The sequence below is a fragment of the Streptomyces olivochromogenes genome (genome assembly GCF_021538895.1).
Taxonomy (GTDB): domain Bacteria; phylum Actinomycetota; class Actinomycetes; order Streptomycetales; family Streptomycetaceae; genus Streptomyces; species Streptomyces olivochromogenes_A.
Genome location: NZ_JADDRL010000084.1, coordinates 1 through 42,185, shown reverse-complemented (window position 1 = coordinate 42,185; position 42,185 = coordinate 1). Strand labels below are relative to the sequence as shown.

The following is a 42,185-nucleotide window of genomic DNA, read 5'->3' as shown; positions in this document are numbered from 1 at the left end:
GGTTCGGCTCGTGGACAGGTCGGTGAGCATGCGGAATCGCTCCTGAACTGCGGGGTCACAGGGATTGCCGCGGGAGGACCGCCCGGATCGCCTGGAGGGCCCGAAGCAGTCGTACTACTCCCGCTGGGCGCGCCTCCGGTCCGAAGCACGAGATTCCGTCTGCCCCTGCGTCCGGGGAACAAACGCGGCCGGGCAGACGGATTCCGGAGGCGGATTCAGCCGAGGGGGACGACGGCCGTGATGCGCTTGCCGCCGCACGGCAGGCCGGCCACTTGGACGTCGCGCGCCAGCAGGCACACGATCCGCCAGCCCCGGCCGCCCACCCGTGAGCGGCCCTGGTCGTCCACGGGCGGGGCGGCCACCGGGAGTTCGCGGCTGCTGTCGCACACCGAGACGCGTACGCCGTGGGCGTCGACGTCCACGTCGACGTCGAAGCCGGTGAGGCCGCCGCCGTGCAGGATGGCGTTGGTGGTCAGTTCGGAGACGACGAGGAGGGCGTCCTCCAGGGCGTCGGCGTCACAGGGGACGGCGCGGGCGCGGCACCCCTCGGCCACGGCGCTGAGCACGGCTCTGCGCGCGTCGGCCGGTCGGCCCGGCAGGAGCCGGTGAGCTTCCCGCGGTGCGGCGGTGGACTCGGTCTTGTGTTGCTCACGCATCCCTTCGCTCCTCGAACGGTCACCCCGAGGGAAGTGAGAACCCCCGAGGGGAGTGAGAACAGAGACCGACCCGGCGGAGCCCGGGGGAACCGCGGGTCTCTCTCTTCGGCTCACCCCTGCGCGCGCCGCCAAACCCCCGGAACGGACCCTTCGGTGCGGCGATTGCGGGGTACGCGGACGGTATGACCGATGTCGTGGACTCAGACGAGTTGTTGCGGCGCATCCAGCGGGGCCGGACCTACGCGAGGGCGGAGCAGCGGGCCTGGCGGGAGCGCGAGGAGGACCTGCGGACGGCCGATCCGGTCGGGGCGCGGGAGGCGCTCGTGCGCGCGACGGCGTACGAGGCGGTGCTGCGCGTGCTGGACGAGATCGTGGTCCCGGGCGGGCACGAGGGGGAGGTCGGAGTGAAACCGGTCACTTGACCCGCTCTCGATTACCCGGAATCCCGCCGGATGGTTTAGCGTTCATCCATACGAGGTCATGGAGTCGACGCCCAGGTCCTCCCTGCACCACCGCTGACGGCCCTGGCTGGTCTCCCCCGTCCAGCCAGGGCTTTTTCATGCCCTCCGAAGGAAATCCGGAGGATCTCGCCTCCCCCGAGGTGCTCGGGGCGGCGCCAGCGGCTGAAATGGGCGTAGGGAAAACACCGGAACCCCCCGCCGGCGAGGAGCCCTGCGCCATGACCAAAGCGATAAAACTGCTGACCGCCCTTCCGCAAGTGCAGCGCGAGCGTCTGATGGAGCTGGCCCAGGAGGTCTCCTTCCCGGAGGACACCCGGATCTTCGAGGCGGGCGGCACGGCCGACCGCTTCTGGGTGATCCGTTCCGGCGCGGTCAACCTCGACCAGCAGGTCACCTCCCATCAGCGGGTGACCGTGGCCAGCCTGGGCGCGGGCGATCTGCTCGGCTGGTCCTGGCTCTTCCCGCCGTACACCTGGGACTTCGGCGCGGTGGCGTTCTCCCCCGTGCGCGCCTACGAGTTCGACGCGGCGGCGGTGCTGGGGCTGTCCGTGGAGGATCCGCTGCTCGGGCTGTCGCTGGTACGGACCGTCGCCGAGATCCTCGCCAACCGGCTGGAGATGACGCGCGGCAAGCTGATGGACCAGTACACGACGGGCCGGCGCAGGCCCGTGTAGGGCCTCAGACGCGGTAGCGGCGCAGGGCCGGCATCGCCGCCGCTAGGCCCAGCATGACGACCACCACCAGCAGGCCGCCGGCGGTGACGGCGGCGCGCGGCCCGAACGCGGAGCCCGCCGTGCCGTGCAGCACGTCGGCCAGCCGCGGCCCGCCCGCGACGACGACCGTGAACACGCCCTGCATCCGGCCGCGCATCTCGTCGGTGGCCGCGGACAGCAGGATCGCCCCGCGGAAGACCATGGAGACCATGTCGGCGACCCCGGCTGCGGTGAGGAAGGCGAAGGCGATCCAGAGGTTGCGGCTCAGGCCCACCCCGGCGACGGCCACGCCCCAGCCGACCACGGAGCCGATCACCATCCAGCCGTGCCGGCGCGCCCGCGAGAACGTGCCGGAGAACAGGCCGCCGATCACCGCGCCGACCGGTATCCCGGCGAACAGCACGCCGAGCGCGAGCCCTTCCCCGTACGGGGCGTAGGTCTCGGCGGCCAGCTGCGGGAACAGCGCGCGGGGCATGCCGAGGACCATGGCGACGATGTCGGCGAGGAAGGACAGCAGCAGCACCTTGTGCAGCGAGATGTAGCGGAACCCGGCCGCGATCTCCCGCCATCCGGCGCGGCGGGCCGACGCCTCGCCCAGCGGCGGCAGCGCGGGGAGCCGGAAGACGGCCCACACCGTCACGCACAGGGCCAGCGCGTCGATGAGATACAGCTCGGGCAGGCCGATGACCGGGATCAGCGCACCGGCCAGCAGGGGCCCCGCCACCAGGCCGGTCTGCATGACCGTCGAGCCGAGGGCGCCCGCGGCGGCCAGTTCCTCCGCGGGCACCAGCCGGGCGATGGAGGCGTTGCGCGCCGGGGCGTTGAGGCCGAAGAACGCCTGCTGCATCGCGAGCAGCACCATCAGGACGGCGACGGAGTCCAGCCCGCCGGCGGCCTGCGCCCAGAACAGGAGCGAGGTGACGGCTATGCCGCCGTTGGTGACCAGCAGCAGCTTGCGGCGGTCCACGGTGTCCGCTACGGCCCCGCCCCACAGGGCGAACACCACCATGGGCACGAGGCCGGCGAGGCTCGCGTAGCCGACCCAGGCCGAGGAGTGCGTGATGTCGTAGATCTGCTTGGGGACGGCCACGGCGGTGAGCTGGCTGCCGACCGAGGTGACGATGGTGGAGGTCCACAGACGGCGGTAGGCGGGGCGGCGCAGGGGGCGGGTGTCCATCGCCCAGCGGCGCCAGCCCCGCCGGGCGGGTGCCGGCGGGGCGGGGTCGTCGGACGGCGCTTCGGTGCTGCTGCCGGTGCTCTCGCTGGTGTCCACGGGCTTCCTGGTTGGTCGCTACAACTTTCGATCGGGCTTCACTATGGCACCAACTCCTGCGACCGCTGAACCCGTTTCCGCCAGGGCCCGACCGCCTCAGGATCCGGCGACGAGCGTGATGCCCAGGGCGATCATCGTCGCGGCGACCAGACCGTCCAGGACGCGCCAGGCGGACGGCTTGGCAAGGAAGCGGCCGAGCAGCCGGGCGCCGAAGCCGAGCGCGGTGAACCAGCACAGGCTGGCGACCGCGGCGCCCAGGCCGAAGGTCCAGCGCAGCGCGCCGCGGTCAGCGGCGAGCGAGCCGAGCAGGAACACGGTGTCCAGGTAGACGTGCGGATTGAGCCAGGTCATCGCCAGGCAGGTGAGCACCGCCTGCCTGCGGGACCCGGCGGCCTCGCCCTCGGTCCGCAGGCCGGTGCCGGGCCCCAGGACCCGGCGGGCGGCGAGGACGCCGTAGCCGAGCAGGAAGGCCCCGCCGATCAGCCCGACGGCGGTCAGCGCCCCCGGCCATGCCACCACGACCGCGCCGACGCCGCCGACGCCCAGGCAGATGAGCAGGGCGTCCGACAGGGCGCAGATCCCGACGACGGCGAGGACCGCGTCGCGGCGGATGCCCTGGCGCAGGACGAAGGCGTTCTGGGCGCCGATGGCGACGATCAGGGAGAGGCCGGTGCCGAATCCGGCGACCGCGGCGGTCAGGGCGTTGGACATGCCCTTGACGCTAGGCAAGGGATCACCGTACGTACAGCTAAAGATTTTTACGTACCATTAGCGCTCCTGATGACTCCCGATGACGAGGGGAGGCCGCGGATGATGTCGGAGCTTCCGCTCGACCAGGTGCGGACGCTGCTGGCCGTGGTGGACGAGGGCACGTTCGACGCGGCGGCCGCCGCCCTGCACCTGACGCCGTCGGCGGTCAGCCAGCGGGTGAAGGCGCTGGAGCGGCGCACGGGCCGGGTACTGCTGCAGCGCACGAAGCCGGTGCGGCCCACGGAGTCCGGCGAGGTGCTGGTGCGGTTCGCCCGGCAGCTGGCCCGGCTGGAGCGCGACGCGCGCGGCGAGCTCGGCATCAGCGGTGCCGGGGAGCCGACGCGGGTGTCGGTGGCGGTGAACGCGGACTCGCTGGCGACCTGGTTCCTCGGGGCGCTCACACGCGTGGCGCAGGAGCCGCGGCTCTGCTTCGAGCTGCGGCGCGAGGACGAGGACCACACGGCGGCGCTGCTGCGGGAGGGGCTGGTGATGGCCGCGGTGACCTCGTCGGCGGATCCGGTGCCGGGCTGCTCGGTGCGCGCGCTGGGCCGGATGCGCTACCTCCCGGTGGCGAACCCCGTCTTCGCCGAGGCACAGCTGGGCGGGCCGCTGCCGGAGGCGCTCGCCGAGGCGCCCGTGGTGGTCTTCGACCGGCGGGACGACATCCAGGACGGCTTCGTGCGCTCCCTGTCGGGGGGCCGCGGCACCGCGAGCGCGCTGCGGCACTACGTGCCGACCTCGGAGGGCTACGCCGAGGCCGTCGCCGCGGGCCTCGGCTGGGGCATGGTGCCGCAGGCCCAGGCCGAGCCGCTGCTGCGCGCGGGCCGCCTCGTCCACCTCGCGCCCGACCGCGCGGTCGACGTCCCCCTGTACTGGCAGCAGTGGCGGCTCGACTCCCCCGCGCTGGCGGCGGTGGCCGAGGCGGTGACGGCGACGGCGGCGCAGACGCTGCGGGGGTGACGACGGCAGGCTCGTGGCGGGCGGCGCCCCGATGCGCGCGCTCACGGCCGGCACCCCCCTCGGTTCACCCGCCCGTGGCCGCCCGAAGGCTGTCGTGCGCGCTGTCCAGGAGCATGTCCAGGGCCGTCGGATAGGCGCTGGTGAGCATGCGGGTGGCCAGGAGCGGGGCCGCCTCGGCGATGCGCGGGTGGGTGCTGTGCGGGAGGCGGGCGTAGGTCGAGCTCCACTTGGCGTCGTCGGCGCGCTGGGAGGCGCTCGGCAGGGCCAGGGACGCGGCGTCGAGCGCGGCGAAGGCCAGCGTCTGGTCGATGAAGGCGTGGTAGACGCGCACCGTGTCCGGCAGCGGGAACCCGGCCGTGCGCAGCACGTTCAACACGGCCTCGTCGGCGGCCAGTTCATGGGATCGGCCGCTGACCCGGTTCGCGGTCAGCAGCGCGGCCTGCGGATGCGCGACGTACGCGCTGTGGATGCGCAGCCCGATCGCCCGCAGGTCCGCCCGCCACTGTCCCGTCGGCTCCCAGCCGAGCAGCGCCTGCGCGATGAGCGCGTCCCCGATGGCCAGGGTCAGGTCGTCCATGCCGCGGAAGTAGCGGTACAGGGTGCTCGGGTCGCAGTCCAGGGCCAGGCCCAGGCGGCGCGCGGTCAGCCCGCCGCTGCCGTGTTCGCGCAGCATGCGCAGCGCCGTCCGGACGATCAGACGCTCGGACAGCACGGTGCCGCTCTTGGTGGGACGGCGCCGCCGCCGCTTGTCCTCGGGCACCACCGGTTTCGGCACGGTCCCGCCTCCTTCTTATGCCAACGCCATTGACCTTACGTGACGCCACGGCGTTGTATCTCGGCCCAAGGCGCGCCTTTTCCCCGACTTCGAGTTCGACTGAGAGAGAGTTTCGCCATGCGTGTGCTGCTCGTGGGAGCCGGTGGTGTGGGCACCGCCATCACCCGGATCGCGGCCCGGCGTCCGTTCTTCGACCTGATGGTGGTCGCCGACTACGACCTCGGGCGGGCCGAGGCGGCGGTCGCGGCCCTCGGCGCCGAGGGCTCCCGGTTCCGCGCCGAGCGCGTGGACGCGGGCGACGAGGCCGCCGTCGCCGCCCTGCTCGACCGGCACGGGTGCGACGTCCTGCTCAACGCGACCGACCCCCGGTTCGTCATGCCCCTGTTCCGGGCGGCGGGGGCGGCGGGCGCCGGCTACCTCGACATGGCGATGTCCCTGTCGCGGCCGCACCCCGAGCGACCGTACGAGGAGTGCGGGGTGAAGCTGGGCGACGAGCAGTTCGCGGTGGCCTCCAACTGGGAGAAGGCGGGCGCGCTCGCGCTCGTCGGCATGGGCGTGGAACCGGGCCTGTCCGACGTGTTCGCCCGGTACGCGGCCGACGAACTCTTCGACGAGATCGAGGAGATCGGCATCCGCGACGGCGCGAACCTCACCGTCGACGGGCACGACTTCGCGCCGTCCTTCAACATCTGGACCACCATCGAGGAGTGCCTGAACCCACCCGTGGTCTACGAGTCCGGGCGGGGCTGGTTCACCACCACGCCCTTCAGCGAGCCGGAGGTGTTCGACTTCCCCGAGGGCATCGGCCCGGTGGAGTGCGTGAACGTGGAGCACGAGGAGGTGCTGCTGGTGCCGCGCTGGGTCGACGCGCGGCGGGTCACCTTCAAGTACGGCCTGGGAGGGGAGTTCATCGAGACCCTCAAGACGCTCCACCTGCTGGGTCTGGACCGGACCGAGCCGGTGACAGTGCCCGGCGCCGCGGGACCGGTCGCGGTGTCGCCCCGGGACGTGGTCGCCGCCTGCCTGCCCGACCCGGCGACGCTGGGCGAGCGCATGCGCGGCAAGACCTGCGCGGGTACCTGGGTGCGCGGCACGAAGGACGGCGCGCCGCGCGAGGTGTACCTCTACCACGTGGTCGACAACCAGTGGTCGATGGCGGAGTACGGCTGCCAGGCGGTGGTGTGGCAGACGGCCGTGAACCCGGTCGTCGCGCTCGAACTCCTGGCCACCGGCGCCTGGTCGGGCGCGGGCGTCCTCGGCCCGGAGGCGTTCCCGGCCCGCCCGTTCCTGGACCTGCTGTCGGCCTACGGCTCGCCCTGGGGCCTGCGCGAGCAGTGAGCACCTGTCCGCCGATTGTCCGATACCTGGCCGTTTGGCGGGCGGGTCGACGGTCACCCGAACTCGCGTTAGACATGTGCAAGGGCGCGGACGACATCGATCGCAGGTGATCTTCCATGGGCAACTGGCGCGAGCGGGCAGCGTGCCGCCGTACGGACCCCGACCTCTTCTTCCCGATCGGCACCACCGGCCCGTCGATGGTCCAGGTGGAGCGGGCCAAGGCGGTCTGCGCGTGCTGCGAGGTCAAGGAGCGGTGCCTGGAATGGGCTCTGGAGACGGGGCAGTCCATCGGCATCTGGGGCGGCACGACGGAATCGGAACGGCGTGCCCTGAGCCGGCGCGTGGCGGCGCGACGACACCGCTGACCGGCCGGGTGCCGCCCTCAACCGTCCTGTGGGGGCGTCGCCCTGGGCAGCCTCAGGGTGAACACCGCTCCCCCTCCCGGCTCGCTCGCCGCCTCGGCCCTGCCGCCATGGGCGGCGACCAGGTGGCGGACGATGGGCAGGCCCAGGCCGCTGCCTCCGGTGCGGCGGCTGCGGGACTTCTCCGCGCGCCAGAACCGTTCGAAGACGTGCGGCAGGTCCTCGGGCGCGATGCCGGTGCCGGTGTCGGCGACGGTGAACTCGACCCGGTCGCCGTCGGGGCGGGCGGCCAGGGTGACCGTGCCGTCGGCGGGTGTGTGCCGCAGCGCGTTGGAGACCAGGTTGCCGAGCGCCTGCCGCATCCGCACCGGGTCGGCGTCCAGCCAGCAGGCGTCGCCCGTCTCGGTGCGCAGGGTCACCCCGGCCGCGTCGGCGGCGACCCGGTGGGCGGCGGTGACCTGATCGAGGAGGTCGTCGGCGCGGACCGGCTCGCGGTGCAGGCGCAGGGTGCCCGCGTCGGCGGCGGCGAGGTCCTGGAGGTCGTCGATGACGCGCTGGAGCACCAGCGCCTCGTCGTGCAGCGAGTCCAGCAGCACGGGATCCGGGTCGACCACGCCGTCCCGGGTCACCTCCAGCCAGCCGCGGATGTTGGTGAGCGGGCTGCGCAGTTCGTGGGCGATGTCGCTGACCATCGCCTTGCGCTGGGCTTCCAGGCGCGCGCGGCGCTCCGTCAGGTCGTTGAAGGCCTCCGCGAGGATGCCGGTCTCGTCCCGCGTGGTCACCGGGACCCGCACATGGAGTTCCGGCGGTTGCTGGGCGGCCGCGGTCAGGGCGCGCAGCGGTCGTACGAGCCGGGTCGCGACCACGGCCGTGACGGCGACGGTGACGGCGAGGACCAGCCCGGCCGCGCCGACCACCTTGGCCTTGTTGGCCGGGGACATGTCGAAGCGGGGCGCGGTCCGGTCCCCGATGCCGAGGAACAGTTCGGCGACCGGGGCGACGTAGGGCGCGAGTTGGGCACGGCGGGCGCTGTCGACGCAGCGCTGTGCCGTCGCGAGTGCCTCCTTGTCGTTCGCCTTGACGTACTTGGCGATGGCGAACCGGCCCAGCGGGTGCTTCGCGGTGGGGTCGAACGCGAGGTAGAGCGGCGCGCCGGGTTCCAGTCCCTCCCGGACCAGGCAGGCGCGGGTCTGACGGGTCAGTGCGTCCAGTGCCTTCCGCTCGGTCGCGGTGGGTGCGCTCAGGGGCGAGTAGCCGCACTCCTCGCCGACGAAGCCGGAGGCGTCCGTACCGTCCGGGTTGGTGAGGACCGGCCGTCCGCTCGGGGTGAGGTCGACGGTGACCTGGATGCCCTGCCGGTCGAAGCACTGCCGCTGTTTCCCGGCCACCGCGACCAGCCGTTCGCGCTCCCGCGTCGTCAGCCGGTACGGGCCCACCGCGCGCGGGTCGATGCCGCTGAGCTGCGCCCCGGACTCGGTGTAGGTGTCGGTGTGCAGGGGGTCGATGGTGGCGGCGGGCCGGGGCGGCAGCGGCGTACGGACGCGGGCCGAGTCGGCGACGAGGCTGCGGTCCGCGGTGGTCAGGGCGATGCGCCGGCCGGTCTTCGCGGCCAGGGCGCGGACCGTCTTCTCGACGCCCTTCCAGTCGGGGTGGGTCGCGGCGTACCCGCTGAGCCGGGAGAGGATGTTCGTGTCGGCGGCGAGGTCCTGGCCCTGCTCCTCCTTCAGGGCGCGGGTGGTGGTCGCCACGGCCAGCCACGCCGTCGCGGCCACGGAGCACACCGCGATCAGCGCCGAGGCGATCAGCAGCCGGACGAGCAGCCGCTTGCGCAGGGGTATCCGGCGCTTCATCCGCGGCCGCCGGTGAGCTTGTAGCCGACGCCGAACACGGTGACCAGCCGGACGGGACGGCGCGGGTCGGCCTCGATCTTGCGGCGCAGGTTCATGATGTGGACGTCGACGGCCCGTTCGGTGGAGGACCGGTCGAAGCCGTGGGTGCAGCGCAGCAGTTGCGGCCGGGTGAAGACCCGGTCCGGTTCCCCGGCCATGGCCAGCAGGATCTGGAACTCGGCGGGGGTGCACTCCACCGGCACTCCCGCGCAGCGCACCTCGTGCCGTGCCGGATCGACGGTGATCGCCCCGGCGCGCACGACGGGTTCCTCCCGCACGGTCGCGGCGCGCCCGCTGCGCCGCAGCACGGTGCGGATACGGGCCATCAGTTCGCGCGGGCTGTACGGCTTGGTCATGTAGTCGTCCGCACCGAGCTCCAGGCCGAGCAGGACGTCGTCCTCCTCGGCGCGGGCGGTGAGCATCAGCACGGGGATGTCGGCGTCGTCCTCGGCGCCGCCGCGCAGCACCCGGCACACGCCGAACCCGTCGATCACGGGCAGCATCAGGTCGAGGACCACGAGGTCGGGCCGCAGTCTGCGGGCCGCGTCCAGGGCGGCCGGGCCGTCGTGGACGACGGTGGCGGTGTGGCCCTCCGCCAGCAGGGAGCGGCGGATGAGTTCGGCCTGCATCTCGTCGTCCTCGGCGACCAGCACATGTGCGCACACGGGGCGGATCCTAAGCGGCTCAGCGGGCGAGCCAGTCGGCGTACCCCATGACGACGACGGGGTGCCGGTCCAGGTCCAGGGCCAGGAGCAGGTCTTTCATAGGGGCCCTCGCGATGCCGACGCAGCCGTGGGTGGGGCCGCCGTGGTCGACGTGGAGCCAGATGCCGCCGCCGCGGCGCGCGCCGAGGGGGCGGGTCCAGTCCAGGGGGGACGTGCCCGGCCTCCGGTTGTAGTTGATGGCGATCACATAGTCGAACGCCCCGGACAGCGGCTCTCCTTCGAAGCCGGTGCCGAGTGAGGAGAAGCCGGTCGAGCGGTCGTACGGCAGCCGGGTGCCGGGGTCGCGGAGCAGGCCGCCGGCGTCGGTGAGGCCGTAGACGCCAAGCGGCGTGCGCAGGTCGCCGCTTCGGTGGTGGGCGCTCCAGCCGCGCAGCGCGTTGTGCCCGGGCCACTTCGGGCCCGCCTGCCAGCCGGTGGCGGTGCGCTCGTGCAGGGCGACCGTGGACACCGGGGAGTTCCTGCCGCGTCCGCTCACCACGACGGCTTGGCGCGTGCGGCCGGGTATCGCGGCCGATGTCTCGGGTCCGAGGCCGGATATCCCCGCAGGAGCGGCCTCGACGGTCGCCTCCGGGGCCGGCGCGGACGTCCGCGCCGGGCGGCCGGCGGGCGCCCGGCGCGGCGACGCCGCGGCACCGCCGCCACAGCCACTGAGCAACAGGGGCGCGCCCAGGAGCGCGACGGCGGTTCTGCGACGGATCATGATGCGACTCTCACCGACACATGTGAGGAACCTGTCAGGTTCCGGAGCCTGTTCGTCTAGACCCGGTTCGGCTTCCCCGATGTGTACAGCCAAGTCCGGAACAGTCCGTCGAGGTCCTTGCCGGACTCGCGCTCGGCCAGCTTCACGAACTGGGCGGTGGTGCCGTGGTCGTCGCGGTGTGCCGTCGCCCAGCCGCGCAGGATGCGGAAGAACGCCTGGTCGCCGACGGCGCGGCGCAGTTCGTGCAGGGTCATGGCGCCGCGGGCGTAGACCGGGGTGCCGAAGAGGTTGGCACCGTTGCCGGGGTTGCCGGGCGGGTAGGCCCACAGGCCGTCGTGCGCCGGGCGGGCGTAGAGCGCGTCGAAGGTCTTCTGGGCGCTGGGGCCGCCGTGCTGCTCGCTGTAGAGCCACTCGGCGTAGGTGGCGAAGCCCTCGTTGAGCCAGATGTCCTTCCAGGTGGTGAGGGAGACGGAGTCACCGAACCACTGGTGCGCGTTCTCGTGGACGAGGGTGGCCAGGTCGGGCGCCGAGTCGTAGAGGGGGCGGCTCTGGGTCTCCAGGGCGAAACCGACGTCCGGAGCCCGGTCGACGATCGACCCGGCGGCGCGGAACGGGTAGGGCCCGAAGAGCTTGCTCTCCCATTCCAGGACGGAGGGCAGCTTCTTGAGGACGGGCGCGGCGGCGCTCGCCTCGCGCGGGTCGACGGCGTTGTACACACGGATGCCGTCGCGGGTCGTGTACTGCTCGACCTTGAACTTGCCGACGGTCGCCGTGGCCAGGTAGGCGGCCATGGGCTGGGTCTGCTGCCAGCGGAAGGTGGTCCGGCCGTGCGCGGTGTGCTGCCCCATGAAGACACCGTTGGCGACGGCGGTCCGCCCCTTGGGGACGGTGATCGTGAAGTCGTACGAGGACTTGTCCTTGGGGTGGTTGTTCGCCGGGAACCAGCTCATCGCGCCCTGCGGCTCGCCGGCCACGAACGCCCCGTCGTCGGTGGGGATCCACCCGTCGGAGGAGCCGTCGGGGTCGGTGACCGGCTTGGGGGTGCCGTGGTAGGCGACCCGCACGCGGAAGTCCTGGCCCTTGTGCAGGGCGCGGTGCGGGGTGACGACGAGTTCCTGGCCGTCGCGGCGCACGCCGGCCGCCGCGCCGTCGACGGTGACGCGCGTGACCTTCAGCCCCTTGAGGTCGAGGTCGAAGCGGGTCAGGCGCTGGGTGGCGTGGGCGGTGAGGACCGCCGTGCCGTCGAGGCGCCGGGTGGTGGTGTCGTAGCGGAGCGTCAGACCGTAGTGGTGGACGTGGTAGCCGCCGTTGCCGGCGAGCCGGTAGTACGGGTCGCCCACGCCGGCGGATCCGTTCGTCCCGGCCGCGGCCGGTCCCGCGGCTCCGAGCAGTGCCGCCACGGCGACGGGGACGGTGGCGAGGACCGCCTCGCGGCGGAGGACGGCGGTGCGTCGTCCGACGGCCTGCTGTCGGTCTGATGTCACGTGCGCTCCTTGGGGGGTGGCCGATGATCGACATTAATGATCATCCAGTCCACAGACTAGGCGGCTATGTTGCCCAAAATCCCCCTCGTTCAGGTCAAGTTACGCCGCGTCGTCGATCGGAAACGGTCAGGGCGCCGGGCCGACGGCGTACGCTGCCCGGACCCCATCCGCCCATCGACGGAGGCCCGAGCATGACCGTCCGCCTGCGCCGGATCTATGAACCGCCCGAGCCGGAGGACGGCCTGCGCGTCCTGGTCGACCGGCTGTGGCCGCGCGGCGTGTCCAAGGACGCGGCGCATGTCGACCAGTGGCCCAAGGCCCTCACCCCGTCGACCGAACTGCGCAAGTGGTACCACGCGGGCGAGGGCTCCTACGAGGAGTTCCGCGGCCGGTACGAGGCGGAGCTCGCCGACCCCGAGGCCGCCGAACTCCTCGACGGCCTGCGGGAGTCGGCCCGCACCCAGACGGTGACCCTGCTCACCGCGTCCAAGAACCCCGAGGAGAGTCACGCCTCGGTGCTGGCCGGGCTGCTCGGCGACTGACTCAGCCCGTCTGCCGCGCCGCCGCCCGTCCCGCCGCGCGTCCCGAGAAGAGGCAGCCGCCGAGGAACGTGCCCTCCAGGGCGTTGTAGCCGTGCACACCGCCGCCGCCGAAGCCGGCCACCTCGCCGGCCGCGTACAGCCCGCCGACGGGCTGTCCGTCGGCGCCCAGGGCGCGCGAGTCCAGGTCGGTCTGGATGCCGCCGAGGGTCTTGCGGGTGAGGACGTGCAGCTTGACGCCGATCAGCGGTCCGGCCGCCGGGTCGAGGATGCGGTGCGGGGTGGCGACCCGGCCGAGACGGTCGCCGATGTAGCGGCGGGCGTTGCGGATGCCCTGGATCTGGGAGTCCTTGCTGTACGGGTTGGCCATCTGCAGGTCGCGGGCCTCGATCTGGCGGCGCACCTCGGCCGCGTCGAGCAGGGGCTTGTCCGTGAGGCCGTTCATCTTCTCGACGAGCCGCTCCAGGTTCTCCGCGGTCACGAAGTCCGCGCCGTTGCGCACGAAGGCCTGCACCGGCGCGGGGGCGCCCTTGCCGAGCAGCCGGTCGCGCAGCACCGCCTTGCGGTCCTTGGCGGTGATGTCCGGGTTCTGCTCGGAGCCGGAGAGCGCGAACTCCTTCTCGATGATCTTCCGGGTGAGGACGAACCACGAGTGGTCGTGGTCCGCGAGGTCCTCGGTGGTGCGCAGGTGCCGCAGGGTGCCCAGGGTGTCGTAGCCCGGCAGGCATGGGTCGGGCAGCCGGCGGCCCAGGGCGTCGAGCCAGATCGAGGACGGGCCGGGCAGGATGCGGATGCCGTGGCCGGGCCAGATGGGGTCCCAGTTCTGCAGGCCCTCGGTGTAGTGCCACATGCGGTCCCGGTTGACGAGCCGTACGCCCGCCTCGGCACTGATGTCGAGCATCCGCCCGTCGACGTAGGCCGGAACGCCCGTGACCATCTGCCTGGGGGGCGAGCCGAGCCGCTCGGGCCAGGAGCGGCGGACGATGTCGTGGTTGGCGCCGATGCCGCCGCTGGTGACGATCACGGCCTGTGCGGTGAGTTCGAAGTCGCCGATCGGGTCGCGGTTGGAGGACACGCCGCGCGGAGAGTCGTCGGCGGCGAGGACCGTGCCGCGCACTCCGCGCGCCGAACCGTCCTCGACGACCAGTTCGTCCACCCGGTGGCGGTGGTGGAAGGTGAGCAGTCCGTCGCGGGCGGCCTGCTTGGCGTACTCGGCGAACGGCTCCACGACTCCCGTGCCGGTGCCCCAGGCGATGTGGAAGCGCGGTACGGAGTTGCCGTGCCCGTCCGCGCGCAGGTCGCCGCGTTCGGCCCAACCGACCGTGGGCAGCAGGGAGATGCCGTGGCCCTCCAGCCAGGACCGCTTCTCCCCCGCCGCGAACTCGACGTAGGCGCGGGCCCAGCGCACCGCCCAGGAGTCCTCGTCCTCGACCCGGTCGAACTGGGCGCTGCCCTGCCAGTCGTTCCAGGCCAGGTCGAAGGAGTCCTTGATGCCGAGGCGGCGCTGCTCGGGCGAGTCGACGAGGAAGAGCCCGCCGAGGGACCAGAACGCCTGCCCGCCGAGGTTGGCGGCGTTCTCCTGGTCGACCAGGGCGACGCGCCTGCCCCGGCTGGTGAGTTCGTGCGCCGCGACCAGGCCCGCGAGGCCCGCTCCGACGACGATGACGTCCGCGTCCATGGCGACCGTTTCCCTTCCCCATACGGGAGTTGACTTGCGGAGGTGGTTATCCGGGGGTGCCGCTGCCGTCGGTCAGCAGCGCGGTGAGCAGCTGTTTGAGCCAGCCGCGAGCGGCGTCGACGTCCCAGTCGAGCAGCAGTTGGGTGGTGACGCCGTCGTACGCGGCGACCACGGCGTGGGCGGCACCGTCGACGTCGCCCAGGACGGCGGGGAGTTCGGTGTGTCCCTTGGCCCGGGAGAGCCGGTCGGCGATCGCCTGTCGCAGGCGCGCGCGGTGGTCGAGCAGCGCCTGCGCGACGGCCGGGTCGCGGGCGGCGTGCACCAGGAAGTCGGTCTTCACCAGCAGCCAGTCGACATCGAGCAGCAGCACCTCGGTGACCCGGTCCACGGAGGCCGGTACGTCCAGGTCGGGACCGTCGAGACCGAGGGCGTCGGACACCTGCTCGGCGATGAGGTCGGCGCGCTCCCGGTAGAGGGCGAAGAACAGCTCGTCCAGGGTGGCGAAGTTCGAGTAGAAGGCGCCCCTGCTGAAGCCGGCGGCCTCGCAGACCTCCTCGATCGAGACCCGGCCGAAGCCCTTGGCGGCGAACACGGTGAACGCGGCGTCGAGCAGCCTGGCCCGCGTCCTCACCCGGCGCCTGGTGACGCGCTTGGCCGTCTCCTCCATGGTCACGCCCTCCGTTCGATGCGCGACTGTATCCGATACATCGATGTATCGAAAGAGTTCGGCGAGGCCATGGAGGGCAAGATCGCAGAATGGAACACATTTTCGATTAAGGGGTACGCTGGCGACATGGCCACGCACCACCTCCAGGGCTCCCTGTTCGACCAGAGCGACGAACTGCGCCTCGGCTCCCTCGCCGGGCTGCGGCGGACCGAGCTGGGCTCCGGCGCGTGGATCGACGAGCTGCCCGGCTGGCTGAGCGGCGCCGACGCCCTGTTCGAACAGCTGGCCTCGGACGTGCCGTGGCGCGCCGAGCGCCGCACCATGTACGACAACGTCGTGGACGTACCGCGGCTGCTCGCCCACTACGGCGCTGACGACCCGCTCCCGCACCCCGTGCTCGTCGAGGCCCGCGCCGCGCTCTCCCGCCACTACGCCGACGAGCTGGGCGAACCGTTCACCACCGCCGGGCTGTGCTACTACCGCGACGGCCGGGACAGCGTGGCCTGGCACGGCGACCGGATCGGGCGCGGCGCCCGCGAGGACACGATGGTCGCGATCCTCTCGGTCGGCGCGCCCCGCGATCTGCTGCTGCGGCCGGCGCACGGGGGCGCCGCCGCGGTCCGGCGGCCGCTCGGGCACGGCGACCTGATCGTGATGGGCGGCTCCTGCCAGCGGAGCTGGGAACACTGCGTCCCCAAGTCCGCGCGCGCCACGGGTCCGCGCGTCAGCGTGCAGTTCCGTCCGCAGGGCGTACGGTGAGTGTCCAAAAGCCCCTCCTTCCATGGGACCGGGGACATCTGATTGGCTGTCCCCCGTCGAACAGGGCTCAGGACTCGGGAAGGTCATGCGGGCAGACGTACGCCAGGTCACGGACGGCACCTACCTGGTGCACGGCAGCAACACCAACTGGGTGATCCTCAAGGACGGGGACGAACTCACGCTGGTGGACACGGGCTATCCCGGCGACCGGCAGGCGGTCCTCGACTCGCTGGCCGCGGTGGGCGGTTCGCCGGAGGCGGTCACGGCCGTGCTGATCACGCACGCGCACAACGACCACCTCGGCTCGGCCGAGTACCTGCGCCGCACCTACGACACGCCGGTCTACCTGCACGAGGCCGAAGTGCCGCACGCCCGCCGGGACTTCCTGCAGCAGGTGTCCGTGGGCGAGGTGCTGCGCAACGCGTGGCGCCCGGGAGTCCTGCCGTGGATGGTGCACGCCCTGCGCTCGGGCGGCACGCAGCAGCATCCGGTCTCCGCTCCCGAGGCGTTCCCCGGTGCGGGCGCGCTCGATCTGCCGGGCCGCCCCGTGCCGGTGCACACGCCCGGCCACACCGACGGCCACTGCGTCTTCCATCTGCCCGACGCAGGGCTGGTCATCTCCGGCGACGCCCTGGTCAGCGGCCACCCCACCTCCCGGCTGGCGGGACCGCAGCTGCTGCCCGACATGTTCCACCACGAGCGGGCCCGCGCGGTGGCCTCCCTGGAACTGATCGAGCGCCTCGACGGCGACCTCCTGCTGCCCGGCCACGGACCGGTGCACCGCGGTTCGGTCCGGGCCGCCGCCCAGCAGGCGCGGGAACGGGCTCTGTGAACCCCGGGAACCGGCCTTAGGGTTCGTCCCATGGCCTTGCAGATCAGCGCCACCAACCCGGAGCATCCCGCGCTCCTGCTCGAACTGCCCTGGGACGTGCCCCTGGAGGAGTGGCCCGAGGAGTACCTCGTGCCGCTCCCCCGCGGCATCTCCCGGCACGTGGTGCGCTACGCCCGCGCCGGCAGCGAGGTCATCGCCGTCAAGGAACTCGCGGAGCGGCCCGCGCTGCGCGAGTACGAGCTGCTGCGCGACCTGGACCGGCTCGGCATCCCGGCCGTGGACCCGCTGGCCGTGCTCACCGGGCGGACCGACGGCGCGGGTGCCCCGCTGGAGTCCGTGCTGGTCACACGGCATCTGGGCGGCTCGATGCCGTACCGCTCGATGTTCGAGACGACCATGCGCCCGGCGACCATGCACCGCCTGATGGACGCCCTGGCGGTCCTGCTGGTGCGGCTGCATCTGGCCGGGTTCGCGTGGGGCGACTGCTCGCTGTCCAACACGCTGTTCCGGCGGGACGCGGGCGCGTACGCCGCCTACCTGGTGGACGCGGAGACCGGCGACCTCCACCCACGGCTCAGCCCCGGGCAGCGGGAGTACGACCTCGACCTCGCGCGCGTGAACATCAGCGGCGAACTGCTGGACCTGGAGGCGTCGGGCGCGCTGCACCCCTCGGTCGACCCGATCGAGTTCGGCACCGAGATCTGCGCCCGGTACCAGGGGCTGTGGCAGGAGCTGACCCGCACCTCCGTCTATCCGGCGGGCAAGTACCACTACATCGAGCGCCGGATACGGCGGCTCAACGAACTCGGTTTCGACGTCGCCGAGATGCAGATCGAGCGGTCCTCGGGCGGCGACACGGTCACCTTCGTGCCGAAGGTCGTCGACGCGGGCCACCACCAGCGCCAGTTGCTGCGCCTGACCGGCCTGGACACCGAGGAGAACCAGGCCCGGCGGCTGCTGAACGACCTGGAGTCCTGGATGGCCACCCAGGACGACTACGCGCCCGGCGACCCCCTCGCGGCCCGCCCCGAGGTGCTGGCCCACCGCTGGGTCCGGGACGTGTTCCGGCCGACCGTGCGCGCCGTGCCGCACGACCTGCGCGGCTCCATGGACCCCGCCGAGATCTACCACGAGCTGCTCGAACACCGCTGGTACCTGTCCGAGCGCGCCCAGCACGACATCGGCCTCGACACGGCGGTCGAGGCCTACATCGCCCAGGTCCTGCCCCGGGCGCGGACGACCTTGGAGCCGACCGCGCCCGAGTAGGTCAGTCGTGCGGGACCACGGCCACCGGGCAGGCCGCGTGGTGCAGCATCCCGTGCGCGACCGAGCCGATCCGGGCGCCGACCGCCGTGTGGTGCGCGCGGCGGCCCACGACCATCAGCTGGGCCCGCTCGGCCACCGACAGCAGCACCTGGCTCGCGCTGCCCATCTCCACCTGCTCGGCGACGGGCACGTCGGGGAAGCGCTCCCGCCACGGCCTCAGCGCCTCGGCGAGGGCCGTCTTCTCGAACGGCTCCAGGCCGCCGGCGTCGTCGAGGAGCTTCAGCGAGGCGGGGCTGTAGGCGAAGACGGGCGGCAGGGTCCAGGCCCGCACGGCCCGGACCGTGGCGCGGCGGGCCGCCGCCGTCTCGAACGCGAAGCGCAGCGCGGCGGCGCTGTCCTCGGGGCCGCCCTGCTGGCCCACGACCACCTCGCGCCCGCCGGCCTCCGCGGACGGCCGGTCCCCGGCCCGCACCAGCACCACCGGCCGGGTGGCCTCGGCGATCACATGCTGTCCGACCGAGCCCAGCAGGAATCCGACGACGGCCCCGTGCCCGCGCGAACCGAGCACCAGCATCTCCGCGTCGGCCGCCGCGCCGGCCAGTGTCTGTGCGGCATGTCCCTCGACGACGTCGAGGGACACCACCAGCACCGGGTGGCGCTCGGTGACCGTCCGCACGGCCTCCGTCAGCCCGTCCGACACCCACTGGTGCTGCGTGTCGCGGTCCGCGGCGGGGGCCGTCTCGTACGCGTGGAAGCGCCAGGCGTGCACCACACGCAGCGGCAGCCCTCTGCGGACGGCCTCCCGCCCCGCCCACGCCAGTGCCGCGAGGCTCTCCTCCGTACCGTCGACCCCCACCGTGATCGGGCGTGCCATGTGCGGCCCTCCTCGTCGTCGCCTGTCCGCGGGCCCAGTCTTCACCACGCCGCGGTGCCCGGTGCCGCGGGGGCCGAGGAAGATCGTCGCCGCGCGGGCGCCGGGAACGGTGCCCGCCCGTGCACCGTCCGCCGGGATCTTGCCTCTGCGCGCACCGTCCCCGGCTCACCGGAGCGAACCCGGTCGATCGAACATACGATGGGCGGGAACCGGTGCGGTGACGACGGCGACACCGTCCCGTGAATCGACCGCTCGGGGTGGGAGACGTATGGCACAGGCCGCCGACGCAGCGCGGACCGTCATCTTGACCGTGGACGACGACCCGGGAGTCTCCCGTGCCGTCGCCCGCGACCTCAGGCGGCGCTACGGCGAGTCGTACCGGATCGTGCGCGCGGAGTCCGGCGAGTCCGCGCTGGAGGCGCTGCGCGAGCTGAAGCTGCGCGGCGACCTCGTGGCCGTGATCCTGGCCGACTACCGCATGCCGCAGATGAACGGCATCGAATTCCTGGAACAGGCCCTGGACGTGTACCCCGGTGCGCGGCGGGTGCTGCTGACCGCGTACGCGGACACGAACGCGGCCATCGACGCGATCAACGTCATCGATCTCGACCACTATCTGCTCAAGCCGTGGGACCCGCCGGAGGAGAAGCTCTATCCGGTGGTGGACGACCTGCTGGAGGCGTGGCGGTGCAGCGACTACCGGCCGGTGCCCAGCACCAAGGTGGTCGGACACCGCTGGTCGGCGCGCTCCTCGGACGTGCGTGAGTTCCTCGCCCGCAACCAGGTGCCCTACCGCTGGTACTCGGTCGAGGAGCCGGAGGGGCAGCGGCTGCTGTCCGCCGCCGAGCAGGACGGTCAGCGGCTGCCGCTGGTGATCACCCCGGACGGCACGACCCTGATCGAGCCGGAGGCCCCCGAACTGGCCGCGCGGGTGGGCCTGGCGACGACGCCCACCGCCGAGTTCTACGACCTCGTCGTCATCGGCGGCGGCCCGGCCGGGCTCGGCGCGGCGGTGTACGGCGCCTCGGAGGGTCTGCGGACCGTCCTGGTGGAGCGCTCGGCGACCGGCGGGCAGGCCGGGCAGAGTTCCCGGATCGAGAACTACCTGGGCTTCCCCGACGGTGTCTCGGGTGCACAGCTCGCCGAGCGGGCCCGTCGGCAGGCGACCCGGTTCGGCGCCGAGATCCTCACCACGCGCGAGGTCGTCGGCCTGGAGGTGAACGGCGCGGCACGGGTCGTGCGGTTCGCGGACGGGTCGGCGGTGGCGGCGCACAGCGTGATCCTGGCGACCGGTGTGCAGTACCGGCAGTTGGAGGCCGACGGCTGCCACGACCTGACCGGGTGCGGGGTGTTCTACGGCTCCGCGCTGACCGAGGCGAACGCCTGCCGGGGACACGACGTGTACATCGTGGGCGGCGCCAACTCGGCGGGCCAGGCGGCGATGTACCTGTCCCGGACCGCCAAGTCCGTGACGCTGCTGGTGCGCGGGGCGGACCTGTCGGTGTCGATGTCGTACTACCTGATCCAGCAGATCAACGAGTCGCCCAACATCTCGGTGCGGGCCCACACGGTCGTCGAAGCGGCGCACGGCGGCGAACACCTGGAGCAGCTGACGCTGCGCCACGCGGTGTCCGGCGAGAGCGAACGCGTCGACGCGCAGTGGATGTTCGTGTTCATCGGCGCGGCCCCGCTCACCGACTGGCTGGGCGAGACGGTGCTGCGCGACGAGCGCGGGTTCATCCTCGCCGGGCCCGACCTCAGCGCGGACGGGCGGCCGCCGGTGAGCTGGGAGCTGGACCGGCCGCCGTACCACCTGGAGACCAGCATTCCCGGCGTGTTCGTGGCGGGCGACGCGCGCGCCGAGTCCGCCAAGCGTGTCGCGTCCGCCGTCGGAGAGGGAGCCATGGCCGTGATGCTCGTCCACCGTTACCTGGAGCAGTCATGAGCGGGCGGTTGGTGCCGTGCAGCCCGCAGGAGATCGGCTCGCTGTTCCTGTTCGAGAAGCTGAGCCCGCAGCAGAAGGGCCGCCTGTGCGGTGCGGGGCGGGTCGAGCTGTTCGAGCCCGGGCCGGTGTACACCGAGGGTGATCCGGCCACCTGCTTCTTCGTGATGGTCGAGGGCACCGTGGTGCTCTCGCGCCGGGTCGGCGGCGACGACGTGGAGGTCAGCCGGACCTCCCAGCCCGGGGTGTACGCGGGAGCCATGCAGGCCTATCTCGGTGACCGGGTGCTGCAGGTCTACAACAACTCCATGCGGGTCACCGTGCCGACCCGCTTCTTCGTGCTGCCCGCGGACACGTTCGCGGACATCATGCAGGAGTGGTTCCCCATGGCGGTCCACCTGCTGGAGGGGCTCTTCTTCGGCGTCAAGAGCACCCAGGCCGCGATCGGGCAGCGGGAACGCCTGCTGGCGCTCGGCTCGTTGTCGGCCGGTCTCACCCATGAGCTCAACAACCCCGCCGCGGCGGCCGTACGGGCCACCTCGACGCTGCGCGAACGGGTCGCCAAGATGCGGCGCAAGCTGGCCGTCATCGCCGAAGGGCCGTTCTCGCGCGAGGTGTTGGCGCAGCTCATGGAGATCCAGGAGCGCACGGCCGAGCGGGTCGCCAAGGCACCCGCGCTCAGTCCGCTGGAGGCCTCGGACCGTGAGGACGCCCTCACCGACTGGTTCGAGGACCACGGCATGGACCACGGCTGGCAGCTCGCGCCGACCTTCGTGCAGGCAGGTCTCGACATCGACTGGCTGGAGCAGGTCGCGGCGGCGGTGGACGAGGAGATCCTGCCGGGGGCCGTCGGCTGGCTCAACTACACCGTCGAGACCGAGCTGTTGATGAACGAGATCGAGGACTCCACCACCCGCATCTCGCACCTGGTCGACGCGGCCAAGCAGTACTCGCAGCTGGACCGGGCGCCCTACCGGGTGGTGGACGTGCACGAACTCCTCGACAGCACGCTGCTGATGCTGTCCGGCAAGATCGGGCAGCGCATCCACGTCGTCAAGGACTACGACCGCACGCTCCCGGCGGTCCCGGCCTACCCGGCGGAGCTCAACCAGGTGTGGACGAACCTCATCGACAACGCGGTCGCGGCCATGCGGAGCACCGACGGGGACGGCACGTTGACGGTGCGGACCGCCCTGGACCACGAGCGGGTCCTGGTCGAGTTCCGCGACACCGGGCCGGGCGTCGCGCCGGAGATCCGGGACCGCATCTTCGACCCCTTCTTCACGACCAAACCGGTGGGCCAGGGCACCGGGCTGGGCCTGGACATCTCCTGGCGGATCGTCGTCAACAAGCACCACGGCAGCCTGAAGGTCGAGTCGGTGCCCGGCGACACCCGCTTCCAGGTCCTGCTCCCCCTGACCGCGGAAGCATCCGAGGAGGCAGTATGAGCAGCGAGGCCGGCATCGACCCCAGCGTCCCGCCGAGTGGTACCGGCTGTCCGGAGTGCGACGCGGCCGGCGGCTGGTGGTTCCATCTGCGGCGCTGCGCGCAGTGCGGGCACATCGGCTGCTGCGACGACTCCCCCGCCAAGCACGCCACCGCCCACTACCGGGAGACGGGCCACCCGTTCATCCGCAGCTTCGAACCGGGTGAGCAGTGGTTCTGGAACTACGAGACCAACGAGTTGTTCGACAACGGGCCGGAACTGGCCGCCCCGGACTGCCACCCGGCGGACCAGCCCACCCCGGGACCGGCGGGACGGGTGCCGGTGAACTGGGCGGAGACGCTGCGCTGAACGCCGCCCGGCCGCCGATCACGTTGTCGGTGGCTCGTGCCAGGATGGGGGCGTGTCGCAGACCGCCTTCATCACGCCACCGCTGATCGGCCGGGACGGGGAGCTCTCCCGGCTGGCCGACGTGCTGGAGCGTGCCCATCACGGCGAGGCGCGGGCCGTGCTCGTCGCCGGGGACGCGGGGGTCGGCAAGACCCGGGTGCTGGACGAGGCCGTCGAACGGGCGGTCGCGTCCGGCACGACCGTGGTCACCGGGCACTGCGTCGACCTCGGTGACGTCGGCCTGCCGTATCTGCCGTTCACCGAGATCCTCGGGGCGCTCGCCGCCGACGAGCGGTTCGCCGCCGCGCTCGCCGCGCATCCGGTGGTGGACCGGCTGCTGGGCGCCGGGACGGACACCGCCCGGGACGCCGACGGCCGGCTGCGGCTGTTCGAGGGCGTGGCCGGGCTGCTGGCCGACCTCGCGGACCTGGCACCGCTGCTCGTCGTCCTGGAGGACATCCACTGGGCCGACCAGTCCTCCCGGGACCTGCTCAGATTCCTGCTCAGCCGCGGCGGCCCCGCCCGGCGCCTGGCCGTGTTCGCCTCGTACCGCGCGGACGACCTGCACCGCCGCCACCCCCTGCGGCCCCTGCTGGCCGAACTGGTCCGGCTGCCCGCCGTCGAGCGCCTGGAGCTGCGGCCGCTGCCCGACCACGACGTGACCCGGCTGGTCCGGGCCCTGCGGGACCGCCCGCTGCCGGAGACCACCGTCCGCCGGATCGTGGAGCGCGCCGAGGGCAACGCCTTCTACGCGGAGGAGCTGGTCGCGGCCACCGACATGGGCGCCGCCGGGATGCCCAGCGGGCTGGCCGACGTGCTCCTCATCCGGGTCGAGCAACTGTCCGACACGGCCCAGCAGGTGCTGCGCACCGCCGCCGTCGCCGGGCGGCGGGTCGGGCACGAGCTGCTGCGGGAGGCGGTCGGACTCCCCGAGGACGAGCTGGAGTCGGCGCTGCGCGAGGCGGTCGGACGGCAGCTGCTCGTCCCCGGGGACGCAGACACGTACTCCTTCCGGCACGCCCTCGCGCGCGAGGCGGTGTACGCCGATCTGCTGCCCGGGGAGCGGTCCCGGCTGCACGGCGCGTTCGCCCGGCTGCTCGCCGCCCGCGGCCCGAGCGCGGAGAGCGCGGCCGAACGGGCGCACCACTACCGTGAGAGCCACGACCTGCCCGAGGCGCTCGCCGCCTCCCTGGAGGCCGCCGATCACGCCGAGCGGGTGGGCGCGCCCGCCGAGGAGCTGCGGCACCTGGAGACCGCGCTCGACCTGTGGTCGTCGGTGGCGGCGGCCGCCCGGCCGGCGGGCGAGGGGCTCGACCGGGTGACGCTGACGCTGCGCGCCTCGGCGGCCGCCGCGCACGCCGGGGACCCGCACCGGGCGGTGTCCCTGACGCGTGCCGCGCTCGCCGGGGCCGGCCACGACGCGGACTCCGAACTCGCCGCGCGCATCCGCTACACCCTGGCGGGAAACCTGCTGACCGTCGACAGTCTGACGGCGGCGTACGCGTACAGCAGCGAGGCCCTGGCGATGATCCCGCAGGAGCCGCCGTCACGGACGTGGCTGTGGGCTGCGGCCACGCATGTCCTGGCGGCGCGTCACGTCGGCGAGACCGGGACGGCGCTGCGCCTGGCCCGTCAGGCCCTGGCCGTGGCACGGGAGTTGCGGGTCACCGACGCCGAGGCCGATCTGCTGGTCTCCCTGACCGGGCTCGAAGGCGCGGGCCGCGGTTCCCGGGAGGGCCGCGAACGCCTGCGGCAGGCCCGGGAGCTGGCCCGTGGCGCGGGGAACGCGCCGGTGGAGATGCGCGCGCTGTTCAACCTCGCCATTGGCTGTTTCGAGTCCGGCGATCTCCAGGACTGTCTGCCGTGGCTGGACGAGGGGCTGGAGCGGGCCCGCCGCGCCGGGCTGCTGTCCTCGCCGTATCCGCGGGAGATGCGCTATCTCCAGCTGCTGGCGCTGTACATGCTGGGCCGGTGGGACGAGTGCGTGCGCACGGCGGACGCGGACGCCGAGACGGCGGGCGGGTACGCGCTCGGACCGGCTCTGTACGTGGCGCTGGCGCGCGGCGACCTGCGGGCCGTCGAGCGGGCCCGCGCGCTGCTGGAGGGGCCCTTCGACTGGATGGGCACGCTCGTCGCCGGGATCGTGCTCACCGACGCGGCCGCCCTGCGCGGGGACCCGGAGGCGGCGGTGGAACGGATGCGCGCGACGGTCAAGGCCCTCAGCGACGACTCGGGGCGGCGTCCCGACGTGACGGTCCGGCTGGCCGCGCTGTGTCTGGCCGCCGTCGCCGTCCGGGCCGCCGAACTGCGCCGGGCCGGCGACGAGGCGGGCCTTCGCCGCTGGACGGACACCGCGACGGAACTGGTGGAGCGGGCGCGGGGGACGGCCGAGCGGGGTGAGGACGGCGGTGCGCAGGGTCCCGAGGGCCGGGCCTGGCTGGCCCGTGCCGAGGCGGAGTGGGCGTGGGCCGTCGTAGGGCCGGACGTGGCGCTCTGGGAGAAGGCGGTCGCCGCGTTCGAGGACGGCGACGTGTACGAACGGGCGCGCTGCCGGGTGCGGTTGGCCGAGGCCCTGCTGGCGGCCGACCGGCGGGCCGAGGCGGCCGTCCGGGCGCGCGAGGCCCGGGAGACGGCCACCCGGCTGGGCGCGGCGCCACTCCTGGAGCGGGTCGACGCCCTGATACGTCGCGGCCGCCTCGCGGACACCCCGTCCGGCGGGGAGCGCACTTCTCCGCTCACCGCCCGTGAGCAGGACGTGCTGCGGCTCCTCGCCCGCGGCCGCAGCAACCGCCAGATCGGTGAGGAGCTGTTCATCACCGGCAAGACGGCGAGTGTGCACGTCTCCAACATCCTCGCCAAGCTGGGCGCCGCGAGCCGCACGGAGGCGGTCGCGGTCGCCTATCGCGAGGGCCTGATCACACCGGAGCCGACGGCCTAGGACGGGGGCCAGGACAGGGCCTGGGACCGGCAGTCGAGGCGGTCGAGGTCGACGGTGTCCGCCATGGCCTGCATGCCCTTGTCGTTGGGATGCAGATGGTCACCTCCGTCGAGGAAGGGCAGGATCCGCTCGGGGTCGTACGGGCTGCGCAGGGCGTGGTCGAAGTCGGCGACCGCGTCGAACTCCCCGCTCGTCCTGATGAATTGGTTCACCTCCTGGCGTACGGCCTCGGCGGCCGGATCCCATTCGGACCAGCCCTTGAAGGGGCCGACGGTCGCGCCGACGACGCACCTGCCGGCGGCGTGGGCCCGGTCCGCGATCTCCCGGTACCCGGCGATCATGTCCTGCGCGGTGACACCGGTGTGCGCCTTGATGTCGTTGACGCCCTCGAAGAGGAAGACGGTACGGACACCGGGCTGGGACAGGACGTCCCGGTCCAGCCGGTGCAGGGCGCTCTGTCCGGCGCCGTCCGCCAGGACCTTGTTGCCCGAGATCCCCTCGTTGGCCACGCCCTCGACCGTGGTCCCGGCCGTCCGGAGCCGCCGGGACAGGTAGTCGGGCCAGCGGCGGTTCAGGTCGGTGGTGGACTGCCAGCCGTCGGTGATGGAGTCGCCGAGCGCGACGACGGCTCCGGTGGCCGCGCTCGGGGGCCGCACCGAGACGGTGTCGAGGTAGAACCAGGAGCCGGTCGTGCCCGTCCAGTTGCCCCCGCCCTCCTCTCCCGTGTGGTCGCCCTGGGTGACGTACGAGGTCTGCATGGCCATGCCGTGACCGGTCGCCGGGCCCGCCGCGTCGGGACTGTGGACACTGACGGCGAGGTCGGTCCCGGCGGGCACCTTGCCGGGCAGCGGGTCGCTCCAGACCGTGGCGCCCGCCGGCACGGTGACCGTACGGGCCCCGCCGAAGGTCAGCCGCCGGTTGCTGCCCTTCTGGAGCTCGGCGCCCTGGCGCCGGACGCCGGCGTGGACGTTGTCGAAGGTCAGGGGCCGGTCCCCGAAGGCGTTGGAGAGGCGGACGCGCAGCTCGCTGCCGGCCGCGCTGGTGTGCACGACCAGCCGGTAACCACGGTCGGCCACGCCCTCGCCCAGCCGGTCGGCGCTCGCCGCCCAGGTGACGACGTCGTGCCGGGCGTCGGCCGCCTGGGCGGGGGCGGACTGGCAGGCGACCGCGGCCAGCAGGACGACCGCGCAGCGGACGGCGCGCGCGAGGCGGGCGGTCACCGGGCGAGGTCCTTCAGCGTGACGGACTCCCCGGGCTTGAGGGTGACCGTCCTGGACCTGCTGCCGTAGGCCACCTCGGTGGTCCGCCCGCCGACGCTGCGCAGCCGGGCCTCGGTCGGCCTGCCGTCGCGCCAGGCCAGGTCGAGGACGAAGCCGCCGCGCACCGGCGCTCCGGTGAGGGCGCCGGCCGCCGACCAGGCGTCGGGCAGGGCGGGCAGCAGCTCCACATGGCCGGGCCGGGAGTACACCAGCATCTCGACCATCGCGGCCGGGGTGCCGAAGTTGGCGTCGATCTGGAAGATGCCCCGGCCCCGCTCGACCTGGTAGATGTCGAACAGGTTGGGTGCCGTGCCGTTGCTGCCGCCGCTGGACGGGCGCAGGTTGTTGACGACCAACTGGTAGGCCTTGTCGGGATTCTTCAGCCGGGCCCAGCACAGGCTGCGCCAGGCGTTGGCCCAGCCGAAGCTCTCCATGCCGCGGGCGGTCAGCAGGGCCGCGGCTCCGGCCACGATGTCGGCGGGGGTGGAGCCGTCGGGGCGGATACGGTCGCCGGGGAAGAGGCCGACGAGCGGGGACAGGTGCCGGTGGGTGGTCTCGCCGAGGTTGTCCGGCGACATCCACTCCTCCAGCCAGCCCGTTGTGGGGCTGACCACTGGTAGGTAGAGGCGGTCGCGGAGCCCGGCGACGGTGTCGGCGTAGCCGCGGTCCCGGCCCAGTTCGGCGGCGGCGGTGGCGTAGTTGCCGAACAGCGCCCGGACCAGCTCCTGGGCATAGGTGATGCCCTTCGCGTCGAGCGGGCCCTGCTCGGGCGACCAGTCGCTGTCGGCGATCAGGACCTCGCGCGAGGTACCCGGCAGGGTGGTGGTGAGCAGCCGCGCCTCCCAGAACTCGCAGGCGCCTTTGAGGAGGGGGTAGATCCGCTCCAGGTGGCCGCGGGAGCGGGTGAACTCGTAGTGCTCGAACAGGGTGTTGCACAGCCAGGCGTTGCCCGCCGGATGCCACCACCAGCCCCCGCCGCCGTGCGGGTTGGTGGAGATGGCGACCGTCCAGCCGGCGTTCTTGCCACTGGAGTTGCGGTAGCGGTTGCGGGAGTCGTTGAAGAGTCTGCGGGTGACGTCGGTCCAGGAGGGGAGCTGGGCCACGCAGTAGTCGGTGAGCGCGTCGAAGCAGGAGGACAGGCCCGCCCGGTCGGCCATCCAGTAGTTCATCTGGATGTTGATGTCGGTGTGGTAGTCGCCCATCCAGTCCGGGTCGTTGCCGTCGAGCCACAGCCCTTGAAGGCCCATCGGCAGGCTGCCCCGGGAGCCGGAGATCATCAGGTAGCGGCTGAACTGGAGGTAGGCGGCTTCGAGTTCGGGGTCCGGTACGCCGTCCCGGGCGCGGGCCCGGAGCCGCTCCCAGGTGTCCAGGGCGCGCTGCTGGGCCGTCGAGGTGCCGAGCGAGATGTCGAAAGCGTCGTACAGCGCCCGGTGGTCGGCAACGTGCGTGCGCAGCAGGGTGTCCGCGGAATTGCGGGCGGCGGCGCGGACCTTGGTGCGGGCCAGGGCCTCGGGGTCGAGGGAGGGGTCCCGGTAGTGGGTGGCTGCGTCGGGCGCGTAGTTGGTTCCGCCGCTCAGCACCACCGTCAGGTCCTTGCAGCCGGTGAAGGTGATGCGGGTGCCGTCGACGCGAACGCTGCCGCCGCTGCCGTACGCGGTGATCGCGGCGCCGTAGCGCAGCCCGCCCGGGAGGGCGCCGGCGAACGACTCGGCGCCGGACGGCGTTTCGCCGTGCGTGCCGTCCAGGGTGACGGTGCCGGTGTAGCGGCCGCCGCCGTTCTGGGTGAGGTGCAGGACCAGCACGTCGTCGGGGCGGCTCGCGAACAGCTCTCTGCGGTAGGTGACTCCGGAGCGGACGTACGACGTCGTCACCACGCCCTGGGCGAGGTCGAGGGTGCGGCGGTAGCCGGTGACGGCGGACAGGTCGTGGTCGGGGAGGTCGACGGTGAGCCGGGCGAGGAGGGTGAGGGACCCGAAGTCCTCGCGGCCGTAGGGAAACTGGCCGTCGGCGTCGAGGGTGTCGTTGAGGCCGCCGGTCCACATCGTGGCGTCGGTGACGAGGAGGAGTTCGCGGCCGGGGTCGTTGCTAGCGAGGGCGCCGAGGCGGCCGTTGCCGACGGGCAGGCCCTGTTCGATCATCGAGTGGTCGTCGGCGGGGGCCTGCCACCAGAGCAGGTGACGCGGGTCGGTGGTGGCGGCGGGCGCGTCGGCGGGTCGCTGCGGTGCGGCGGAGGCGGTGAAGGCGGGCAGTCCGGCGAGGGCGCCGGTCGCGGCGGCGAGGGTGAGGAAGCCGCGTCTGCTGGGGTGGATGTCCATGGCGGGCTCCGGGTGCTCTAGCGCGGCGAGGTGGGGACGGAGATCCGGTCGATGTCCGGGGCGTACCCCGGGCCCGAGCTGTCGAAGGTGATCGAGTTGGTGCCGGCCCTGAGCGTCACGGGCACGCTCACCCTCTCTACGGTTCCCCAGTCGCCGGTGGAGGGGAACGTGTGGCGGACGGCGCCGCCGGAGTTGGCGGAGATGTCCGCGGAGCGGGCGTCACCGCTGACGTAGGCGACCTGGACCAGGTAGGTGCCGGCCTTGGCGACGACGACGTCGTTGATGCGGAGCGTGCCGCCGAGGTAGAGGTTGCCGACCTTCTTCTCGCCGGAGCAGGCGGAGCAGCCGGCGACGGAGGCGTTGCCGCCGAGGGTGTTGGCGGTGGACTCGGCCTCGTAGGCGGTGCTGGTGAGGGTGGAGCCGTGCGGGGTGACGGTGAACAGGCGGGAGCCGTGCGCGGGGAGGGCCTCGGTGATGCCGCCGCGCCGGGTGCCGAGGTTTTCGTGGTTCCACAGGTCCCGGACGGCGGCCTTGCCGGTGAAGCCGAGGGCGGACCAGTCGGCGGTGACGGCGGCGGGGGCGTCGGCGAGGTTGAACAGGGCGACGGTGTAGGTGCCGTCGGGGTTCTTGGCGGCCCACACCTGCTGCGGGTCGGAGGGGGTGACCGGTCGGGCGGGCGGCGTGTCGCCCTGGTTGACGGCGATGACCTCGCGGTTGGTGAGCAGGGCGAGGCCGTAGTCGTCGAGCCGGGTGAGGTCGTCGCCGGTGTAGAGCGGGGACTTGGCGATGGCCCAGAGGGTGGCGTAGGTCTGCCGCTCGGCCTTGGTGAGGCCGTCCATGGCGCCGTTGCCGACGTCGAGGGAGTCGAGGTCGTTCCAGCCGCCGGGGCCGGCGTGCCGGGTCCAGCCGGGGGTGTCGTCGAAGCGGTCGTCGACGGAGTTCTCCCAGCTGACGAGGGTGTTGCAGTAGCACTCGACGTCGGTGTCGACGCGCCAGCCGTTGGAGTACTTCTTCCAGTCGCCGGCGTGCCCGATGTCGAGGGACCAGGACAGTTCCAGGTGCAGGGGTCGGCCGGTGGCGGCGATGGCCTGTTGCCAGGCGGCCACGTCGGCAACGTTGTCGTAGTTGTCGCCGCTCTTGGAGGAGCCGGGGCCGACGCCGTCGAGCTTGAGGAAGTCGTAGCCCCAGCCTGCTGTCAACTGGGCTTGGGAATCTATGTACTTCTGCGTGCAGGGCTTGGCGAAGTCGAGTTTGTAGGCGCTGTCCCAGCCGTTGGTGGTGCGCAGGTCGGAGTACACGATGTCGGCGGTGGTGCAGCCGTCGGCGTTCCAGACGGGCGTCTTCCCGTCGCCGTAGGCCTCCTTCTCCAGGCCGGCGGGAAGGTAGATGCCGGCCTTGAGACCCTTGGCGTGGATGTGGTCGGCGACCGCCTTCATGCCGCTGGGGAAGCGGACCGGGTCGGCCTGCTGCCGCCCGTATGCGTCGAACTCCGGCTTCCACGCCCGGTCGCGCCACCAGCCGGAGTCGATGTTGACGTACTCGTAGCCGAAGTCCTTGAGCTTGGCGGCGAGGGCGTCGGTCTGCTTGAGGACGTTCGCCTCGGTGAGGTAGCTGAAGTCGCCGTCCGGGTTGAGTCCCGGGTACTTCGAGGACTGCATGCTCCAACTCGACCAGCCCATGTACGGCTTGGCCGCGAGGGCCGGAGCCGCCGGGGTCGTCGGAGCCGCCGGTGCGGCCTGCCCGGTGCCGGCCGTGCCGGTGGCGTCGGCGGTGTCTGTCGTGGCCGTGGTGGCGATGGCCGGATCGGCGTGTGCGGCCGGGATCGCGGTGGCGAGGCCCGCGGTGAGGGCCAGGACGACCGCGGCTCTCAGTCCGCGTGCGGGCAGGACGGCGTACGAGGGTGACCGCATGGGCCGTACCTCCAGGGGGTTGCGGGGTCGGGCGGTTCAGCCCTTGCCCGATCCGTCGGCGGGAGTTGACGTGATGAAGGACTGGATCGCGGCGGCCGCGGCCCCGCGTGCCCACTCCTCGAAGGGAAGCGGGCGGGTCTGTACGTCGCAGCGCGCGGCGGAGCCGAAAGCGGCCGCGGCGAAGGCGTCCCGGATCTGCTCGGCGAACAGGTCGTAGGCGGCGAGGCCCTCCCCGGAGATGATCACGCGTTCGGGTCCGAACAGGTTGGCCACGGTGGCGATGCCGCGGCCGATGGCCTCCCCCGCCCGCGCGTACACCTCCCGGGCCCCGGGAAGTCCCTGGTGGGCGAGGGCCACGGCCGCGGCGGAATCCGCGACTTTGCGGCCGGTCACCTCGCGCATCCGCGCGACGATCGCGGCGTCCCCGGCGATCGCCTCCACACAGCCGCGGTTGCCGCAGTGGCAGGGCGGCCCGGCCGGGTCGACGGCCACATGGCCGATCTCGCCCGCCACGCCGTGCGCGCCCGCGACGACCCGGCCGTGCACCACGAGACCGCAGCCGATGCCCGCGCCGACGGTGACGACGGCGAAGTCGGACAGCCCGACTCCGGCGCCGAACCATTGCTCCGCGATCGTCAGGGCACGGACATCGTTGTCGACGGTGACCGGCAACCCGGTGGTCATGGCGGCGAGTTCGGCGAGGGGGACGTCCCGCCACTCCAGGAAGGGCGAGTAGCGCACGACGCCTTCGGCGCGGTCGACGTCACCGGAGACGGCGACTCCGAGGCCGAGGACCGGCACGCCGATGTCGTCCGCCCCGGCCCGCAGGTCGTGCACGAGGTCGGCGACCGAGGCCAGCACGGCCCGGGTCGCGCGGTCGGTCAGCGGGACGCGCCGGGCGAGGCGGATGCGGCAGCACAGGTCGGTCAGCACGCCGATGATCTCGTCGCCGGTCACCTTCACGCCGACGAACAGGGCGCGTGAGCCGTCCACCCGCACCGGGTTCGCGGGACGCCCGAGCGCGGCACGGGGTTCGTCGTCGGCGTCCTCCACCAGATAGCCGGCCTCGATGAGGGGGCGAACCGCCTTGGTCACGGCGGCCGGTGACAGTCCGGCGCGGCGGGCGGCCGCCAGCCGGGTGAGGGGGCCGTGGGACAGAAGGGTGGTGAAGACCTGCGAGGCGGCCGGTGTGTGCGCGGGGAACGTCTCGGTGCGGGAGGTCGAGCGCATGGCCGGGAACCTAGGGCCATTATTTTCCGCTGTCAATGAAAGAAACAGCGGTTGCTGGAGCGGCAGTTGTTCTGGGGGCGGACATGCGGGTGCCCCGCGCGAGGCGGGGCACCCTGGTCTGCCGTGGTCCGGCTGCCGTCAGTGACGGGCGGCCGGCGTATTCGCGGCGGTGACGTTGACCGCGGCCCAGGCCCGGTCGACCGTCTTGTACTCGACGCTGGTCGCGCCGTAGAGGTCCTTGGCCGCCTTCAGCGTCGCGACGCGCGCGTCGTGGAAGTCGGTCGTGGAGACCATGTAGCGGGTCAGGGCACGGTAGAAGATCGCCGAGGCCTTGGTGCGGCCGATGCCCTTGACCGTCCCGCCGTCGTACGTCGGCGAGTCGTACTTGACGCCGTTGATCGTCTTCTGGCCGCTGCCCTCCGCGAGGAGGTAGTACGCGTGCGAGGAGACGCCGGAACCGGCGTGCACCTCGGTGTAGAAGACGTCGGGCGACCAGTAGTCGACCGTGCGCTCGAGCCGGTCCAGCGACGGCTTGTCGAGGCGGCGCAGGAACTTCTGGGCCAGGCCCAGCTTCTCGCCGATCAGGTAGTCCGGCGTGTCCTTCGCGTTGTTGGTGAAGAACTCGACGTTGGAGCCGAAGATGTCGGCCAGCGACTCGTTCAGCGAACCCGGCTCACCGTACTGGCCGTTCCTGTCCTGGAACGTCGGCTCCAGCTTCGCCGTCGCGTCCACCACGCCGTGGGTCAGCTCGTGACCGGTGACGTCGAGGACGACGAGCGGCTTCTTGAACATGACGCCGTCACCGTCGCCGTACAGCATGCAGCCGCACGTCGGGTCCCAGAAGGCGTTGGCGACCTTCTTGCCCCAGTGGACCATCGCCTTCGCGGGCTTGCTGTTGTTCGCAATGCCCTTGCGGTTGAAGGTCTTCTTGTAGAAGTCCAGCGTCTTCGTGATGCCGAACTGCGCATCGACGGCGGCACTGGCGCGGTTGGAGGTCGCGCCGTTGCCGAAGGTGCTGGTCGTGCTGGTGATCTTCTTGCCCGCGCCGAAGTTCTCGGTCTCCGAGCCCCGTGCGTCACGGGTCTCGGTGCCGTAGCGGTTGGGGTCCTTCAGCAGGTAGCTCGTGCGAGCCGTCTGCTGGACGGTGAGCCCGACCGTGCCGACGAACAGGGACTTGCCGGTGCCCGGCAGCGTCCTCGGGTAGCGGACGGCGCCGGTCAGACCGGACCCGGTCGCCTCGGTCGCGCCGGTCAGGCCGGCGGCCTGCGAGCCGATGCCGGTGGCCGGGTCGATCGACTCGCCCCGCTTGCGCAGGGTGTCGAGCAGCTTCGGCGACAGGAACTCGTCGCTGACCGGTGCGTTGCTGCGCACCTTGCCCGTGACGGCGTCGACGACGACCGTCCGGGAGCCGCCCTCGGCGGCGGTGCTGTCGGTCACCGTCACCTGGTAGGCGAGGGCCGAAGCGCCGCGCCGGGCGTCCACCACCAGCTCGGCCGTGCCCGCCTCGCCCTTGGCAACCGCGGCGGCCTTCTCCTCCGCCTGGTTCGCCGTCAGCTTGGCCTGCGTGGCCGAGGGCTTCACGGCGCGCGCTGCCGCGCGGGTGACACCGGTGTAGCTCAGCTGCCGGGAGAGGTGGACGACGAGGTCGCCACCGAGCACCGGCATGTTGTTGTGGGTCCGGACGAAGCGAACGTGACGCGCGCCCTCCGGGTCGATCATGACGTCCTGGGCGTGGAGTTCATCGCCGTGGGATATGCCGGTCGCCGACGCGTGGGCGACGGCGGCGGCGCGAGCCGCCGACACGACCGACGCGGTCGTCGTGGCGGCGCTCGTCGCGGACTGCTCCACCCCCGTGGTGGGACCGGCGAAAGCCGTGCCGGCCAGGCCCGTGGCGGCCGTCGTCACAGCGACGGCAACCGCCACGCTGCGTATGTGCGGTCTACGCACTGATAAGGGTTCCTTTGTTTCGAAGACGGCCGAAAATGCCAACCGCCTTTGGGCACGGCGCCGTTGAGCGCCATGGAGACTGGTCGGGTCCCCGACCGAAACCCTTACGGAAAAGTCATGTCCGCGTAAAGCCGGAATGATCGCTTTCGCGACCTTCTATGACAATCTTTTACGAATGCGTTCCGCAGGGTGATCGAGACATGGCCAACTGTGTGTCAACTGTGGTGATGTGAGGCCAGGCGAGTAGGTTCCCTGGCCGAGATGTGACGAATCTCGCACCGACGCGGGTGCGGAGGGGAGCCGAAGCCGGATGGTCTCAGCAACGGTGGGCAAGAGCGCGGTACTCGGAGCGGTGGTGCTGTCGCTCGTCGCGGTCCCGGCGCAGGCCGCGACCGGGCATGCCGCGAACGGACGGGCCGCGCACGGGCCTGCCGCGAGCGGGCAGGCGCGCCCACGGGCGGCGGCCGCCCGTCTGCCGACCCCCGACATGACGGGGCTGCGCGCGGTGCTGCGCTCGGCGGTGGCGCAGGGCGCGCCCGGCGCGATGGCGCGGATCGACGACAGCGGCAGCGTCCACAAGGCGACCCAGGGCGTCGCCGACCGGAGCACACGTCGGCCCATCAGCACCGACGACCGCTTCCGCGTCGGCAGCGTCACGAAGACCTTCTCCGCCGTCGTGCTGCTGCAACTGGCCGACGAGCACCGGCTCACCCTGGACGCCCCGGTCAACCGCTACCTGCCGGGTCTGCTCCCGGACGACCGGATCACGGTCCGGCACATCCTGAGCCACCGCAGCGGGCTGTACGACTACTCGAACGACATGTTCGCCCACTCCGTCTCCGGCTTCGAGGCGGTGCGCAGGAAGGTCTTCACCTACCGGCAACTGGTCGCCCTCTCCCTGCAGAAGCCGCGCACCAACGCGCCCGGCGCCGCCTACTCGTACTCCAACACCAACTTCGTCGTCGCCGGCCTGCTCATCGAGAAGATCACCGGCCACGCCGTGCGGACCGAGTACCAGAACCGCATCTTCAAGCCGCTGAACCTGCGCGACACCTTCTACGTCCACCCCGACACGAAGATGCCGGGCCGCTACACCCGCGGCTATCTCACCCCCGACACGGCGGGCGCCGCGCTCGTCGACGCCACCGAGCAGACGGCGTCCTGGGCGCAGAGCGCGGGCGCCATCATCTCCAGCACGCACGATTTGAACACCTTCTTCTCGGCGCTGCTCGGCGGCAGGCTGACCTCGTCCGCGCGGCTGGCGGAGATGGAGCGCTGGACCCCGGTCAACAGCACGACGGCCTACGGGCTCGGGCTGCGCCGGCGCACCCTGTCGTGCGGGATCTCGGTGTACGGCCACACGGGCGCCGTACAGGGCTACTACACGTACGCCTTCACCACCAAGGACGGCAGGCGGAGCATCGCCGCGCTCGCCGACACCTCCAACAACGGCAAGGTGCTCGACACGATGGCGGGCACCCTGGAGTCGGCGTTCTGCGGCAGGCCCCCAAAGACCCCGCAGCCGGTCGCGACGACGGAACCGGACGAGGACATGGCGCCCGCGGGCGTGGGGTAGGCCCGCCCCGTCCCGCGCAAGGGAACCATCGCGCGCCGCCCGGACGTTGTACGGGCGACTTCCCCACCGGTGCGTGCGCACCCTCACCACCCGGGCGGCGCGATGAGCGAGTTGGTTCCCGGGGGCAATCTGCCCCTGCCGGGCGGCGCCCTGACCCTGCGGGTGCCCGGTCCCTTCGACGTGTCCGCGCTCGTCACCGACGAGGGCGGCAAGGTCGGGGGCGACGCCGACTTCGTGTTCTACAACCAGCCGGCCGCCCCCGGCATCCACCTGCGCGGCGACACGCTGACCGTCGACCCGGCGCGCCTGCGCGCCGGTGCCGTACGCGTCACGCTGGTCGTGAGCCCGGCCGACCCCGGCACCGCGCTCGGCCGCCTACCCGCCGCGACGCTCCACGTCGAAGATCAGCGGGGTCGCACGGTCGCCCGGTTCCAGCCGCCGCAGCCGCGCCAGGAGACCGTGCTGCTGCTCGCCGAGCTCTACCGACGGGGCGCCGCCTGGAAGCTGCGCGCGATGGGCCAGGGGTACGCCGACGGACTGGCGGGACTGGCCCGGGACTTCGGGGTGGATGTCCTGGAGGACGAGCGGCCCCCGGCGGCCGCGCACTCCCCCACGGCACACTCCCCCGCACCCGACCCCGACGGCTACCTCAAGCTCGTCAACCCGGCCCGCGCGGCCGCCGGTTCCCCGCCGGTCGTCCTCGACGCCCGGCTCGTCTCCGCCGCGCGTGCCCACGCCTCGGCCATGGCCGCCGCCGGGAGCCTGGACCCCGAGAGCCGGGACGGCACCTTCGTCCACCAGCGGATCACTGCCACCGGTTTCGCGTACGTCGCGGTCGGCGAACACCTCGTCTCCGGCCCACGCACCCCCGCCGATTTCCTCGCGTACTGCCTGCGCACCGACCAGGCCCGGCGCACCCTCCAGGACCCGGCCCTCACGCACGCCGGGCTGGCGTACCTGACGGGCGGCCGCACCGGCGACACGTACTGGACCGCCCTGTGGGCCCGGCCGCTCACCGCGGACGGTCTGGGCCGGACGTGCGCCGAGGTGGTGAAGCTCACCAACCGGGAACGCCGCGGGGCCGGTCTGCCGCCGCTGGCCGTCGATCCGCGCCTGACGGCCGCGGCGCAAGCGTACAGCGCGGACATGGTGGCCCGGGACTTCTACTCCCACACCTCGCCCGAGGGTTCGCAGCCGTGGGACCGGGCCGCCGCCGCGGGTTCCGCCCGGCGCACGATCGGCGAGAACATCGCCTGCGGCCAGCGCTCCGCGGCGGAGGTGGTGGAGGGCTGGATGAACAGTCCCGGTCACCGTGCCAACATCCTCAAGGCCGACTTCACCCACATCGGCATCGGCTTCGCCGGCGGCGGCCGGGCCGGCACGTACTGGACCCAGATGTTCGGCGCCTGAGGGCCGCTCCGGAAGAACCACGGTCCGTGATCTTGGCGGAACGATGCCGTCCGGGACACCATGCGCGCATGAAGGGTGATCTCTTTTCCAGTCAGCACATGGCGCAGGCGTCCGTCGAACCGGGCCTGACCGTCGAGAACGCCAAGTGCCTCAAGTACACCGTCAACGGCGAGATGCTCGCCCGCCAGGGCGCGATGGTCGCCTATCGCGGCAACCTCAAGTTCGAGCGCAAGGGCCAGGGCGTGGGCGGCATGCTCAAGCGCGCGGTCACCGGTGAGGGGCTGCCGCTGATGGCGGTGCGCGGCCAGGGCGAGGCGTGGTTCGCGCACGAGGCGCAGAACTGCTTCGTCGTCGAGGTCGAGGCGGGCGACGAGTTCACCGTCAACGGCCGCAACGTCCTGTGTTTCGACGCCTCGTTGTCGTACGAGATCAAGACGGTCAAGGGCTCGGGCATCGCCGGCGGCGGGCTGTTCAACAGCGTGTTCACCGGTCAGGGCAGCCTCGGGCTGGTCTGCGAGGGCAACCCGCTGGTCATACCCGTCTCGCCGCAGCAGCCGGTGTACGTCGACACGGACGCCGTGGTCGGCTGGACCGCCCGCCTGCAGACCTCGCTGCACCGGTCGCAGTCCATCGGCTCGATGCTGCGCGGCGGTTCCGGCGAGGCCGTGCAACTGATGCTCCAGGGCGAGGGGTTCGTCGTGGTGCGCCCGAGCGAGGTGACCCCGCAGAAGGCGCAGCAGCACTGACGCGTCGGGCGCGGTGATCTGCGCCTCACAGGCAACCCCGCCGGCCGTACCGGCGTCTTGATCCACAACAACGTGCAGCCCTGGCCCACGTGGCCAGGGCTCTTTTCCACAGATCTATACACACCATGTATACACAAAGTGCATACGCACTGCGTATACGCACTATGTATACACGGTGTGTTGAGAAAGGCTGCCATGTACCGCAAGGCATTCGCCCCCGAGTACCAGGGCGCCCTGACCGCCCTCTCCGTCAACTCCTCGCTGACCGACGTGCTGGCCGCGGGCACCGAGCAACTGCGGGAGGCCGAGCGGACCGGACGGCGCGACGAGGAGGCGCGCTGCGGACTCGCCGTCGCCGAGGCGCACCGGCGACTTGGCCAGGTGCGGGACGCCGACCGGGCGTGGAAGGCGAGTTACCGCGCCGCCCGCGAGGCCGGGGACGAGGCGGCGATGGCCTGGGCGCTGTGGAGCGGCGGCACCCTCGCGCGCCAACGCGGCGCGTTCCCGCTGGCCTGGCGGCTGCTGGGGCTCGCGGCCGAACTCGGCGAGCGCGGCGGCGACATCGTCGTCCGGGGGTACTCGCTGGCGGGCCTCGCGGAGACCGGCCGCATCCAGGGCGACTACGAGGCCGTCGGCCGGCTGCACGAGCAACTCCTCGCCGAGGCCCGCAGGCGCGGCGAGGCGCGGCACACCGTGTGGGCGCTGGAGGGCATCGCGCAGATGCACCGCAACACCGGCTCCTACGACACGGCGTACGCGATGTTCGAGGAGGCGGCACAGATCGCCGAGCGGGCCGAGGACCGGCGCGGACACGCCTGGGCGCTGCGCGGGCTCGCCGACATCGTCTCGGTGCGCGACGGGGACCCGGAGCAGGCGCTGGAGCTGCTGTCGCGGGCGGAGACGACCTGCCGGGCGATGAACCTGACGAGCGCGCTGGCCTACAACCACAAGATGCGCGGCAACGTCTTCTACCGCGCGGGCCGTTACGCCGAGGCCCGGGAGCTGTACGAGCTGGCGCTCGACGAGTTCCGCACGATGAGCGAGCCGCGTGGCGAGGCGCTGGCCCGGCTGGGCCTCGCCAAGTCGCTGGCCCGACTGGGCCGCGACAGCGCCGAGACGGCGGCCGAACTCGCCGATCTGGCCCGGGTGTTGGAGAGCAGCGGACTGCGGCACGCACGGGAGATGGTGGCCCGGGCGCAGGAGGAGTTCGGCGTGGCGGGCGTGGAGGTCGCCCGGTGACGGCGGTTTCCTCGGCGGTGCAGGCGCCGCCCTCGGTGCCCCAGGTCCTCGAACGCTGCCGGGAATTGGTCCGGCCCGCGCTGACTCGGGCCGTGGGACGGCTGCATCCGTGGGTGGGCGAGATGGCCGGGTACTCGCTCGGCTGGTGCGAGGTCGGCGGCGCGCCCGTGGCGGCGCCCGGCGGCAAGGGCGTGCGGCAGGCGCTGGCCGTGCTCGGGGCCGAGGCGGCGGGTGCGCCCGGTCGGGCCGGAGTGCCGGCGGCGGTCGCGGTGGAGCTGGTGCACACCTTCTCGCTGCTGCACGACGACATCATGGACGGCGACCCGACCCGGCGCCGCCGCCCCACCGTGTGGAAGGCGTACGGCACCGGCCCGGCGGTGCTGGCGGGCGACGCCCTGTTCGCGCTGGCCGTGGAGACCCTCGCGACCGCCCCGGACGGACCGGCCACCGTGCGCCTGCTGTCCACGGCCCTGGCCGACCTGGTGCGCGGGCAGGCGGACGACCTGCTGTTCGCCACCCGGCCGTGGACGGGGCCGCAGCGGGTGCGGCCGGCGGAGTACCGGACGATGGCGGAGCACAAGACGGGCGCCCTGCTGGGCTGCGCGGCCGCGCTGGGAGCCGCGCTCGGCGGCGCGCCCGAGCCCACGGTCACCGCGCTCGACCGGGCCGGACGGCACCTGGGCGTCGCCTTCCAGCTGACCGACGACGTGCTGGGGATCTGGGGCGATCCGGCGGTCACCGGCAAGCCCGTCCACGGCGACCTGCGCGAGCGGAAGAGGACGTTCCCCGTGCTGTCCGCGCTCGACTCCCCCGCGGGCGGGCGCCTCGCCGCGCTCCTGGAGGCCGGGCGGACCGAGGCGGCGAGCCTGCTCATCGAGGAGGCGGGCGGCCGCACGGCGGCACTGGCGGAGGCCCGCCTCCACACGGCGGCAGCGAGAACGGCGCTCGCCGGTGTGCCGCTGGCGCCCGGGGCAGCCGGTGAGCTGCGGAGCCTCCTCGACTTCTTGGTGCGCCGCGACCTGTGACACCGTGTTGACCTCGGCACTCCTGACGGGTCAGGGTGCGAGGCGGCGCGGTCCGTCACCCCCGCGCCGAAAGGGTGAACCACCTTGATCGGCATCTCGGCCATCGAAACCGCGGCGCGGCGGATCGCCGGACACGTCGTGCACACCCCGACCGTGCCGAGCCCCGGCCTGTCCGAGCTGCTCGGCGTGCCGGTCACCGCGAAGCTCGAACAGCTCCAGCGCACCGGCTCGTTCAAGGCGCGCGGCGCGACCCTCAAGCTGCTGTCGCTGAGCGAGGCCGAGCGGGCGGCGGGCGTGGTGGCGGCCAGCGGCGGCAACCACGGGATCGCCCTCGCGGTGATGGCGGCGGCGCTCGACGTGAAGGCGACGGTCGTCATGCCGCGCACGGCGCCCGCGCGCTCCCTCGCCCTCGTCGAGGAGGCCGGGGCGTCGGTGCGGCTGACCGACGGGATGGGCAGCGCGTTCGAGCTGGTCGAGACGTTGCGGGACGAGGGGCTGACCCTGGTCCACCCCTTCGACGATCCTGTCGTGATCGCCGCGCAGGGCACCGTGGGGCTGGAGTTCGCCGAGGACGCCGGTGAACTCACTGACGTGATCGTGAGCATCGGCGGCGGGGGCCTGATCTCCGGTGTGGCGGCCGCGCTGCGCGCCCGCCGCCCGGACGTCCGGGTCTGGGGCGTGGAGACGGAGGGCGCGCAGGCCATGTCCGAGGCGCTGGCGGCCGGCGGGCCGGTACCGGTCGCGCTCTCCTCGGTCGTCACTCCGCTCAGCGCCCCGTCCGTCTCCCCGCTGACGTACGAGCATGTGTCCGCCCTGGTCACGGAGGTCCTCGTGGTGCCGGACCGGGAGGCCGTGGGCGGCTGCCTGGACCTCGCCGAGCACGCCAAGGTGTGGGCGGAGCCCGCCGCCGGCTGTCTGCTGCCCGCGGCCCGGCGGGTACGGGAGCGGGTGGGCGACGGCGCCCGGATCGGCCTGGTGGTGTGCGGCGGCAACACGACCCGCGAGGACCTCATGGCCTGGACCGAACGGTTCGGTCCGCGCTGACACCTGACCGCGCACGTGTTTGTTTACCCTCGGTTACCCGCAGGTCGAAGCGTGGACGCAGGCCGTTTTCCCGAAGTCCCGGACGCCATCGACCAGTTGAATGGAAGGCAAGAACCGGGCCGGAGTTGCGGATCCTTTGAACACTCCCCGTCGCGCCCCGCGTACCTCTACGAAAGAAGAAGCAGGGGCAGCAGCGAAGGATGGCCATGGACAAGGCGCACGCGTCCGGACACGAGTCGGTCGCCGGAAGGTACCGGCTCCTTGAGGTCGTCCACCAGGAGACGAACCTCGTGTGCTGGTACGCCGAATCCACCGAATCCGCTGGGGACGCCGCGTACGGCGACAACGCCGCGGGCGCCGCGCGGCGGCCGCTCCTGGTGACGCAGATCGCGCTGCCCTACGGCACGGCCGAGGAGACCGCGCACCTGACCACCGCCCGCATCCTGCGCACCTCCGCACTCATGGGCGTGCTCCGCCCCGGCCGGGTGGCCACCGTGATCGACGCCGTCGAGGAGATCGGCACGCTCTGGACCGTCGCCGAGTGGATCGACGGCACACCGCTCGGCGAACTCCTCGCCCGTGAAGGGGCGTTCGCCTGTGCGCGGGCGGCCCGGATCGGCCTGGAACTGCTCGACGTGCTGGAGGCCGCGCACGGCGAGGGCTTCACGCACGGTGAACTCAGCCCCGGCCAGCTGTTCGTGAGCGACCGGGGACCGGTCGTGGTCACCGGCTTCGGACTGGCCGGCGCCACCCTGGCCCCCCGGGTCACCGCACCGTCGTACGCCTCGCCCGAACAGGCCCGCGACGAGCGCATCGGGCCGGCCGCGGACATGTGGGCGCTGGGCGCGATCCTCTACACGATGATCGAGGGGCGGCCCCCGTTCCGTGACCGGGGCGGGCACGAGCCCACCCTCAAGGGCGTGGACCGGCTGCCCCTGCGCCCGCCGCTGCGCGCCGGTCCGCTCACGCAGACCGTACTGGGGCTGCTGCGCAAGGACTCCCGGGAACGGCCGACCCGGCCGGTGGTCCGCGAGGCCCTCACCCGCGTCCTCGGCGAACACCCCGAGGA

37 protein-coding genes are annotated in these 42,185 nt (G+C 72.7%); 21 read left to right on the top strand and 16 right to left on the bottom strand.

Annotated elements, in window-relative coordinates:
* Window positions 1–215 precede the first annotated feature (215 nt).
* A complete protein-coding gene (locus IPZ69_RS33035; RefSeq protein ID WP_235458349.1) occupies window positions 216–656 on the bottom strand; it encodes an ATP-binding protein in 441 nt (146 codons plus the stop codon).
* A 182-nt stretch (window positions 657–838) separates the two neighbouring features.
* Here IPZ69_RS33035 and IPZ69_RS33030 point away from each other — a divergent pair, with 182 nt between their 5' ends.
* Both IPZ69_RS33030 and IPZ69_RS33025 read left to right on the top strand, forming a co-directional pair.
* Window positions 839–1,078 (top strand): hypothetical protein, encoded by a 240-nt coding sequence (locus IPZ69_RS33030; protein ID WP_235458348.1) that lies wholly within the window; start codon window positions 839–841, stop codon window positions 1,076–1,078.
* A 257-nt stretch (window positions 1,079–1,335) separates the two neighbouring features.
* Complete coding sequence (locus IPZ69_RS33025) at window positions 1,336–1,791, top strand: Crp/Fnr family transcriptional regulator (RefSeq protein WP_235458347.1); 456 nt, start codon at window positions 1,336–1,338, stop codon at window positions 1,789–1,791.
* 4 nt (window positions 1,792–1,795) lie between these two features.
* On the opposite strand, the gene IPZ69_RS33020 is transcribed toward IPZ69_RS33025, so the two are convergent.
* Entirely contained in the window at window positions 1,796–3,103 is a 1,308-nt protein-coding gene (locus IPZ69_RS33020) for an MFS transporter (RefSeq protein WP_235458346.1), read from the bottom strand.
* A 96-nt stretch (window positions 3,104–3,199) separates the two neighbouring features.
* Window positions 3,200–3,814 (bottom strand): LysE/ArgO family amino acid transporter, encoded by a 615-nt coding sequence (locus IPZ69_RS33015; RefSeq protein WP_235458345.1) that lies wholly within the window; start codon window positions 3,812–3,814, stop codon window positions 3,200–3,202.
* Window positions 3,815–3,913: 99 nt separating this feature from the next.
* On the opposite strand from IPZ69_RS33015, the gene IPZ69_RS33010 reads away from it, so the two are divergent.
* On the top strand, window positions 3,914–4,813 hold the full coding sequence (locus IPZ69_RS33010) for a LysR family transcriptional regulator ArgP (RefSeq protein WP_235458344.1): 900 nt from the start codon (window positions 3,914–3,916) through the stop codon (window positions 4,811–4,813).
* A gap of 64 nt (window positions 4,814–4,877) precedes the next feature.
* Here IPZ69_RS33010 and IPZ69_RS33005 read toward each other — a convergent pair whose 3' ends face one another.
* Window positions 4,878–5,588 (bottom strand): TetR/AcrR family transcriptional regulator, encoded by a 711-nt coding sequence (locus IPZ69_RS33005; protein WP_235458343.1) that lies wholly within the window; start codon window positions 5,586–5,588, stop codon window positions 4,878–4,880.
* Window positions 5,589–5,705: 117 nt separating this feature from the next.
* Between IPZ69_RS33005 and IPZ69_RS33000 the strand changes: the two genes are divergently transcribed.
* Complete coding sequence (locus IPZ69_RS33000; RefSeq protein ID WP_235458342.1) at window positions 5,706–6,926, top strand: saccharopine dehydrogenase family protein; 1,221 nt, start codon at window positions 5,706–5,708, stop codon at window positions 6,924–6,926.
* Window positions 6,927–7,042: 116 nt separating this feature from the next.
* Window positions 7,043–7,291, top strand: a complete 249-nt coding sequence (locus IPZ69_RS32995; protein ID WP_235458341.1) for a WhiB family transcriptional regulator — start codon at window positions 7,043–7,045, stop codon at window positions 7,289–7,291.
* A gap of 17 nt (window positions 7,292–7,308) precedes the next feature.
* Here IPZ69_RS32995 and IPZ69_RS32990 read toward each other — a convergent pair whose 3' ends face one another.
* From IPZ69_RS32990 to IPZ69_RS32975, 4 genes are read right to left on the bottom strand one after another with little or no spacing between them, the layout of a single operon-like run.
* On the bottom strand, window positions 7,309–9,138 hold the full coding sequence (locus IPZ69_RS32990) for a sensor histidine kinase (RefSeq protein ID WP_235458340.1): 1,830 nt from the start codon (window positions 9,136–9,138) through the stop codon (window positions 7,309–7,311).
* The gene (locus IPZ69_RS32985; protein WP_235458339.1) at window positions 9,135–9,842 is read right to left on the bottom strand and encodes a response regulator transcription factor; all 708 of its coding nucleotides are present in this window, start codon (window positions 9,840–9,842) and stop codon (window positions 9,135–9,137) included. Before IPZ69_RS32985 ends, IPZ69_RS32990 begins: the two co-directional genes overlap by 4 nt.
* A gap of 19 nt (window positions 9,843–9,861) precedes the next feature.
* Window positions 9,862–10,602 (bottom strand): hypothetical protein, encoded by a 741-nt coding sequence (locus IPZ69_RS32980; RefSeq protein WP_235458338.1) that lies wholly within the window; start codon window positions 10,600–10,602, stop codon window positions 9,862–9,864.
* 56 nt (window positions 10,603–10,658) lie between these two features.
* A complete protein-coding gene (locus IPZ69_RS32975) occupies window positions 10,659–12,086 on the bottom strand; it encodes a M1 family metallopeptidase (RefSeq protein ID WP_235458337.1) in 1,428 nt (475 codons plus the stop codon).
* A gap of 191 nt (window positions 12,087–12,277) precedes the next feature.
* Here IPZ69_RS32975 and IPZ69_RS32970 point away from each other — a divergent pair, with 191 nt between their 5' ends.
* Window positions 12,278–12,628, top strand: coding sequence for a DUF488 domain-containing protein (locus tag IPZ69_RS32970; RefSeq protein ID WP_235458336.1), 351 nt, complete (start codon window positions 12,278–12,280; stop codon window positions 12,626–12,628).
* Between the two features lies 1 nt (window position 12,629).
* On the opposite strand, the gene IPZ69_RS32965 is transcribed toward IPZ69_RS32970, so the two are convergent.
* Window positions 12,630–14,303, bottom strand: a complete 1,674-nt coding sequence (locus IPZ69_RS32965; protein ID WP_235458335.1) for an FAD-binding dehydrogenase — start codon at window positions 14,301–14,303, stop codon at window positions 12,630–12,632.
* A gap of 46 nt (window positions 14,304–14,349) precedes the next feature.
* Window positions 14,350–14,970 (bottom strand): TetR/AcrR family transcriptional regulator, encoded by a 621-nt coding sequence (locus IPZ69_RS32960; RefSeq protein ID WP_235458334.1) that lies wholly within the window; start codon window positions 14,968–14,970, stop codon window positions 14,350–14,352.
* Window positions 14,971–15,096: 126 nt separating this feature from the next.
* Here IPZ69_RS32960 and IPZ69_RS32955 point away from each other — a divergent pair, with 126 nt between their 5' ends.
* The 3 genes from IPZ69_RS32955 (at window position 15,097) to IPZ69_RS32945 (ending at window position 17,827) form a co-directional block, all read left to right on the top strand.
* Window positions 15,097–15,729, top strand: coding sequence for an alpha-ketoglutarate-dependent dioxygenase AlkB (locus IPZ69_RS32955; protein ID WP_235458333.1), 633 nt, complete (start codon window positions 15,097–15,099; stop codon window positions 15,727–15,729).
* An 85-nt stretch (window positions 15,730–15,814) separates the two neighbouring features.
* The gene (locus tag IPZ69_RS32950; protein ID WP_235458332.1) at window positions 15,815–16,561 is read left to right on the top strand and encodes an MBL fold metallo-hydrolase; all 747 of its coding nucleotides are present in this window, start codon (window positions 15,815–15,817) and stop codon (window positions 16,559–16,561) included.
* 30 nt (window positions 16,562–16,591) lie between these two features.
* On the top strand, window positions 16,592–17,827 hold the full coding sequence (locus IPZ69_RS32945; protein ID WP_235458331.1) for a DUF4032 domain-containing protein: 1,236 nt from the start codon (window positions 16,592–16,594) through the stop codon (window positions 17,825–17,827).
* Window position 17,828: 1 nt separating this feature from the next.
* Here the strand turns inward: IPZ69_RS32945 and IPZ69_RS32940 are convergent, their stop codons facing one another.
* Window positions 17,829–18,701 carry a universal stress protein gene (locus IPZ69_RS32940; protein WP_235458330.1) on the bottom strand — a complete coding sequence of 291 codons (873 nt, stop codon included), beginning with the start codon at window positions 18,699–18,701 and terminating at the stop codon, window positions 17,829–17,831.
* A gap of 268 nt (window positions 18,702–18,969) precedes the next feature.
* On the opposite strand from IPZ69_RS32940, the gene IPZ69_RS32935 reads away from it, so the two are divergent.
* Genes IPZ69_RS32935 through IPZ69_RS32920 form a run of 4 tightly spaced genes read left to right on the top strand, consistent with a single transcriptional unit; the run spans window position 18,970 to window position 25,415 of the window.
* Entirely contained in the window at window positions 18,970–20,646 is a 1,677-nt protein-coding gene (locus IPZ69_RS32935; RefSeq protein ID WP_235458329.1) for an FAD-dependent oxidoreductase, read from the top strand.
* Window positions 20,643–22,091 (top strand): ATP-binding protein, encoded by a 1,449-nt coding sequence (locus tag IPZ69_RS32930; RefSeq protein ID WP_235458328.1) that lies wholly within the window; start codon window positions 20,643–20,645, stop codon window positions 22,089–22,091. Before IPZ69_RS32935 ends, IPZ69_RS32930 begins: the two co-directional genes overlap by 4 nt.
* Window positions 22,088–22,438 (top strand): UBP-type zinc finger domain-containing protein, encoded by a 351-nt coding sequence (locus IPZ69_RS32925; RefSeq protein WP_235458327.1) that lies wholly within the window; start codon window positions 22,088–22,090, stop codon window positions 22,436–22,438. Before IPZ69_RS32930 ends, IPZ69_RS32925 begins: the two co-directional genes overlap by 4 nt.
* Before the next feature lie 52 nt (window positions 22,439–22,490).
* The gene (locus IPZ69_RS32920) at window positions 22,491–25,415 is read left to right on the top strand and encodes a helix-turn-helix transcriptional regulator (protein WP_235458326.1); all 2,925 of its coding nucleotides are present in this window, start codon (window positions 22,491–22,493) and stop codon (window positions 25,413–25,415) included.
* Here IPZ69_RS32920 and IPZ69_RS32915 read toward each other — a convergent pair.
* Genes IPZ69_RS32915 through IPZ69_RS32900 form a run of 4 tightly spaced genes read right to left on the bottom strand, consistent with a single transcriptional unit; the run spans window position 25,412 to window position 32,129 of the window.
* Entirely contained in the window at window positions 25,412–26,635 is a 1,224-nt protein-coding gene (locus IPZ69_RS32915) for an SGNH/GDSL hydrolase family protein (RefSeq protein ID WP_235458325.1), read from the bottom strand. The two genes, IPZ69_RS32920 and IPZ69_RS32915, sit on opposite strands and share 4 nt — an antisense overlap.
* Window positions 26,632–28,989 (bottom strand): glycosyl hydrolase family 95 catalytic domain-containing protein, encoded by a 2,358-nt coding sequence (locus IPZ69_RS32910; RefSeq protein WP_235458324.1) that lies wholly within the window; start codon window positions 28,987–28,989, stop codon window positions 26,632–26,634. The genes IPZ69_RS32915 and IPZ69_RS32910 overlap by 4 nt, the downstream gene beginning before the upstream one ends.
* A gap of 17 nt (window positions 28,990–29,006) precedes the next feature.
* Window positions 29,007–30,899: an alpha-galactosidase D gene (locus IPZ69_RS32905; RefSeq protein ID WP_235458323.1), complete on the bottom strand. Its 1,893-nt coding sequence runs from the start codon at window positions 30,897–30,899 to the stop codon at window positions 29,007–29,009.
* A 36-nt stretch (window positions 30,900–30,935) separates the two neighbouring features.
* A complete protein-coding gene (locus IPZ69_RS32900; protein WP_235458322.1) occupies window positions 30,936–32,129 on the bottom strand; it encodes an ROK family transcriptional regulator in 1,194 nt (397 codons plus the stop codon).
* 35 nt (window positions 32,130–32,164) lie between these two features.
* Here IPZ69_RS32900 and IPZ69_RS47965 point away from each other — a divergent pair, with 35 nt between their 5' ends.
* Entirely contained in the window at window positions 32,165–32,302 is a 138-nt protein-coding gene (locus IPZ69_RS47965; RefSeq protein ID WP_374294667.1) for a twin-arginine translocation signal domain-containing protein, read from the top strand.
* Here IPZ69_RS47965 and IPZ69_RS32895 read toward each other — a convergent pair.
* Window positions 32,268–34,052 carry a M4 family metallopeptidase gene (locus IPZ69_RS32895; RefSeq protein WP_235458321.1) on the bottom strand — a complete coding sequence of 595 codons (1,785 nt, stop codon included), beginning with the start codon at window positions 34,050–34,052 and terminating at the stop codon, window positions 32,268–32,270. The two genes, IPZ69_RS47965 and IPZ69_RS32895, sit on opposite strands and share 35 nt — an antisense overlap.
* A 334-nt stretch (window positions 34,053–34,386) precedes the next feature.
* Here IPZ69_RS32895 and IPZ69_RS32890 point away from each other — a divergent pair, with 334 nt between their 5' ends.
* The 7 genes from IPZ69_RS32890 to IPZ69_RS32860 all read left to right on the top strand — a co-directional run.
* Window positions 34,387–35,652, top strand: coding sequence for a serine hydrolase domain-containing protein (locus IPZ69_RS32890; protein WP_235458320.1), 1,266 nt, complete (start codon window positions 34,387–34,389; stop codon window positions 35,650–35,652).
* 102 nt (window positions 35,653–35,754) lie between these two features.
* The gene (locus tag IPZ69_RS32885; RefSeq protein WP_235458319.1) at window positions 35,755–37,062 is read left to right on the top strand and encodes a CAP domain-containing protein; all 1,308 of its coding nucleotides are present in this window, start codon (window positions 35,755–35,757) and stop codon (window positions 37,060–37,062) included.
* 68 nt (window positions 37,063–37,130) lie between these two features.
* Window positions 37,131–37,808 (top strand): AIM24 family protein, encoded by a 678-nt coding sequence (locus tag IPZ69_RS32880; RefSeq protein ID WP_235458318.1) that lies wholly within the window; start codon window positions 37,131–37,133, stop codon window positions 37,806–37,808.
* A gap of 195 nt (window positions 37,809–38,003) precedes the next feature.
* Window positions 38,004–39,047, top strand: coding sequence for a tetratricopeptide repeat protein (locus IPZ69_RS32875; RefSeq protein ID WP_235458317.1), 1,044 nt, complete (start codon window positions 38,004–38,006; stop codon window positions 39,045–39,047).
* Window positions 39,044–40,072 carry a polyprenyl synthetase family protein gene (locus IPZ69_RS32870; RefSeq protein ID WP_235458316.1) on the top strand — a complete coding sequence of 343 codons (1,029 nt, stop codon included), beginning with the start codon at window positions 39,044–39,046 and terminating at the stop codon, window positions 40,070–40,072. Before IPZ69_RS32875 ends, IPZ69_RS32870 begins: the two co-directional genes overlap by 4 nt.
* An 84-nt stretch (window positions 40,073–40,156) precedes the next feature.
* On the top strand, window positions 40,157–41,116 hold the full coding sequence (locus tag IPZ69_RS32865) for a threonine/serine dehydratase (protein WP_235458315.1): 960 nt from the start codon (window positions 40,157–40,159) through the stop codon (window positions 41,114–41,116).
* A 200-nt stretch (window positions 41,117–41,316) separates the two neighbouring features.
* Window positions 41,317–42,185: protein kinase domain-containing protein (locus tag IPZ69_RS32860; protein WP_235458314.1), on the top strand; the 869-nt coding region annotated here is incomplete at its 3' end.

Excerpts from the sequence above, each read along its gene's own strand:
- IPZ69_RS33035 (WP_235458349.1), bottom strand. The coding sequence starts at position 656 with ATGCGTGAGCAACACAAGACCGAGTCCACCGCCGCACCGCGGGAAGCT.
- IPZ69_RS33030 (WP_235458348.1), top strand. The coding sequence starts at position 839 with ATGACCGATGTCGTGGACTCAGACGAGTTGTTGCGGCGCATCCAGCGG.
- IPZ69_RS33025 (WP_235458347.1), top strand. The coding sequence starts at position 1,336 with ATGACCAAAGCGATAAAACTGCTGACCGCCCTTCCGCAAGTGCAGCGC.
- IPZ69_RS33015 (WP_235458345.1), bottom strand. The coding sequence starts at position 3,814 with ATGTCCAACGCCCTGACCGCCGCGGTCGCCGGATTCGGCACCGGCCTC.
- IPZ69_RS33010 (WP_235458344.1), top strand. The coding sequence starts at position 3,914 with ATGATGTCGGAGCTTCCGCTCGACCAGGTGCGGACGCTGCTGGCCGTG.
- IPZ69_RS33000 (WP_235458342.1), top strand. The coding sequence starts at position 5,706 with ATGCGTGTGCTGCTCGTGGGAGCCGGTGGTGTGGGCACCGCCATCACC.
- IPZ69_RS32995 (WP_235458341.1), top strand. The coding sequence starts at position 7,043 with ATGGGCAACTGGCGCGAGCGGGCAGCGTGCCGCCGTACGGACCCCGAC.
- IPZ69_RS32990 (WP_235458340.1), bottom strand. The coding sequence starts at position 9,138 with ATGAAGCGCCGGATACCCCTGCGCAAGCGGCTGCTCGTCCGGCTGCTG.
- IPZ69_RS32980 (WP_235458338.1), bottom strand. The coding sequence starts at position 10,602 with ATGATCCGTCGCAGAACCGCCGTCGCGCTCCTGGGCGCGCCCCTGTTG.
- IPZ69_RS32970 (WP_235458336.1), top strand. The coding sequence starts at position 12,278 with ATGACCGTCCGCCTGCGCCGGATCTATGAACCGCCCGAGCCGGAGGAC.
- IPZ69_RS32965 (WP_235458335.1), bottom strand. The coding sequence starts at position 14,303 with ATGGACGCGGACGTCATCGTCGTCGGAGCGGGCCTCGCGGGCCTGGTC.
- IPZ69_RS32960 (WP_235458334.1), bottom strand. The coding sequence starts at position 14,970 with ATGGAGGAGACGGCCAAGCGCGTCACCAGGCGCCGGGTGAGGACGCGG.
- IPZ69_RS32955 (WP_235458333.1), top strand. The coding sequence starts at position 15,097 with ATGGCCACGCACCACCTCCAGGGCTCCCTGTTCGACCAGAGCGACGAA.
- IPZ69_RS32950 (WP_235458332.1), top strand. The coding sequence starts at position 15,815 with ATGCGGGCAGACGTACGCCAGGTCACGGACGGCACCTACCTGGTGCAC.
- IPZ69_RS32945 (WP_235458331.1), top strand. The coding sequence starts at position 16,592 with ATGGCCTTGCAGATCAGCGCCACCAACCCGGAGCATCCCGCGCTCCTG.
- IPZ69_RS32940 (WP_235458330.1), bottom strand. The coding sequence starts at position 18,701 with ATGGCACGCCCGATCACGGTGGGGGTCGACGGTACGGAGGAGAGCCTC.
- IPZ69_RS32935 (WP_235458329.1), top strand. The coding sequence starts at position 18,970 with ATGGCACAGGCCGCCGACGCAGCGCGGACCGTCATCTTGACCGTGGAC.
- IPZ69_RS32930 (WP_235458328.1), top strand. The coding sequence starts at position 20,643 with ATGAGCGGGCGGTTGGTGCCGTGCAGCCCGCAGGAGATCGGCTCGCTG.
- IPZ69_RS32925 (WP_235458327.1), top strand. The coding sequence starts at position 22,088 with ATGAGCAGCGAGGCCGGCATCGACCCCAGCGTCCCGCCGAGTGGTACC.
- IPZ69_RS32910 (WP_235458324.1), bottom strand. The coding sequence starts at position 28,989 with ATGGACATCCACCCCAGCAGACGCGGCTTCCTCACCCTCGCCGCCGCG.
- IPZ69_RS32905 (WP_235458323.1), bottom strand. The coding sequence starts at position 30,899 with ATGCGGTCACCCTCGTACGCCGTCCTGCCCGCACGCGGACTGAGAGCC.
- IPZ69_RS32900 (WP_235458322.1), bottom strand. The coding sequence starts at position 32,129 with ATGCGCTCGACCTCCCGCACCGAGACGTTCCCCGCGCACACACCGGCC.
- IPZ69_RS47965 (WP_374294667.1), top strand. The coding sequence starts at position 32,165 with ATGAAAGAAACAGCGGTTGCTGGAGCGGCAGTTGTTCTGGGGGCGGAC.
- IPZ69_RS32890 (WP_235458320.1), top strand. The coding sequence starts at position 34,387 with ATGGTCTCAGCAACGGTGGGCAAGAGCGCGGTACTCGGAGCGGTGGTG.
- IPZ69_RS32885 (WP_235458319.1), top strand. The coding sequence starts at position 35,755 with ATGAGCGAGTTGGTTCCCGGGGGCAATCTGCCCCTGCCGGGCGGCGCC.
- IPZ69_RS32880 (WP_235458318.1), top strand. The coding sequence starts at position 37,131 with ATGAAGGGTGATCTCTTTTCCAGTCAGCACATGGCGCAGGCGTCCGTC.
- IPZ69_RS32875 (WP_235458317.1), top strand. The coding sequence starts at position 38,004 with ATGTACCGCAAGGCATTCGCCCCCGAGTACCAGGGCGCCCTGACCGCC.